Raw genomic sequence first — 57,671 nt, forward strand, 5'->3', positions numbered from 1 at the left:
GCGGTCGCTTCCCAGTTCTTCTGCATGATGCCCATGCCGCGCTTGAGCTGCTCCTCGCCGGTCTCGATCAGGGTGACGGGAACGCCGGCATTGGCGAACGACATGGCGATACCGCCCCCCATGGTGCCGGCGCCGAGAATGGCGACGCGGTTCACCGGCCGCGACTTGGTGCCCTCGGGCACGCCCGCGATCTTGCTGGCCTCGCGCTCGGCGAAGAAGGCATAGCGCTGCGCCTTGGACTGGTCGCTGGCGACGAGCTTGAGGAAGCCGTCGCGCTCCTTCTTCAGGCCCTCGTCGAACGGCAGGTCGATGGCGTAGCCGACGGCGTCGGCCGCCGCGAACGGCGCTTCCAAGCCGCGCGACTTCTTGGTCATCGCCGCAACGGCATTGGTGAAGATCGAGCGGTCGGCCTTGGCCGCCGCGATCTTGGAATCGTCGTCGCGCAGACGGCGCAGCGGACGCTTCTCGGCGAGCAGCTTTCGCACGAAGGCCTCTCCACCCGAAGCCGGGCCTTCGACGATCTCCTCGATCAGACCGTTCTTCAGCGCTTCCGCCGCGCCGATCGGATCACCGCCGACGATCATCTTGACGGCAAGCTCGGGCCCAACCGCGCGCGGCAGGCGCTGGGTGCCACCGGCGCCCGGCAGCAGGCCGAGCTTGACCTCGGGCAGGCCGAGCTTGGCCTCCTTCACCGCCACGCGGAAATGACAGGCCAGCGCAACCTCGAGGCCGCCGCCGAGCGCGGTGCCGTGGATCGCAGCCACGATCGGCTTCGGCGAGTTTTCCATTTCGGCCAGCACTTCGTTGAGGCCGGGCGGCTTCGGCGGCTTGCCGAATTCGGTGATGTCGGCGCCGGCAATGAAGGTGCGGCCGGCGCAGGTCAGCACGATGCCCTTGATCGCGGGATCGGCGATTGCGGCCTTGATGCACGTCAGAATACCACCGCGCACTGCAGCGCTGAGCGCGTTCACCGGAGGGCTGTTGACCACGACGACACCGATCTCGTCATGACGTTCCAATCTGACAAATTCCACGCTTTACCTCTTAAGTTTTGTTTTCTGGCTCATCATACCGGTCAGTTCGCTGACACTGGGCATCCCTAAAGAAGAACCCACCCGCCAAGGTGTGCGCTTGGAGCCAAGCCTCCGGCCGCCTACGGTTCGTTCCGGCAGGATGTCCAGCTGCTTGAATCAAGGCGCGCTTGCTAGGGCTCGCTGACGGCGGACTTCATCCGTGCAATCCGTTCGTCACGCAATTGCGTCCGCCGTACCTTGCCTGCCTCATCGCGAAGAGGCTCGTCGACAAACTCGATCGTGCGCGGAAGCTTATAACTTACCAACCTTGCAGCGAGATGCGCCAGAAGCGCATCATTTGTTAGGCCCGCACGCGCCTGGACAATGGCGTGGATGGACCACCCCATGTCTTCGTGCGGCAGGCCTACCACGGCGCTCGATATCACCTGCGGGTGCTCGTCGATCGCTGCTTCCACCTCGGCCGGATAAACGTTGGATCCCCCAACCAAAATCATGTCCGTGCGCCGGTCAGCGAGGTAGAGATAGCCTTCGGCGTCAAAATAACCGATATCCCCGAGGCTCTCCCAGCCGTCGGGCAGGATGCGCGCCGTCGCACCCCGGTAGCTATATGTTGGGGCCGACCCCTCTGAGGAGCGCATATAGATCTCGCCCACCTCGCCCGGCGGCAACACGTTTCCGTCGGCATCAAAGGCCCTCATTTCACCAGAGCTCACGCGTCCGACGGAACCGCGGTGAGCGAGCCATTCGCTTCCGGTGATGGTGGTACCGGCCTGATTTTCAGAGCCGGCATAGAGCTCCATGATCACCTCTGGCCCTAGCCAGTTGATAAAGGCCTCTTTGAGCCACGGCGGGCAAGGCGCACCCAAGTGCCAAAGCGTTTTCAGCGATGAGATATCATAACGGCCTCGCACCTCTTCCGGCAGTCGCCAGATCCGACTCATCATGGTGGGGACTAGATACACCCAGGTGGCCCTGCGCCGTTCGATCTCAGCCAAAAGGCCCTCAGGATCGAAGCGCGGCATTAGCACCACATGAACGGCACGAGTTAGCGCGTCTTGGGCGCACGAGAACGGACCAGTATGATACAGTGGCGCGGGGATCAACGCCGTGTCGCCCAGACCGAACCGCCAGAAATTTGAGTCCTCGCCTGGTTCAGCCGGGGTCAGGCCGGGGGAGCCCGACAGGATGAGTTTGGGCCGCCCTGTCGAGCCACCCGAGGTCATGGCCCTCAGGACCGGAGGCACACGCGGCTCCACCGACCGGATATCCTCGGACAGCGCGAGCAGATCCTCGACCATGACGCGAGATTGGTCGGTGTTCATGCCCGGCGACGCAATCACAACTGTCGGTTTGGCGAGGTCGAGGATGGCGCGCAGTTCGGCATTCGGTAGCCGGAAGGATACCGGTTGGGGCGTCGCCCCCAGCTTCCAGACACCCCAGCAGGCCTCGATGAAGTCAACCCCGTTAGGCAGGCCGATGGTGACCAGGTCGCCCAGTTTGACGCCTAACCCCTCGAGTGCGTAGGCGATGCGGTTGGCTCGCGCGTCGAATTGGGCCCAAGTGAGAGTGGTCTCACCACAACTGATCGCCTCAGCATCCGGCGTCTTCTGGGCGAGCCGGGCCAGCTTCTCGCCGAGGGCGATGATCTCTTCAGTCATGTTCAGCTACAAACGTTCCGTTGTTCAACGCAAGCTGCGTGCACGAAAACTTAAAGAAGCGGCCGCCACCAGATGCCGCAGTAAGTTTACCTCGCCCACCAGACTAAAATCCCCGAGATTGACCGCATTGACGCAAAAATTAATCGCAAAGTTTTATGTCAGTTATGAGCGTGGAAAACGTATTGGTCACAGCCAACTCGCTAGAGGGTCAAGCGCATAAGGGCGGCACGCGACCAACCATCGAAGGTCAGGAATTCCGGATGCTGCCCGGGGCTGCGGCTTATACAGAAGGAATCACGGTTCGTGGCACAAGCCGCTCGCGCGGTGAGTGCGGTCGATTGACGAGACGATTTGACGCCTCATTGTCAGCCCGCAATTCCGGGCCACTCTGCTCGATGAGTGATACCGCTTCCTGACGCCGACTGAGGTATGTTGACGGATGGAGCTTATCTCAGAGCTCGCGCATCAGCGGATAGAGGAAGCCCAGCTTTGCGTAGTGCATATTTCTGAGCCGATCCGGAGGCTACAACTGGTGCCGCCCCCGCCGACAGCGAAGTACGCCCATCCTATCTGGACTCACTTGGCCTGCAGCAACAGAAGCGTGGGCGAATTGCCGGGCTGAGGCGCGGCGCTTCGATCCCGCGCTCTCTGTCTCCGGGATTAGGCCTGTTTCCACAGTGTTCGGGGCCTTCCGTCGATGATCGGCTTGCCTCGCCTGCTACGCGACCCGAGCTAAGACGCTTGACACGGCAGACCGGTACCGTCCTTCGGCAAGGCGGTCAGCTCTCGGCCGAAGGACCAATGGGTAAGTCTACAAAATCGCGACGCTTTTTCTGCAAAATTGGGCCAGCGCACTGAAGCGATCATCTGGACCACAATCATTGAATGAATAAATCCCAAGCCGCTAAGTTGGTCCGAAAGATTGCCCAGCGCATCAAATAAACGACCTCCGAGCCGGGAAGCGCACCAAGAAATCCATAGGGAACGATGTCGTCTAGCGGCCGAGAATGTGGGAAATTTGTGCGGCAGATATTTGGTTGTCATGACGTGAGTGCACTGAGTACGAGCTTCTGCTTCAACCAACCAAAGACGCAATCGTCGGAAGTCACGAAGTTTTCGATGCAGTCGCCAGAGCTTGTGATCATCTGCGGCATGGCCAGATCCACATTTATGTGCTCCCTAATACACTCAGTCTGCAGTTTCATAGCCTCCAACACGCTAGCTACGCCCCGCCCGCCCGTAACCACGAGTACGGGACATCTCAATCGTCGCATCAATTGCGTGCGATGTTTCACAATGCTTCCCTGCTCCGGCGCGTCTGCAACTCTAGTCATCGAAACGACAGATGCCTGCATACGTGCCCAATTCCAGAGGCCGCCGTCGCAAACCGCCGCAACAAGACGGCTATCAGAGATCGCGAAGTCAGTAGCCAAAGCGGCCGACATTGCTTCTCCGTAGACGCCGATCCGAGCGGCGTCTACCTCGGGTCGAGCTGAGAGGTAATCAAAGCAGGATGACAACAAAGCTTGTGAAAGACCCCGCGCGGGATTTGCGACGTCGCGATGAGATACGACAAGAAGTGCCATGCCCCGGTCGATCACCGCCGGCAGAAGCCTGGCAAGCAACGCGACTTCCGATTCATCTTCCATGCTAATGCAAATGACCGCTGGTGTAGGCAGACGATGACTACCCGCAGGGACATAGTAGGCTGGAAATGTGATCTCATCGCAGCTTGCTATCTCTACTCGCTCGACTTTCGCCAGGGTTCCTTCAAGGCATTTAATTTCAGCGTCAATCTTCGCTGTCACTTCTCCGCATCGAGGATCATTCTCATCGAGCAGTCGCCTGGCCACTTCAAAAGCAGTCAGCGCACAAAGTCGCGCCTCAGCCGCCTCATTGCTGTCGCCGTTGCTTGCTTTCAAATCGCCCGCGAGACATTGTTCATCGCCGATTGTTGTCCACTTGGTAATCCAGCCCTGGAGAATTTTAGATCCCCGGTTTTCCTCTCCAGCTAAACTGTCTAAGAATGCCGCGGCACGTCCCCTTACTGAAGAGAGCACGCCCCCTTTATGACTGCAAGCCACGTACCCCATGCAATTCGTCCCCCTCGGAGCTGGCCCCGCGTTTCGCGCGAGGTTCGTCAGCTAGTTCATTCCCACGTGGAGAACAGGAGCCGGATCGACTGCATTGACAGACGATTCCACTTTGGTTCTGCTCATCGCACTTTTTTTAACATATTATGACACGGGCTGAAGTCGAAGTTCATCAATGTAGCCGTTTGTAAATTCGAAATTGTGCGCCGATAGCAGGGGACCTGCATCTTTTCGTAGGGGTTTTGGCGCGTGACGCCGGCTGAGTTCAAGAGGTTGCCAAATGCGCCAGAGCATCCTTTAAGAGGAGAACCGTGTGGCTGTGATTAGTTGATCGCCTAATGCGGAAAGTTGGCCAACCGGCCTGTCCAAGAGCGAACAGACGAAGCAGATTTCTCGTCGGAGCCCGCTTAGTCGGCGAGCTCTCGGTTATTAGGGGTTGCAGCCCCATCGATATCAGCTTCTAGTTCGTGCAATGACCCTCGATCGCGCGTGGGCTTAGATATCCCCGCTCCTACATAATTTTGGACGGAATTGGCCTGCGGTGCGGAGCTGCCCCACGCCACGAACTCCGCCTCTGATGTCGAGTTGCCCAATTTATTCCATGGCCAACTCTGCTGGATGCGCACTGACGATCTAGGCGCGTTTGAGACACTCCTGCTCGACCAGATCAAGGACGGGTTGGCAGCCGCATCGGCGCGGCGTAGTCGTGATAAAGGCAAGAACCCGATCCGGTCTCCTTGATTGCCCACATACCTTTCTTGCCAACTATGTCAGGCGACAGCGATACGCAACTGACATCCGTGCGAACCTCCTCCGGACAGATGCCATCAATCCCGGCGACAGCGAGGCGGTTCGGCCGGCTGAAAAAAACAACGGATAAACTTAGCAAAAAGTTGCCCTGAAGCTTTCCTAAGCCGCTACAAGCGCTTTCATCCTGCCACTTTTAAGAAGCTCTCAAAAAAAGGGGCCACCCCCAAAGGAGCGGCCCCCCAAGTCAGGGAGGAAACGTCCCCGAGGGGACCTCTGGGATCAGACCATGGCCTGTTCAATCGGTGAGAAGGGCAGATTTAGACTCTCGGCAACGGCCTTATAAGTCAGCCGCCCGCGATAGACGTTAAGGCCTGCGCGAAGATGCGGGTTTTCGAGCACCGCCGAAATGCCTTTGTTGGCGAGCGCCAAACCAAAGGGCAGCGTGGCGTTGTTCAGCGCCTGACTTGAGGTGAGCGGAACTGCTCCTGGCATGTTTGCGACGCAGTAGTGGATGACGCCATCCACCTCGTAAGTCGGATCTGCATGAGTTGTCGCGCGCGACGTCTCGAAACAGCCACCTTGATCGATGGCCACATCAACAATGACCGAGCCCTTGCGCATTGAGCTCAACATTTTTCGGCTGACCAATTTCGGCGCGCTAGCGCCAGGCACAAGCACGGCGCCGATAACGGCATCCGCCGCGAACACTTCTTCCTCGACACTGTCGGCGCTCGAGAACCTCGCGCGAACCCGCCCCTGGAATAGTTGATCCAGTTCGCGCAGTCGAGGTATCGAGCGATCCAGGATCGTCACCTCAGCACCCAACCCCGCCGCCATGCGCGCCGCGTGCGTACCGACTACGCCGCCACCGATGACCACAATGCGCGCCGGTTGGACACCCGGCACGCCACCAATGAGCAATCCTCGCCCGCCGGTATAGCGTTTTAGGGCAGCACCGGCCGCTTCGATCGCCAGCCTGCCTGCGACCTCGCTCATCGGTGCAAGCAGTAGAAGGCCTCCGTGGGCATCGGCGACGGTTTCGTATGCGACTGCGATACATCCAGAGTTAATCAAGCCTCTGGCCTGCTCCGGGTCTGGAGCTAGATGGAGATAAGTGAAAAGAATCTGGTTTTGCCGCAGTTGCGTCCATTCCGTCGGCTGGGGCTCCTTCACCTTAACAATCATCTCACTCGAAGCGAACACTTCCCGAGCGGAGTTGGCGATGGTTGCGCCAGCTTTGCGGTACTTCTCGTCGCTGGCGCCAATGCCGGCGCCCGCATTGGTCTCGACGAGCACGTTGTGACCGGCGGCAACATACTCACGGACGGCGCCAGGCGTCAGTCCCACGCGATGTTCGTGCGCCTTGATCTCCGTGGGAACACCGACCTTCATTGCGATCTCCTAATTGGAACCCATTTCTATCCGAAGGGCGATGCTCACCGCCGACGTAAACGCCGAAATTGGTGCAGAAATCGAGCGATTTTCGCCAAGGCAGCGCAGTATTCCGAACCGATGGGTGCATCGGATATGGCCCGAAGCAGCCGCCTGGGATCCGTCCCGAGTTCTGGAGTATATTTTATGTTCGGTAGCGTTCGTTCTCGGACGATAAGTCTCTGCTTTAGACCATTTGGTCCGCAACTCTGCCGTAACGAGCATCAAGAGGACTCGGCCTGATCTCACGAGCGCCCATCTTCTGCTTTGCCGTATCGGCGAACGACAGATCGATCACCGGACGAATCTAGGGGAAACCGGCATCATCCTTGGATCGTACCGCAAAAGATGGACCACTCCACTCCTGCACCACAAGAAGAATTTGGCTAGGTCGGGTCGCGCGGCAGGTCTAAGTCGCAAGTGCCGATCAGGACGTCACCGGCCGCGCCAGTCTTTATTTGAGGCGGAACTACCAACAAATCGCCCCCGCGACAGACCCAGCGATTCACCAGGACACTCCCTTCGACGCGCCCCGAGTGTAACCCAGACCGTCAATCGGAGTCCGAGCGCGAGCTGTTCCAGGAAGCTGCCACATTTGGCATTCGTTGCGCTCTTACATTTCCGATCTACGGCAAGGTGTGGTCGCGTCCACTTGCATCGTTTCCGTTTCCCATTGCGACGCTGGAATCCGTGCACGGACTGCTTGGCCTTCGCTTGCGGATTGGTAGTAGGATGACTCACCTAGTGTTGATGTGTCTCAGAAGGGCCAAACTGAATAGCGAATGAAGCACGCCGACTGCTCCACTTCTCAATAGCCCAGAACGTGCGGCGCCCCCCCCCGCGCGCGCATTGAGTCCCGCTTAGGCCGCGCTCCGCCGTGTTCTGGTACTGAATGAAAGAGAAAACGTGTGCTGATCGGCCTCGATTAAGCAGATGTGGGTCCGCTGCATCTCCTACTGGACGGGGCGTGGTTGATATCTTGCAAACCTGTGCGGCTAGGCCAACCACCATCGAGTGCACTGGCAATTCAGTCCCATTCTCTCTAAGCGAAGCGCCGAGGCCACTCACCGCGACATCTTCGCCTTCGGCGAGCTCCGACTCAACTCCATCCTCCTATCGGATAGCCCGCACCCATGAATACTAAGCCAGCTCGCTTTTTGAGATCAACGTGCCCCCAGCAAAGCCTGGTCATCTCTGTTGACCTCCTCTTTCACGGCACATCTTGAATTAGATGAATATTCCTCTTCATTTACAGCTCGGCAATACACGTAGCGGCGTCACAAATCCTCCGTTGGCAGTGGCGAACGATGCCGCCCCGGTAGCTCCAACTTGTGTACGTTTCGAAGTCTCGCAGAGTGGCTTCATTGCCGTTCCTTTCATCGCTCGTTCGTTCAATTGGCTCGCGGCTGAACCGCGGACGCATGAACTCCAGCGCTAGTCCCTCCTCGATCGAGCCTCGAGCAGCCAAGCTCGCCGCCCGCTTAGAAGCCGACTCGCGAAACGAGTGTTACCCAGCCAAAGACGCCGAATTTCGGCGATATTGGCCGTCAGCGGTAGGATTTCTGCGTTGAACCTACACAAGACGCCTAGCTTACAATTGAGAGGACATCGTTGCTACCGCGTATGCAGGCGCGTTCAGCAGAAAGCGACTTGAGAAAGGACATATACCTTCCGAGTAAGATACGGGCTGAGATGCGCCTTTGCCAACTGAGCAACGATTGTCACTTTGAATCCAATCTACCAGTTGCCGGCCAAGTGCACTACTGACCTAGGGTGCCACAGTGCAGGCATTAGCATCCCGGTGCATATCTTTCAAAAGTCGGCGAGCCTGCTCGGCAGGTTGAGTGGAATGTCGCCTTGGCAGCATCAGCTTTCTCGATCTGGTTACCGCAGGAGCTAAGACTCTCCGGCGGCAGCGTGCTTCATTGTGCCGGATGAACCGGACGCCGATATCCGGCAAAATAACTATAATAGCGCGGAAATTCTTCGCCAAAGCCCGCCCTTGCATCCATCAAAGCCCTCTTATTGATGTAGGAGAGAGTTACATTTGGTGCCGGGGATTCGAGTAGCCAATACCGCAGCTGAGCCAGCGCTCGACGCCGCAACGCCAGAGCTGCGTGGTTTACGGCGAACAACGGGCGTTTGGTATCGATAGGTACGCCAGCGGCTCGCAACCCGGCTGATTAAGAGGAGGACGGCATGGCAGAGACCCCCATGAGAGCTCGCGAGTTCGCGCCGATCGAGCGCCAGGCGCTGGATCATGTTTGGATACACTCCGCACGGTGGCTCGACCTTGCCGAGGGAGATGGGTTGCACGTCATTGTCCGCGGCGAAGGCTCGACCTTATACGATGCCCATGGCCGTAGCTTTATCGATGGGCTTGCCGGCCTGTTTCTCGTCAATGTGGGCCACGGCCGCAAGGAGATCGGCGAGGCTATGGCGAAACAAGCTGCCGAGATCGCCTATGTCTCGGCGGCCAGCTATACGAGTTTGCCCGCGGTCCAACTCGGTAACGTTTTGGCCCAACTGACGCCAGGCGACCTCAATCGATTTCTCTTCTGCTCAGGGGGCTCAGAAGCGATCGAGAGCGCGATCAAGATCGTTAAGCAAGTTCAGGTGATGCGTGGTTTTCCAAAGCGATACAAGATAATCGCGCGGCGTGGCGGCTACCACGGCGCGACTATGGGAGCAATGAGCATCACCTCGTCACGCGACGAGAAATTTTTCGGGCCCTTTATGTACGGGGTGAGCTTCGTTTCTTCGCCAAATAGCTATCGTAACGACTTCGGGCTCGAGGGAGAGGACGGCGACCTCGCCTGCGCAAATGCTATCGAGCAGGAGATATTGGCCCAGGGGCCAGAGACAGTCGCGGCGTTCATTGGCGAGCCGATCTCCACCGCCAACAATGCGCACGTGCCCTCAAAGAGCTACTGGCATCGAGTGCGGGAAATTTGCGATAAGTACGGTGTATTGCTTGTGCTCGACGAAGTCATTAACGGCTTCGGCCGCACTGGCACGATGTTCGCGGCGGAGCAATTCGGCGTCGTACCTGACCTCATGACAATGGCGAAGGGGCTCTCCTCGGGTTACGCGCCGATCGGCGCGGTCGCGGTTAGCGAGCGGATCTACGATGAATTTAAGAAGCAGGATACGGCACTTGGCCATCTGTTGACTTTTGGTGGACAGGCAGTCTCGTGCGCCGCCGCTCTTAAGAACATCGAGATACTTCAGCGAGAAGAGCTGCCACAGCGCAGCGCGTCCAATGGCCACTATATGCTTGAGAAGATGCAGGCCTTGCGCTCTCATCCGACCGTAGGCGACGTGCGCGGCCTCGGCCTGATGTGTGTTGCCGAGTTGGTTTGCAACAAGGCAACCAAGGAGCCCTTCCCTTTGGCATCGAAGCATCCATTCATCCGACGCGTCTCACAGCTCATGGCGCAAAAAGGCCTCCTCTCCCGCGTTATAACATCGGTCCACCTTTGTCCGCCACTCGTAGTAACGCGCGAGGAGATCGACCGCATGGTGGCGATCGTAGATGAAAGCCTTACAATTGCTGAGAAAGAGCACGGCTTTGGTTAACGCAGCCCGCGGGCTCTGGGCGCAGCCGCTCTAGCCTTCCTCGAAACGCCCGTCTTCTGGGCATCGCATTCCGCTATTGGTATTATTGGTATACGGGCGTTTGAAAGACGCCATCGTTGCTTTCCAGAAAGCAGTCGCAGCGGGAGTGTGCTCCCTCTGGGTTCAACCGACTTAGAGTGAGCCGCTTTGATGGATTGCAATCCCAGCGCTGGATCTGCAATAGCTCCACTTCGGCTGTCTGGCGCCGACCGGGTCGCGGGCGGGTTTATGAGGCCCCCCCTGCCGCGGTGAGCGCCTGGGCCTCGACCAGAGCCGCCACATTGGGCAAGTTAATCGATTTCGGTATGCGTGGACTAAATGAAATGAAGATGCAACCCATCGGCAACCGAGAATCGTCTGGCGATGGATCGACGCAGGCCATAGAGGTGGCCTTTCTAGAAGTTCACGCGTTGAGTCTTGAAAGCCATCCGCTGCAGGAAGGCGGCATCCTTTGCTTCGGAAGCACGGTATGCAATCGAGCTCGCTTCCCGCTCGCAGCTGGGCCAAGCAACATTCAAGCGACTTTCGGCACCTTAAGAGTTGGACGGCGCGCGGTGAAGCCAGCAGCGGCCTCATAGGCTGCACCGACCTGCAGAACCGTCGGCTCATCAAAGGGACGCCCGACGATTTGCGCACTGAGCGGTAGCCCGTCAGCCAGGAAGCCTATCGGCAGCGCCAAGGCCGGGTTCCCCGTCACGTTGAATGGACTTGTGAAGACACCGCCACCACCCACGTCGTCGGGGCCGAAACTTGAAAAAGGTGCAGCGGTGCGCAGCGTGTTCGGCGCCAGAAGGGCATCATAAGCCTTGAAGAGGTTCTGGTTGACGAAAGCCGTCAGTTCACGGCGCAAGCGGTGCGCCTGGACGAGATCCGCGGCCGAGAGCACGGCTCCAGAAGCCAAGGTTTGATAGGTTTTTCGTCCATAAGCATAGGGGCGGGTCTTCAAGTCGCTTTCATGTATGGCGTAGGCTTCCGCGAACAGGATGGTGTTCTTACAGGCATCAAATTGCTCGAACGGTGGCATGGCCACCTCCTCGACGACTGCGCCAAGTGCAGCCAGTTGCTGGGCTGCTGCATCTAGTGCCTTCGTGGCCTCGGCGGTGCAGAACGGGCTCTCGATGTAGAAGCTGCGCGTGTAGCCAATGCGCAGCCCGATCAGATCCTGCCCTATTTGACGAGTGAAATCCGGCACGGGTAGTTCGGCCGAGGCGACATCGAAGGCATCGTAACCGGCGATGACCTGCATCGTAAGCGCTGCGTCCTCGACGCACCACGACAGCGGGCCGCAATGATCGAGCGAATAGGCGAGAGGAAAAACGCCGCGCCGTGGTACCCGGCCATAGGTCGGCTTGAGACCGACGACCCCGCAATATCCGGCCGGACAACGGATTGAACCACCCGTGTCCGAACCCATGGCCATTCGCACCATACCCGCCGCGACGGCGGCCGCCGAGCCGGAAGAGGATCCGCCCGTGAAATGATCTAGATTCCAAGGGTTTCGCGCAGGCGAAAAGGGCAGGTCGAAACTGGGCCCGCCGATTGCAAATTCGAATGTACCGACCTTCCCGATCAGAACGGCGCCCCCCTTAGAGAGACGCTCAGCAACGGTGCTGTCGGTGGATGGCACAGCATCTCGAAAGAGATTGGAATGGCAGGTGGTTCGAATTCCCGCTGTTGCATAGATATCCTTTAACGCATAGGGAATGCCCTGCATTGGCCCGCGATCGACGCCGCTGGCGAAATCGGCATCCGCCCTCTCGGCGTCCTTCAACGCACGGCCTGCGGTGACCAGGACAAAAGCGTTGACCGAAGGATTGAGCGCAGCCACCTGACCTAGCGCATCCTCGGCCAACTGAAGCGCCGTGATCTGGCCCGTACGTAACGCTTTGCCCGCATCCGCAATAGACAAATGGCTGATCGGGCGGGACGGGCTCATTGGTACTGCTTTTCCATAAGCGAAAAGACATGTGCCGGCTCACTTGCTGCGGCACGGGGCTGACGTAACCAATGAAGGATGGAAATCAGCCACTGAGCAGTGGCATAGGTTCCTGCTGCGCGATCAGCTGGCGGGACAACACCAGCAACGCGCAAGCGGGTTTCGATATCTGCGTCGTGCGGGGGGAAGGGCGTTGATATCATGACGACATGCTCCAGCTTAAAACCGAATATTGAGGCCCGTATCGGACTTGTTGCCGGCGGCTAAGCGCAAGCACAACAACGTCGCCTTTCTTGCACGAGAGACTACTTAACGAGCTAAACACCTACCGCCTGAGGGCCAGATGGCTTCCGCGGATCGATAGGTGTGGTGCCCCGAATATTTAAGATATCCTCCAGAAGTTTGGCACCAGCGAGCAGCCGAGCCTCGCCACTCGGTGGACCCACCATTTGTAATCCAACGGGCAGGCCGTTCGCTGTCACGCCACATGGTAGCGACAGGGCTGGGCAGCAGGCTAGCGTGATCGCATATGCGATCCCGAGCCATTGCACGTAGTTATCGAACCGTTTGCCCGCGCATTCAGTGACATAGCGATTCTGCACGGGGAACGGCTCGACTATGGTTGCGGGAGTCAAGAGCAAATCGTATTCATCGAAGAAGTGCACCGCGCGTGCACTCATAGCTACGCGCTGCTTTTCGGCGCGCTCGACCTGCTCGACGGTGAGTTTCAGCCCCTCTTCGATGTTCCATATAACCTCGGGCTTCATCAGTTCGCGATGCTCCCGCAAAAGCGCACTCGAGCCCATAGCGTAGTCGAACGCACGCAATACGTGGAAGCACTCGTGCGCTTCGCTAAGATCGGGATGCGCTTCTTCGACGACTGCACCAGCCTTTTCAAATTGCTCTGCCGCCGCCCGGGTAATTGCAGCGATCTCCGGGTCGACTGGCGTGATCCCGAGGTCAGTCGAATAGGCGACGCGTGTCGGCCTTTTGCCTGAGCGTGCTGCCGAAAGGAATGAATTGGCAAGCTTTGGCAGGGACAACGGGTCGCCTGGGTGCTGTCCGCTCATGGCGTCCAGCATCAAGGCCACGTCCTCGATATTGCGCGCCATCGGTCCGGGCACACCCAGCGTGGCATCAATTTTACCCTTTGGGGTACGCGCCACCCGACCAATGCTGGGCCGCAGACCAACTACGCCGCAAAAACTTGCCGGATTCCGCAGCGATCCGCCCATATCTGAGCCATGTGCAAGCCATGCCATGCCAGCGGCAAGCGCTACGGCGGCCCCCCCGGACGAACCGGCAGCAGAACGGGATGTATCCCAAGGGTTTAATGTCGCCCCGAACACCTCATTGAAAGTGTTCGCCCCGGCACCGAATTCTGGCGTGTTCGATTTGGCGTAGATCAACGCACCATTTTCCTCAAGCCGCTCGACCAAGATGTCCGACCGTGCCGGAATATTACTCTTAAAAATTCGCGAACCAAAAGTGTTGCGCACACCACCGACGTCGGTGACATCCTTGATCGGCACCGGTAGGCCAGCCAAGAGACCGCGCTCAGAAACAGGCTTCTTCATTAGCTCCGCAGCTGAACGACGTGCACGGTCGATGCACAAGATCGGCAAAGCATTGAGCGTCGTGTCGACGTCCGCGATACGCTTCTCCAAAACGTCCAGGAGGTCGAGCGGAGTGACGGCTCCGGATGTTAACTTGTTCACAATTTCGCACGCACTTTCCCGGATCAGTTCATGCTGGCTCACTGTTGATCTCCGTAGTTATCGAGGACGATGGATGCATCCGTCTCTCAACACGCTTGAAGTTCGATCTTGGTCGCGACAGGACGTTGTCAAAGAGCAGTGCGTGCGTGATTGGCCGTATAAACACCGGTTCTCAACCCGGCGGCCCTGGCTTTGCTACAGGCGTGAACTGGGCAGTGGCTTCCAAGGGCTGTGGCAATGCCTCCGTCCCCGGAGCGCGCACATGGCAGGCGACGACCCGTCCGTCAGCCATCGGTACCAAGGGCGGCACCTCGATGCGGCATTGGTCGACAGCGAGTGGGCAGCGCGGGTGAAAGGCGCAGCCGCTCGGCGGGTTTATCGGACTAGGCACCTCTCCCTCCAAGGGTACTTTCAGCCGAGCCAGCGTGGGATCCGGAATGGGCGCGGCTGCTATCAACGCCTCGGTATAAGGATGAACGGGCGCTGCAAAGAGCGCTTCGCAGGGCGCAAGTTCCACGATGCGGCCCAAATACATAACCGCGACGCGGTGGGCGATATGTTCCACTACTCTCAAGTCATGCGAGATGAACAAGAAGGAGATACCCATTTCCTGCTGAAGATCTATGAGAAGGTTCAGGATCTGGGCCTGCACAGAGACATCGAGGGCTGAAACGGCCTCGTCGGCAATGATCAGCGATGGCCTAAGCGCTAGCGCCCGCGCAACGCCGAGACGCTGACGCTGACCGCCGGACAGCTCCGACGGAAGCCGATCCATCATCTCAGACGACATCCCGACCCTTCGCAGGAGATCCGCGGCAAGGGCCTTCCGTTGCTTGTGGCCGAGGCGCTCAAAATTCTCTGCAGGTTCCGTAATGATCCGTCCAGCAGTGAGACGAGGGTTCAGCGAGGAGTACGGATCTTGAAAGACCATCTGCATCCGCCGGCGCCAATCTCGCAGCGCGTGCCTTCTAAGATCGGCAGTATTCGTTCCCTCGATCAGCACACGCCCCGCTGTCGGCTCCACGAGGCGCATCAAGAGCCGGGCAACCGTAGACTTGCCACACCCAGATTCGCCCACGATGCAGAGCGTCTCGCCATTCTCTAGCGAGAAGGATACATCCTCGACCGCTCGCACCACGGGGGAGGACTTCTTCAGGGAGCCTCTACCGAGGGGATAGTGCTTCGTCAGGTTCTCGACTTTCAGCAGAGGACCTGTCATGCGCCCAACACCTGTTCGGCGTGCCAACAAGCCGCGGCATGGCCCGGCTTGACATCACGCAGAGTTGGCGTTTTTTCGCGACAAATACTGTCCGCGAACGGGCAGCGCGGCGCGAAGCTGCACCCTACAAGTGGCTCACGCAGGCTTGGCACAATGCCAGGAATTTCCGGAAGGCGCCGCCTCCGCGCCTGCCCGGGGCTAGGCACCGATTGCATGAGCGCCTGGGTGTAGGGATGAGTGGGGCGTGCGAACAGATCAACTACGGGCGCCTGCTCCACCACGCGCCCCGCATACATGACAATCACCCGTTGGCACGTCTCGGCTACGACACCCAGATCATGCGTGATGAACATCACCGCCGTTCCCATGCGCTCTTTCAGATCGACGATCAGCCGCAAGATCTGCGCCTGGATGGTAACGTCTAACGCGGTCGTCGGCTCGTCCGCGATCAGCAGCTCCGGTGAGCAGGCAAGAGCCATGGCAATCATGACGCGCTGGCGCATGCCACCTGACATCTCATGGGGATAGTTGTTAACGCGACGCTCGGGATCTGCGATCCTGACAAGCCGGAGCATGTCCAGCGCCTTTCCCATCGCATCTGACCGAGAGGCCTTGGTGTGGATCTGCACCGTCTCAGCTATTTGACGACCGACGGCGTAAACCGGGTTCAGGCTGGTCATCGGCTCCTGGAAGATCATGGCAATCCGATCACCGCGGATCTGCCGCATCTCTCTTTCCGAAAGTTTCAGCAAGTCGCATCCGTGGAAGTGGATCTCGCCGCCGACGATCTTGGCATTGAGCTTTGGCAGCAGGCGAAGAATGGAGAGGGCGGTGACGCTCTTGCCGCATCCAGATTCGCCGACAACGCCGAGGGTTTCGCCGCGCTTGACCTGGAAGCTGACGCCGGCTAGCGCCTGGGTGATCCTGTCCTGGCCCAAGAACTGTGTCTCCAGGCCTCGAACATCGAGGAGCACGTCATCCTCGGTGTTTTTTTGCATTTGCATCTTAGCGTCTCGTTCTTGAGCGGGGATCGAATAGGTCGCGCAAGCCGTCCCCGAGCAGATTGACGGCTAGGACGGTGATGGCAAGACAGATGCCTGGCGCAAAGACCGTTAATGGCGCGACAGAGAGATAAAGGCTTGAGCTCGAGATCATGTTTCCCCAACTGGGAATCTCGGTCGGTACGCCAACGCCGAGGAAGCTTAGCCCGGCCTCTGTTAGAATTGCAGACGCGCAAACATTGGCGCTCTGGACCATGAGCGGGGGAATGGTGCTGGGGAGAATATGGCGCCACAGAACCTTCGGCAGGCGCGCACCGCCGCAGACCGCAGCCTCCACGTAAGGGCGCGTGCGAACGCTCAAAACCACCGAACGAACTAGGCGGGCTACACTCGGGATCGAAGGGATCGTGATCGCGACAATGAGGATACCGACGCCCGCGCCAGTCAGGGAAATCAGCGCAATGGCCAGCAGAATCGTCGGGATCGCCATGAGCCCATCCATGAACCGCATGACGATGCTATCGAAGCTGCGGTTGTAGCCAGCTATGACACCGATAAAAAGCCCGCAGACCGCAGCGCTCGCCGCCGACATTAATCCTACCATAAGGGAGATGCGGGCGCCGAACACGGTGCGCGCAAAAACGTCGCGGCCCAAATTGTCGCTCCCTAACCACATTTCTGCTGAGGGACTCTGAAGGCGTTTGAACGGATCCATATTCACCGGATCGCCGGCGCAAAGCGGCGCAAGGAGCGCCAGTGTGATCAACAGCGTGAGGAGGCCGCCGCCGATAAACACCAGTGGATGCCGCCGTGCGAGACGAGGAAAACTAGCCAGTCGGAGCCAGCACATCGGCGCGGCTTCAATGGACCCGGAGAGAAGTGTCATGATCAATACCGGATCCGGGGATCGATCAGGGTGTAAGCGAGATCGACCGCGAGATTGATTAAGACGTACAGCCCCGAAGCGAGAAGGAGCACGCCTTGAATGATCGGATAGTCACGATTGTTGATGGCATCGACTACCAATCGTCCCACGCCAGGAATATTGAAGACGGTTTCCGTGACGACGACCCCGGAAATTAGATAAGCAAAACTTATCCCGATCACAGTAAGGATCGGGACACCCGCATTCTTCAGGGCGTGGTGGAAAAGCATCGAATATGAAGATGCGCCCTTAGCAGCGGCTGTTCGCATATAGTCTTCCGACAGAACTTCGAGCATGCTCGCGCGTGTGATCCGAGCGAAGTAAGCAATGTATGGGAAGCTCAAGGCGACGGTCGGCAATATCAGGTGTACAAGCCAAAGTCTCGGGCCGCGCTCGATAGGCACGTACCCCTGGACCGGCAGCCAGTGCGCGCTGATAGCGAACCAGTAAATCAAGAAATAACCGACGACAAACACCGGAACAGAAAAGCCAATCGCCGCAAAAGCCGCGAGAATACGGTCGAAGACGCCGCCAACACGCCATGCGGCTAGCATTCCGAAAGAAACCCCCGCCACGACCGAAATGATCATCGTCAGGAGTGAAAGGGAGATCGTCGGTTCCAACCTCTGCGAAATGAGGAGAAGGACCGGCCGCGCAGTGAAGATCGAGTCGCCGAAATCGCCGCCGACAATGCCCACACCCCAATGCAAGAACTGGACTGGCAGCGGCTCATTAAGTCCCAGCTTATCCCGGATGCTCGCGACCATCTGTGGGCTCGCCGCGTCTCCAGCGATGATGGCTGCCGGGTCACCAGACGACAATCTAAGGAGCAAAAAGATGAAAGTCCCGACCATCGCCATGACGGCAATGGTCGAGAGCATCCTGCGAACAATGTAAACCGCCATTGCGCCTTCAGACCTTCCGCATGTTCCACATCGGGAGCGCAACCGGCATCCCGATGAGGCCGATCAGTGCTTTGCGGTGCGCGATCGGGGCGACCGATTGGCCCAGCACAACTTGGGGGACGAAGTCCCACCAGACTCGTTGCATCTTGCGGGCCAGCGTTTGGCGTTCGGCGAGCGTTGAGGTATCGGCCCACCGGGCGCGAAGGGCTTCGTATTCGTCGTTCTTGGCCCAGCCAGTGAACCCCTTTTCCCCTTCCGCGGTGAGCCAAGGTGTGCCGATCGGATCCGCAAGGGTTGAACCAGTGACGCTCGTGATAATGATGCTCCACCCGCCTTGCTCAACAGGGCCCCTGTTCGACCGGCGCGTGACGAGCCCCCCCCAATCGCTCGGCGCAAGATCGGCATTAACCCCAATCTTCCGCAGCACGCCGGCAAGAAACTGCGCGGCATTGCTGAGCGAAGCGATGTTCGTAGGTTGGAGAATGACGACCTTCTCGCCAGCATACCCTGCTTCCTTCAGCAACTGCTTGGCCACCTCGGGGTCAGCGCCCTTGCTGTACCATGCCGTATTCTCATCGTTCGAATAAGGCGTGTTAAATCCAAACATCGAGGTAACAGTGTTGGCATTCTTTGGATCAACGGACATGGCACGCAAGAACGCCTGCTGGTCGAGCAGATGAAGCATCGCTTGGCGGGCCTTCACATTGTCAAACGGCTTCTGCAGACAATTCATGAGCAGCAGATTGACCCATCCCGATCTGTCTAGAACTTCGAGCGTAAGGTTTGGATCGCTTTGAGCGACCGAACGAAGGTCGGCAGGCATGTCTTCGAGGTAATCAATCTCGCCCGCTCGTAGGGCCGCGAATGCAGTCTGCTGATTTGCGATGTTCTCCCAGATGACACGATCAACGTTGACATTTTTACCGCCGGCAAATCCGTCTGGCGACTCGCTGCGAGGCACGTATTTCTCATTGCGATCGTAGGTAAAGCTCGCGCCCGGCTTGGCTAGAGCTTCGTTGAATTTAAATGGCCCCGACCCTATATTCGCGGTGACCTGCTCGGCTGGCGGACGGCTTGCGTCCTTCTCCCGCATAATGAACAGGAACGGTGTTGCGATGCCGGTCAGTAGATCGACAATGCTCCCGAGCGGCTCCCTGAGCTTGATCGTGAAGGTTCTATCGTCTTTCTTCGAGATGTCTTGCGCGCGCGCCATGATCAGTCTGCCGGCCGGAGCAACCTGGGCCCAACGACGGATTGAAGCTACGCAGTCAGCCGCAGTAACGGCCGTGCCATCATGCCAAGCCAGACCATCCCGGAGCTCAAACGTATAGGTCGTCTTGTCGTCGGAAACGCTCCACTTGCCTATCATTTGAGGCTGCGGCGTGAGTTTCGAGTTCAGCGAGAATAGGGTATCGTAGATGGCGAGACTATGCGCCGCGGTGACGGAGGTTGTCGAAAAGACCGGGTCGAAGACCCGCAGGTCACCGGCCATCACCAAACGTACCGTTCGGCCATCGCTAGCGGCGCTCTGCGCCCGTATGATCGAGGGCATCGATACAGCTGCGCTAGCGGCCAAACTCGTCTTGATGAGATCGCGTCGACTGATTATCATTCGTTTCCTCCTCCAAATATTCCATCACACAGCCCAGCCGTTGATGGGAGCGCGTGAAATTGCTAGCGGGCGATTGGAGTCGCGTAGCCACGGCGGTCTCCGACTACGACCTCGCTACTCCGGCTCCCCTGTCTTCGTAGGCACCAATTTGCACGTACCCTTGGCGTGCACCGCAGATACAGCTGTCGTGCTCGATCCCCGCTTCCAACCGATACGCTATCAAGAAAGCGAATATGAATTTATGCATCACCGACAGGGTTGCGGCCCAAATTCTGCACTCAAATCGCTTTTTTGTAGTAACTTCGTTGCGACCGCACCATCCTGCGGGTCGTTAAGCGCTTCAAGCCGCTGGCTCGCGCATTCGATCAGATCGCCAGCGGGCAGAATGCGGCTGAGAGCGACGCCAGACAATCTGGCTAGGATTGTTTTCGGGCTTGGCGCTGCCAGAGCAAGGCTCGACAGAGTTGCACGCCGCAGGAGGGAATGATCGCACCCTCTCTGTCGTCAGAGAACTGGCAGTTGTTCCTTATTTGCGTCAGCGCTCGCCGTTGTCTTACCCACATAAAGCACCGACTCAGCTCGCGTCGCCAGGCGAGAATGTTGCCGCAAGATTAAATGGATAGAACTGCTGGGGTGTGTGAACGAACTTTAAGGTCGTGAAGTCATACGCGGCGGGTCCGGGTTCATCGACTGCAATGATCTCGGCGAACACATCGGAGAATGCCGCCCTAAAGTGATTCTTTGCTTTGACAGCAAGAATTTTGATCTTTGAGAAGTCGATCCCGTTAACCCGATAGAAGCCGGGATCGGTGACCGCATGCCGGATTGTTACGGCCACGATCTCAACATTTCCGCTCCTCACAACCGCTGTGGCTCCGTAAGAAACCTTTGCTCCGGTAGCTTGCGGGCCCTCATTATAGAACGAGCAATCTTTGATGAGCCTAACGACTTCAACTTCGCGCTCGACGGGAGAACCATATTGTTGAGTTAATCGAGCTCCTAGCTTCGCTTGGAACCGCGCTCCGATTCCTGCTTCATGGCAGCGCTGTACGAGATCCGGATCAAAGATAAAGCAAAACGCGGTCGGGATTGCGAGATCGGCATCAAGGATTGCGCGCAGTTGCGACGGAGTGTCCGCGCTGCCGCCTGAATCGGGATTGTCGCCGTTGTCGGCAATGGCGATCGGGTATTGAGCCGCGACGACAATGCTTTGCAAGGCTTGGCTAGTCGATGGAAGGGGCACGAAAAACTGCTCCTTTATCAACCACAACTTTCCGCCAACTTCGCATCCGAGCCGATGGGCAAGAGCAGGATCATTGTCTGTGAATACCATGCAGCAGGCCCCCGACATGGTACAGTCGCTATAAGGAAACCCGCCAAAGACCGTGATGTCCAGAGCGCCCTCTTGTTGCTCGACGAGTGCAGCATAGGATACTGCCTCCCGCATGGGGCCGTCAGTCGTTCGCATGTTCGCGCTGGGAAGTAGGAGCGGCAGCTTCACAATTGCACCCGTTGGACGAATGTCCCCGTGCACACTGCTGACCAAAAGTCTCAAAACTTTCGCGGTGACATTTCTCATGTCGATGTGCGGATGGGTTTTGTAGCCCACCGCAATCGTCACGAGCTGGGCAATCTCAGGGGCGAGATTTGCATGCATGTCAAACGAGACACCGATCGGAACGTCTGGGAGCACCGCTCTGATTGCACGGAGCACCTCCAATTCGGCTGAGCGTCCTCCCTCGACCGTCGCTGCGCCGTGCAGGCAAAGGTATAGAGCATCCCAATCGCCGGCGGTGATGTCTGCAATGAGTTCGTCTCGGATTCGCGAGAAGCACTCATCGGTAATGTCCCCCCCAGGAGTCGATGAAGCCTGACGGAAGAACGTCGCTTCCCATTCCGGGCGGCTTTCAAGAAAGCTTAAAACGGCACCCAGCCCCGTGTTGGATCCCTGATAGGTCTTTGCTGCGTCAGACCCCCTGGCCCAGCGGCCCTCGATGAATAAGTTCTGATCACACTTCTCCTGCGCAAACGAATTCGCCTCGTGGACCAGTGTGAAGACGCCCAGCCTCTTTCTTTTCCCAATCGACGGCTGCGGGTTCTGCATGTCTTTCAAGCTCATTGATTAACCCATTTCCTCGAGCATCTACTGACAGATTCTGAAGTTCCACCAAGAGGCCGATCGTCAATCGCGATGAGCCTGCAAGGGGTACATCGACCATTTTTCGCAAAAAATCCGCACGCTGCGGCTAACGGTCTTTCATAAAGCTGGACGCAGGCTCTGGCATCGAGATGGCGGCCATCACCGCTTTTCCACGAATACTGCGGATGCCGACGAGCGCAATCGTGCCGGCTGCCGGGGTATCGGAATGCGATAGCCCTAGACTAAAGCGCGCATGATTCAGTTTGGCGAACTCAGAACGCGAGCAGCTTCTCAACGCTCGGTAGCTCCTACTCAATTGTGTCCATCCATAATCGTCCGCTTCGCAAACGGTGCCCGGTTCTCCGCTTCCTTGCCTTCGATGGTTCGGTCCAAGGCATCCGCGACCGACGCATGATTCATTGTTGCGCAAGATTATAACTCTCGGACAGCTGCGTAATCCGCCGATGTAGGCCGCGAAAGGGCCGAAATACTGCGTTGAAACAGTCAAAGTTGCGGGGTTTTGTCGGAGACTCTCGACTCTAGGCTGGACGAATGGGGCGTTCGCGAAGCTGAGTGACTCCAAAGGGATTCCCAAATAGGCCGCGAACCCATTCAAATTGTCTGCCGCAAGAGGAGAGCATCAGGCATGTCACGACATTTTCGCTGATCTTCGCGCTCGAGTTCGGGCGTCGTGACCGGGGGACGCGTCGCACTGAAAGCAATCGAGTGGTTCGGGGGTACGCTCGGCAAGTGTAAGCGAACTCGAGAACGTCAGAGGGGCGACGTCCCTCGGCGAAGACCTTCGGCTCGGCGGCATCGAGGCGAACAAAGAGACGATCCTGACACTGCTGAAGGAAATGCCGGATGTCACGATCAAGGGACTAAGAGGGAGCCTGGCCCAGGAAAACTGGTCTGGCGAAGCACGATCAGCCGTCTTTTGGTCCGACACAGCAAACATAGGGGTTGGTTGACGCGCCAAAGCTGGCAACCCCGAGCTCTCACCAGAATAGCAGCCGAGGCCAGGTCCCGTATCGGCGCGCGCTAACGTGCGACGGTGTGCTTTTCCGCAGGCGTACTTGACGACGGCGGAGTGGTAGCCGGTATGTCCGTTGCTTCATTGGGGCAATTTTTGCTAATCCAGCCCTCGGTTTTGACCGGCCTCTGACGATCGTTGTGGTCAAGCCTTGCGGTCGAGGAAATCTTGCATGAACCAAGCTACCAACGCCAATCTGTTTTCCCGCCTGTTCGACGGCCTCGACGATCCGAAGCGCCTCGCGATCGAGACGTATGTCGGGGTCCGCATCAGCTATGGTGATCTGATCGCCCGGGCCGGACAGATGGCCAATGTGCTGGTCGCGCGCGGCGTGAAGCCCGGCGACCGGGTTGCGGTGCAGGTCGAGAAATCCGTGGCCAATATCGTGCTGTATTTGGCCACGGTGCGGGCCGGCGCGGTCTACCTGCCGCTCAACACCGCCTATACGCTGAACGAGCTCGACTATTTCATCGGCGATGCCGAGCCCTCGCTGGTGGTCTGCGATCCCTCCAAGGCGGAGGGCCTCGCCCCCATCGCCGCCAAGGTGAAGGCCAAAGTCGAGACGCTCGGGCCTGACGGCAAGGGCTCGCTGACGGACGCCGCCGACAAGGCGAGCAGCGAATTCACCACGGTGGCGCGCGCAAACGACGATCTCGCCGCGATCCTCTACACGTCCGGCACCACCGGCCGCTCCAAGGGCGCGATGTTGACCCACGACAATCTGGCGTCGAACTCGCTCTCGCTCGTCGGCTTCTGGCGCTTCACCGACAAGGACGTGCTGATCCACGCACTGCCGATCTACCACACCCACGGCCTGTTCGTGGCGACCAACGTGACGCTGTTTGCGCGGGCATCGATGATCTTCCTGCCGAAGCTCGACCCGGATCTGATCATCAAGCTGATGGCGCGTGCCACGGTGCTGATGGGCGTGCCGACGTTCTATACCCGTCTGCTCCAGAACGCTGCGCTGTCGCGCGAAACCACGAAGCACATGCGGCTGTTCGTCTCGGGCTCGGCGCCGCTGCTGGCCGAAACCCATCGCGAATGGTCGGCGCGCACGGGGCACGCGGTGCTCGAGCGCTACGGCATGACCGAGACCAACATGAACACGTCGAACCCTTATGACGGCGAGCGCGTGCCCGGCGCAGTCGGCTTTCCGCTCCCCGGCGTCTCCGTACGCGTCACAGATCCTGAGACGGCCAAGGAACTGCCGCGTGACGAAATCGGCATGATCGAGGTCAAGGGCCCCAACGTGTTCAAGGGCTATTGGCGCATGCCGGAGAAGACCAAGGCGGAATTCCGCGACGACGGCTTCTTCATCACCGGCGACCTCGGCAAGATCGACGCCAAGGGCTACGTCCACATTCTCGGCCGCGGCAAGGATCTCGTCATCTCCGGCGGCTTCAACGTTTACCCCAAGGAAATCGAGAGCGAGATCGACGCCATGCCCGGCGTGATCGAATCTGCCGTGATCGGCGTGCCCCACGCCGATTTCGGCGAGGGCGTCACGGCGGTGCTGGTCTGCAACAAGGGCGCCGATGTGACCGAGGCCGCGGTGCTGAAGGCGCTCGACGGCCGCCTGGCACAATTCAAGATGCCCAAGCGCGTCTTCGTCGTCGACGAACTGCCGCGCAACACCATGGGCAAGGTGCAGAAGAACGTGTTACGTGATACGTACAAGGATGTTTACGCGGAGAAATAGAGGCGGCCTAGTTAACATGCAGAGATGAATGAAGAATAGACTGTCGGCATTTGTATTGTCTTTGCTCCAAGCGGCAGAGGAGCTTGATATAAATGCCCAGGTGATTTCCAGTTGTCTGGACAACGAGAGGGCCTTAGGCGGCAAGCTTAATAGGCGGCTGGAACCAATGATTCTTTCGTCTTTTTCTGAGACGTGTCTCCAATGAAGGACTTCCGTGTGCCAGCAGGATCAATGTAGGAGGCCATTCCTGGTACCCTAACGCGCGATGCACAGAGGAGTTTGTCTTCGGAAGCGCCGCGATCAGTTGTGCACGAGCAGCCCATTAACTGGACGATTCCCATTCGAGGCGGTGCAGCCCGCGCCAGCTATGTGCGCACCCTTCATTTTTGCCAACAATTGCTCTGTGGTGATCGGGCCGCTGGCCGCTCACGTCAGGCACCGAGCAGTGATAAGCTCAAATCACACATCGCAGTTTTGGCCCCGACATCTCTGAGCCTGAACAACCGAAACTGGGGCGGGTGATCTTCCCCTCTTGGTATGCAAGAACGCGAATTGGGCGCGTTCCGACTCCGCTCGACGTTGCGGCGCATAAACCCACAAAGCTGATCAGGTCGCGCCATGCCCTCTCCACACGGTGCCGATGCCGGCTCCTGCCGGAGCTGATCTACCCAGCGCCGCAATACCGAGTCGCCCAGTCCGAGCTCCTTGGCAACTGACTTAAGCGAGCGACCGCTGGACACCACCAGTTCGGCGGCCTGGCGCCCCTCAGTAAATGACCGACGTTGACGTTCCATTCGATACCTCCGGGCTCAACGAACCGACTACAGGTGTCTACTCATTCGGCAACAATCTCAGAATCTTTTTAACGAGAGCGAAGAGGAATTCAGCGCCGCGATCGTGAAAGACGCCAGAAACCAAGAGTGACGATACGCTCGGAATGGCAGGCGACTCCGATGTGGAGGAGTTATGTGCGCAACATACGCCCCAATGCCAGCATTTGCGGCATGGTGATTGGGTCGCCTGCTGCGGATGCCGGCACGGCATGCGACGAAAAGCGTGCAACCACCATTTCCGCCTTCGGTGCGACGTAAAGGCGTTGTCCGTAGAGACCACGGGCTTCGAAAGCGCCCAACTCATTGTGGGTCACCCACCATTGGTCGCGATACGAGTAATTTGTGCCCATGTGGGACACCCTAATGCGGCCCTCTTCGCTTTGTAGGTCGGCTGCGATGACTGCGGGGATAAGCTGTCCTCCGTTCCAATCACCTTCGCGCCGCATCAATTCGCCAAATCGGGCGAGATCGCGCAAACAAGAGTATAGCCCGCCAGCGGCCGTCGCCATGCCGGTCGGATCAACCCTGAGATAGGCATCCTCCTCACAGCCCAGTGGCGCCCAAAGGCGCTCATGCAGCATTTGCGTGAATGAGCGCCCCGTCACGCGCGCCACTACCCAAGCCATCACCTCCGTATTGACGCTCTTGTAGGCAAACATTTGGCCGTGCACCCCCTCCTTACGCACGGTGCGAAGATAGTCGCACAAGGTCTTAGGGCCATTGTACCCGACCGGCCGCCAACCGCCGGCGGCGCGCGCGTATGCGTTGACGCCGGAGTTCTCGTCGAAATAATCTTCGGTGTAGGCAAGACCGGTCTGCATGTCCATGACCTGGCGTAGCGTCGCGTCTTGCCAGGCAGTACCACGCACCTCCGGTAGGTAGTGCGAGATCAGCTTTTTATCATTAAGCGATCCTTCGTGCACGTATGCCGCGGTCAGCGTACCGGCGTACGACTTGCTTACAGAGAAGCACGCATGCGGCAGATGGGGCTCCAGAGCGCCAAAGTAGCGCTCATAAACAATGCGTCCGCGATGCAGGACGACGATGCCGTCGACATATGTGTCGTAGAGCGCCTCCTCGAATCGGCGAGTGCGCCCATCCATATCAACGAAAGTCAGCGCGTCAATTTCGTCTGTTCTGTCATTTCGCTCGATTCGGGATGGGCCATTCTCTCCGCGCCGCACGTTCGCGGTCGCTACAAGCTCGCGCATGTGCGACAGTGTCCAGCGGACCGCCGGGAATTCCATGAATTTGCCGCTGTTGAATGAGATCTGCTTGTCGAGGGGCGGCGGCGCACCACGCATCCAACCCAACTCACGCGGATCAGAATCGCGACCATCGGGGTAACTCTTCCCGCCGAATTCGAGTACGCCCATCTAACGCCAACACTCGTTGAGATTGCGAAGAGGCCTACGCAGTTCATGTTCTCTTTCAGGCATAAAGGCGTTCTCCAGTTCTCTTGAATGCAGCTGTGGGAGATCCCGCGGGGCTAGATGTATAGCTAACTCCACTCGATCCGTATCATCGCTACAAGCGGATATAGCGCGGGTGATGATCGCTTTCCTACAGGTCATGCGACCTTCAGCTCTTCACAGGAAGGCCGAACTCACGCGCAGCTGCCTCGATTGAATCGCCAAGTACAGAGGTAATTTCTGAGATGTCCTCTCGGGTCACGATCAGAGGCGGCGCGACCATGATGCAATCTCCCTGTACGCCGCCATTTACTCGCCGGAAATATACGATCAGACCGCGCTCGTACGCTATATCGAGCACGCGCTGGCCAATATCGATTTCGGGCGCCAGCAATTTCATCGTGGCTGGATCGGCAACAAATTCGATCGCCGTCATCAGCCCTTTGCCGCGGACATTACCTATGAAGGGGAACCGCGCCTGTAGGCCGCGCAGTCCCTCGAGAAGGTCCTCGCCGCGAGCGGCCGCGTTCTCGGTAAGGCGCAACCGATCAATCTCGCCAATAACGGCGAGCCCTGCGGCGCAGGCCAGCGGATTTGCGGCATAGGTGTGCCCGTGCGCGAAGCCCCCTTGCTCGAGCACCGGCCCGACAATGCGCTGGGGCGCCGCTATCGCACCTAGAGGCGTGTAGCCCGAAGCAATGCCCTTTGACAGCGCGACGATGTCCGGCCGGCAATTCCAGTGATCACCGCCGAGGAATCGACCGGTGCGCGCGGCGCCACTCATCACCTCATCATGGATCAGGAGTATGCCGTATTGATCGCAGATCTCGCGTACCCGCGCATAGTAACTGTCCGGCGCAACGAGCGCATTGGTCGCCGCGCCGCCGATGGGCTCCATAATGAATGCAAGGACCGTCTGCGGCCCCTCGGCCAGGATCCTTTCCTCCAACATGTCGGCGTATTTAATTCCCCGCTCTTCCATGGTGAGATTGTCGCGATCTCGATAGGCGGTCGGCGAAGGAATCGCTGGCACGGCCCGCATTTGCTCGGCGAAATAACCCGTTAGGGCTGCATCGCCGGTCACGGCGAGCGCACCGAGAGTGCCACCATGATAGGACGGCATTCGACCAATCACCTTCCAGCGCTTGGGCTGACCGGTCGCAACGGCCCACTGCCGTGCCAGCTTAATGCCACTCTCGACCGCTTCCGACCCGCCCGAGACGAAGAAAATGCGGTCGAGATCGCCCGGCATGCGACCGGCGAGATCGACCGCCAATTCCTCTGCCGGTTCGTTCGCGAAATGTAGGCGGTAAGCGAAGGTTGTTTTCTCCATCTGCCGCTTCATGGCATTGAGTACGTTCTGGTTGCCGTAGCCTATATTGACGGCCACGGGACCGCTCGACGCGTCGATGAAACGACGACCGTCTTTCGTCCAAACGTAGATGCCCTTAGCGCGGTCAACCACCGGACGATGCAATCGCGTGCGGTAGAAGAGATGTGAGCGTGACTGTTTCTGTATGTCGTTCATATCTGTGGTCCAAGATAGTGCTCGAGTACGTTGGGCATCCTCGCCGATCGGGCCGCCTCCCCGTGGGTCCGCCCCGCTGACAGCTGCGTGCCCGAAACATCTAGCTGACGCCGTTGCAAAGCTGCACTATTGCTGCAGCCGAGCTTGGCTTTGGCCGCCGACGGGGCATCATCGCCGCAATGAATGATTTCACTCTATTGATTTTTCACCATTCGAATTCTGCAGTATCTACTGTATCGACGATCAAATCCTGCAACTGCGCCCGTCTCTTCGATAAATCCCGACTCGCGTCCGTATGCAGAACGGTCCCTCTGCTCAAAATTTCGCTCCGAGTGAGCTGCCGAATGTAGAGCGCAGCAACTATTGGCTGGGGGTCGAATTACGACTCACGATCAATCGTCGCACAACATGCAATGGGCCGATCAATGTCGCACAAAAGCGGCAGAGCGCCGGTAGAAAGCGCCCGCGAATCGGCGCAACTGGCTTGCACCCAAACGCTCTCCAACGCATAACTAGCGCCGCAGATTAGGGGAGATGATGTCCCAGCAGCGAGCCGAATCCCTGCAGTGCCGTTTGACTTTTCGACTCATGGATAGCTCGAGCTTTCGAAACACTAGAATGAGGTTGTGCTCAGCCCGTCCAATCTAGCGTTCGCATCCATGACAGCGGATGCGTGGTAGCCCTGCCTACCCGTGGGGCAGAAACTCAGCTATCCGCGCTTTTGTGAAGCGTCAGGGTATGACATTTCTTCCATGATGGGATTGGATCGAGTGGAGTTCGATATATTTCAGTGTTGTCAGCGCTCGTAACGCGAACTGAGCAACCACGACAGCTGAGGTCAGGGCGCACAGCAGACAGTTCGATCGCAAGCTGATCCGCTCGATCGGCCGCAACTGTGAGATTCTCAAGAATGAGACCACCTTGGTTCCTGTACTCCTGGCCTACCACAAGATCAAAAGAGTAGTACGGCATCCGAACGTCTCCTGTTCAGCGGATTCTCAATCGCAGGATCCTAGTTTCTGTTCGAGACACTTGGTCGTTCGCGCGAGAAAGAGTCTCCTAACGGGCACATCGAGTTGACCGACGCCACTTTGGATTGGCCTAAGCTCTATGCGCAGATTACGCGCGGTCGGACGCTGAAATAACTCGAGCTACGGCGCCGCATTGGCGAAATACTGCAATATCCTAGCAGCACGGACAGTTTGTGCGCGGGCGGGGGACGTTCGCGCGTTGTCTGGCAAAGAGTGGTTCGCCTTGGCTGCCGCGATCGGAATGATGCAGCAGCGCGTCAGGTTTGCCCGTCGCCAGATTGCCCTCACCAGCGCGTCGGTGACGAGCTGTGCCGTCGTGGCGGTCTGCATCGACCAGCCGACCACACGCCGCGAGAACAGATCGACGACGGCAGACACGTAGAGCCACCCCTCGGCCGTCCAGACATAGGTAAAGTCGGCAATCCATTTGCGGTTGGGAGCGGCTGCTTCGAAGGAGCGGTCGAGCACATTGGGAGCGACGGCGGCGGCCTGCCGCTCACCCGGATCCAGCGGCAGACGCCGCCGTCGCGGGCGTGCTTTGAGGGCCTGCAGCCGCATCAATCGTTCGATCCGATGCAGCCCGCACGATACCCCGTCGGCGAGCAGGTCGTGCCACACGCGCCTGGCGCCATAGGTCCGGTCGCTCCCAAGGAAGCTGGCACGGACCTTCGCGCCGAAATCCTCGTTACCCTGGACGCGACGGCTGCGTGGCCTTGTCAGCCACGCATAAAATCACCTCGCGAGACACCGAGCGCCTCGCACAACTATTCGCCGGCCAGCCCCTCCGGTGCTTCGCAATGAAACCGAACTTCACGTCGATTCCTTCGCGAAGTAGGCCGCGGCGTCTCGTTCGGCCTTCAGCTTGGCGACCTCGCGCTTGAGACGCGCGATCTCCGACTGCTCGGGCTTCATTTGACCTTGGCCAGGGAACGAATGCTCCGGATCATCAGCCAAAGCCTTCACCCAGTTACGCAGCCGCGTCGGATGAACGCCCAAATCTTCTGCGGCCCGGGCGTACGACACCCCACGGTCCTTGACCAGCTTGACCGCCTCAAGCTTGAACCCTCGCGTGAACTTCCGTCTCTCCATGACACACCTCCTGCTCCATAAAACACCTAACTTGGTGTCTTCGGAACCGGGTGCAGCTCAAAGCGGTTGTTTCTAATGGGGGACCAGATTACTTCGCGGCCGTATGAAGTCTTGCATTCTCTTGTCGCCGAGATGGCCCGTAGCGTTGATTGTCCGGATCCAATTCTCGCGTCACCGAAGAAGACGCGTGGTTTATTGCGCCTTATGCAGGCCGAAGAGCTGTCCCGCCGACATGACGATCGTTAAGTTAATCGACCGATCCCAAATTGTGGACCGAGCGCTAGCACTGACCAAGTTCACTCGATTGCTTGCATCATTCCTCAGCGCCGTCTCAATTGATCGTGTAGTTTCTTAAATCATTCGTACTGGCCCCGGTAATTGCACGTCCAACTGAGTTGCGGCGTGACGACCAGATCGGAAGAGCCGTACAAACCTCAAACTTGAAACGCAAAGGACGCAGCAATCCGGCGATCTTCGGCGCCCTCTTGCAGGATTTCAAACAGACGGGTCCACGATAGGGATGATGTCACAGCGTGAGCGCATGGAACTCGGCTGACCCGATACGCCCCACCCCGCCGATGCAGGTCTCGCGATCAAGATCGATTGAAGCCGAAATGGATCGACTTCTTCGTTGTTTTGCCCCATTCGCAGTGATGCTCGATCCGATGATGCAACGAGCGCCCATAGGCCCGCGGGTTCATGCACGATGGATCGGGTTTTTCAAAGATTTGCTGAGCAATTGACCGAAAGCACGCATCGAGACGCAGCTCAGCAGAGTATGGCCGAGGTCGCCGCTGCGCTCAAACTGTCGTGCTTCGCATATCTCGCTTTTCCCCGCAGGCCGGGCAGTGCTCCCAACCTGATCTCGACATATCCACCCTCCTGGACCACCATCTATCTGCAGCGCGGCTACGAATCCGTCGATCCGGTGGTACGTCGGGCAATGCGCCAGCCTAAGGCCTTCCGATGGGGGCTTGGATTCGAACCGCGAGATCGGTCGGAGGCAGAACGCGCTCTGTTCGAAGAAGCCGCCAAATTTGGGATTCGCTGCGGATTTACATTGCCTATCCACGATGACAACGGCGCGATCGCCGCGCTGAGCTTTGCAAGCGACGATCGTCGAACTGGTTTCGAGCGCTCGCTGGTCGAGCACGCCCAGAGCCTGCGGTTAATCGCAACGTTTTTCCATGCACATGCGAAACGCTTCTTCAGGATAGATCGCATGGTCGGCGGGGTGGTGCTGTCTCCTCGCGAGTACCAGTGTCTAGAATGGTCCGCGCGCGGCAAATCAGCTGGGGAGATCGGGATCATTCTTGGCATCAAAGAGCGAACCGCGGGATATCACCTGGATAACGCGCGCGCGAAGCTCGGCGTCAGCTCGCTTCGTCAAGCGATCGTGCTGTTGACCGAATCAAAATCTCGAACATAGATCAACCACAGGCTGCAAGCACCTGTGCAACTCCACAGGATGTGCTCTCCTGCCTTCTCTGCTTGCTTGCCTGAAGCAAGGCAAGGAGGCAAGAATGATGCAGCTCATCACGCCGGAGTACTACGGCGAATTCGTCGACGATCTCACCGAGATGCACCGGCTGCGTTATCGCGTTTTCAAACGGCGCCTGGACTGGAACGTCGAGGTCAGTGGCGACATGGAAGTCGACGAGTTTGATGTCCTTCGACCCGTGCACCTCCTGAACCGCTCGAACGCTGGACGTCTTCAGGGTTGCGTACGACTTCTGCCGTCGACCGGTCCAACCATGCTGAGAGACACCTTCCCGATCCTTCTGAAAGGGCAGCCGACGCCACGAAGCGACGGGATTTGGGAGAGCAGTCGCTTCGCCCTCGATGTTCCTCCTGATGCGCCGAAGGCAAGTGGTGGACTTGCTGCCGCGACTTACGAGCTGTTTGCGGGCATGATTGAATTCGGCCTTTCGCTTCATCTGACCGAAATCGTTACCGTCACTGACGCCCGGATGGAACGCATTCTTCGGCGCGCGGGCTGGCCGCTCCGCAAAATCGGAGAAGCTCGTCCTCTCGGAAACACCACGGCCATTGCTGGATACCTGGAGGTCTCGCCCGAAGCGTTGCATCGCATCCGCAAAGCGGGACACATCTCAGGTCCGGTGCTCTGGGCTCCAGTCATCCAAGCGGCCGCCTAGGATCTGGAAGCAAGTACAATCCGGGGCATCGCTGCGCATTGGACCGGAAAGCCATCTGCTTAAGACTTACGATGCACAAACCACGTCGATCAACACCTTCCCTTCAAGCCAGCAAGGCAATCGAACTGAAACACCTGCAATCGGCCGTTGCTGCGGCTGATTGTGGCAGCCTCCGTCAAGCGGCGGAATTGCTGAGAACCCAACAATCGAGTCTCAGCCGAAGAATCAGCGAGATCGAATATCACCTGGGAATTGCGATTTTTGAGCGCTTCAGCGGTGGTGTGCGCCCGACGCAAGCAGGCCGCAGTGTTCTTCGCCTGGCAAGGACAATTCTGGAGGAGTTCGATGCTCTCATCGCGACCGCGAGGGCTGTACGCAACAGCGAGGCTGGCCGGCTGAGTGTCGGGCTCTGCACCTCACTTTCCATTGGCAACCTGCAGACGTCCTTGCTGGATTTCAAGCAGCAATTCCCGCAAATCGAGCTTGTGACGATCGAGAAATCACGAACACGACTAGCGACGGCACTTCGCAACGGCGTTCTCGATATCCTGATCGTCACAGGGAACCTGCCGTTAGTCGATAACCGAGTGATGCCGCTGTGGAGCGAACGTGTTCTGGTCGCCTTACCCCATGATCATCCCCTCGCCGCGCGCGACACGGTCTATTGGACTGACCTGCGCGGCGAGACGGTCCTGATGAGCCACTACGATCCGGGAAAAGAGTTTGAAGATCTTCTGTTTTCCAAGCTCGTGTCGCCTGAGGACCGTCCTAAACTCGAGCGCCACGACGTCAGCCGCGGTATCATCAAGAGCCTGATCAGGATGAACACAGGAATCAGCCTGGTGCTGGAATCCGACATGGGCATCAACTATGCGGGCCTCGTCTACCGCGAATTGCGCGATGGAGCCGGTCCGAGCCGATTCGACTTTTCGGCATACTGGAGAGACGACAACGAAAATCCCGCGTTGGCTGCTTTCTTGAACTTGCTTTATGAGCGCTATCCTTCGTCTCCGCTCGGATGTTGACGGGCCCGCCGAGCCTTCCGAAAACTTCTGTCCGCTGCCATGAACCGTGCCAACATGGGAGCGATAAGCTTGGCCGGCTCCCCGATCGGCTGTCCACTCTCTTGTGCAAGGATTTCTGCATATGCCACGAGATCCCTGTGGACGCTCGCCGGGAGTTCATGCGCAATTTTGATCGGCTTATCGTCTTCGATCGCTCCAAGTTTAAGCTTTGTCATGTCCTCACCCTCTGTACGGTTCGAGCACCAGGTCACGGTTGACGATCACCCGCACCGGAAATCCCGGACGAATCGTCAAGGTCGGCTGGATGTTGAGATTGCGGCGGACCACCTGCTGGCCCGTCTGGTTCATCGAGTCCCCCGCCCCGCGGCGGAGCGCAGCGATGAGGTCGCTGTTGGTGCTATTCGTATCCGATCCGGAATTCACCTCGGTGCCGACGGCGAGCAGTGTCGAAAGCGCAGCGGCCCCCAACAGCTCCTTCCAATGGTTGTCGACCTCATCCTCAAGCCCAGAGTAGCCCGCGGCATCTGCGCCCGGCTGCCGCTCCAGGACGATCGAGCGCCCATTTGGCATGATGACGCGCGTCCACACCAGAAGCACGCGCGATTGGCCAAATGCGACCTGGCTATCATACGTCCCGATCAACCGGGCTCCTTGCGGGATAAGGCGAGCTCGCCCGGTAGGGGAATCATATACCGCTTCTGTGACTTGGGCCGTGATCTGCCCAGGCAGGTCGGACTGCATCCCCGTGATAAGAGCGGCCGGAATGACCGTTCCCGCCTGGACCACAAAGGGAGAGACCGGTCTTGCCAGGCGATCGGGACTGGTGGTTCGACGGTCAACGGAAGCACTGACGAACGCAAGTTTTCGATCCTGACCATTCTGGGAAAATGCTTCGTCAGATGATGGCGCTGCATTTGATGGGGCATCACTTGGCGATGTGACAGGGGCCTGTGCGCGGACGTTCGTGCTGGCAAACACCTTGCTGGTGCGTGCCGCCTCGCTCTCCTGGTTGACGCGCTGCTGTTCGGCGTCAATACCGAGCGGGCTGGCCGTTGAAGAGCCCTGTGCTGCAACGATCGGCCGGCCAAGATCGCCGGGTAAAGGTGGTCCAAGACGCGGCACCTCCTTCGGGATCTCAGCATAATCCTTCGGCAAGGTTGCAAGCTGATCGGCAACATTGTGGTGGTCGGTCGCGTAAAGCTCCTCGGTGGCCGGTGTGCGTGATCGCTTCTCCTGGAGAGCCCAGAAGACCGCACCAGAGATGAGCACCAACAAAAGGGCGCTGCCACCCGCAAGCACCTTGCGCGATAGACGCGTAACTTGCGGCCGATCCGGCCGGAGCCGAAGGGTTTCGGCGATATCTTCCGGCGGCTTAACCCGAGGAGCGTCCTTGGGTCTGTCATTCGGCTGGCCAGTCTCTGTCACAGCGACCTCCCGTCGGTTCGGACGATCCTGACCTTCTGCTGGTGCTCCTCGCCCAGCCTCAGTTCCGCCGCCGCGAACAGCCGGTCGACGATCAGCACATTGCCGTAAGCGCGATAGTTGACGAGCTCGGTCTTGCCATCAGGCCCGATCAAGAAGAGCGGCGGCATCTCGCCCTGGCCGATGCCGGGCGAAAACTCGACGTAGACTTTGCGGCCGTCGTCATAGGCATTGACAGGACGCCAGGGCGGGCTGTCTCCCTCGATGGCGTAGCGGTAACGGCGCTGCGCCTGATCCGGGATGACCGGTGTGGGCGGCAGAGCTGGACCACGCGCGGTCCGGTCCTCCGGATAGAACCACGCGACCTGTGGCATGTAGGGCCTTTCGCGGGAGCGGAGCTCGACCAGGTAAGTACGCCGATCCGTGTTGACGACGAGATTGGTCTCGATCGCCGGTCGTGTCGGCTTCACCATGATGTGCACGCGTCGCGTGTCGCCACTGCCGCTTTCGGTGTCACCGACCACCCAGCGCACGGTATCACCCGCGGCAACTGGTCCCGACCCGATTAGCTGCTCGCCGGGCTCCAAGGCGATGTCGGTGATCTGCCCCGGCGCGGCATAGATCTGATAGAGAGCGCCCGGACTGTACGAAAACACCTGCACCGCATTGAAGTAGCCGGCCTTTCGCGGCTGCACACGTGCGGCGTCATTCGCCGTTTCAATCCGCTCGACGGGCTCTTTGGCTTCCGCGTTCTTGCCGCCGCGCGCCGCCTTCCAGGCCGGTGGAACATGCAGCGGCCGCGGCCGATCGTCGGCAAGCGCCGGCAGATCTGGAGCCGGCGGGACATCGCTATCGTAACTGATTTGCGGCGGCTTGAACGTGGTGCAACCGCCAAGGGTGGACACACCAATAACAAGAGCCAGAGCCAGGCTCGGGCGGACCCTCTGTGACGCAATAACGAAACCTGACGGCATGACTAGCCCAGCTCCTTCGACCAGTTGATGGCGTTCACGTAAATACCAAGCGGATTCTTGCGGAGGCGATCGAGATCGCGCGGCATCTCCACGATGATCGTGAGGATCGCGCTCCACCGCTCGGTTGCGGCAAGCTGACCGTTGTCGTAGCGGCGCTCGACCCAGGCGAGGCGAAAGCTCTCAGGCGAAGCCCGAATGACGCTTGAGACCTCGATCGCAATTTGCGTCTTGCCAATCTTGGCGAATGGATCGTTGTTGCGGGCGTAGTCATTCAGTGCGGCCGCACCGCGATCGGTTGTAAAGTCGTAGGCGCGGAGCCAGTTTTCGCGCAGCACAATGGCGTCCATCGGCAGGCCACGCACATGCTCGATGAAGCGCGCCAGGTGAAAGGCTACTTGCGGATCGGTCGGTTGATAGCTGGCATTTGCCGGAGCAACGGCTTTCGCTTCCCCCAACTGATCGACCTCGACCACCCAGGGCGTGATCGTCCCGTGAGCGGACTGCCAGACCAGGGCGCCGGCAAAGCCGGCTGATAAGAAGAGGCAGCCAAAGGCCATCAGGCGCCAGTTCTTGGCCTGCACGCGCGCAGACCCAATGCGGTCATCCCAGACCTGAGCTGCGCGTTGATAGGGGGTGACGGCTTCCGGCGTGCGGCCATAGTGAACGGCCGATCGTTTAAACATTGTTTGACCTCAAGAGATGGCGGGGAACCGAATTAGAAAGAAAGGAGGCGTCAGTGATCCTCTTGCGAGAGGTCGACAGATCCGCCGCCGCCTCCGTGATCACCTGAACGGATCGCGTGGGTTGCCGCCGATGCGCCATGACTGATCGTCTGCGCTCTCTTCATGCGCCGAACCCAAGCGGGCGCGCTGTCGGAAGCTCTCGAGGAACCCCCTTCCCCCTTACCGGCATCGCTCGCCGGTCCACCAAGACCAGCTGCGACCGAACGCAAGGGGCTTGCAGCACCGGACGCGCTCGCCTCGGAGCCGGACTGACTCCCCGCCCGAAACACGCTCATGGTGCCGCTTGCAATCGCGCTTCCACCGCGTAGCGAGCCTGCAATCGCGCCGCCGGCGAGACCGGCAGCGCCGGCCGCAAGGCCAGCGCCAGCCGCAACGACTCCACCGGCGGCAAGTCCCGTCCCGACTGCGCTACCTGCGCCGAGCTGCGGACCTCCGGAGACGATGCCGTTGGCAATCCCAGGTCCGAAAATGCCGAGCCCCAACAAGGAAAGTGCGCCGAGCACCAGCGCCATCGCGTTCTCGATGGTCGGCTGATTGCCGCCGAAACCTGCCGTGAACTGCGAGAATAAGGTCGATCCAATGCCGACGATGACGGCGAGGACCAAAACCTTGATGCCGGAGGACATGACGTTGCCCAGCACCCGTTCGGCCGCAAAGGCGGTCTTGCCGAACAGACCGAAGGGGATCAGGACGAAACCTGCAAGCGTCGTCAGCTTGAACTCGATCAGGGTGACGAAGAGCTGGATGGCGAGAATAAAGAAGGCCAGCAGCACCACGATCCAGGCGAACAGCAGGACCGTGATCTGGACGGAATTTTCGAAAAAGCTGACATACCCCATCAGGCCCGAGATGGAGTCCAGGATCGGACGGCCGGCATCGAGCCCCACCTGCGCGATCCGACCTGGCCGCAAGAAATCCGCCGATGACAGGCTCGTGCCCGAGGCTTTGAGTCCAAGACCTGCAAAGCTCTCGAAGACGATGCGGGCGAGGCTGTTCCAATTGCCGATCAGGTAGGCAAAGACACCGACAAACAAGGTTTTCTTGACGAGCCGGGCAAGAATCTCCTCATCACTTCCGAGGGACCAGAACAGGCCCGCAAGCGTGAGGTCGATTGCGGCCAACGTCGTGGCGAGATATCCGACTTCGCCCCCGACCAGGCCGAATCCGGAATCGATGTAGCGGGTGAAGGTTTCCAGGAACTGGTCGATGACGGAGGTGCCACCCATTGCTCACTCGCTCTGGCTTGGAATGGAGGGAGAGCCGGACGGGAGGCGGCTTTCGTCCTTGCGCGGCACAGGCGAGGAAAATGGCGCGGCGCCTACCCCGCTATCACCGTCTACCGATCCGCTTTTCCCCAAGAACTGGCTGCGCCGTTCGGCCCAGATCCTCTGGCATTCGAAGAGAGCCTCTCTCTGCTCGTAGGTGACGGTGCGGCATTGCTCGAGCTTTGCCGCCGCCGGATCGGGCTTCGCAGCGAGCGAGGCGGAAGATTGGTTCGCGCTGTCGTCGCCGCGCAGGCGAATGGCGCAGGCGGCGACGACCAGGACTGTGAGGCCAACTGCCACCGCGATTGGCAGCCGTTCAAATTTGTTCTTCATCATCAGTGGAACATCTGCACGGTTGTCGGTTGATAGCCCTGCCCCTGGGTCAGAAAGCGCCGCATTTGCTCCCTCCCCTGATCCTGGGCGCTTGCTCTTTGCGCGGCTTCGAGCGTTTGTGCGCGCCCCTGCGCGGCCATCGTCGCGGTGAGATCAGCAAGCTGCTGGGCTTGAAGCGCAAGGAGCTGGTTGCCGGCCTGACTTGCCTGCAGAGCACCTGACGCGCCCTGGCTCGCCGTGACCAGGGCCGACATCTGGGTGCGGTTGGTATCGAGATTGCCGACGACGGTCGCCTGCACCCGCATGGCGTCCTGCAGTCCGGCAACCGCATTCTGCCAGCGTGTCTGGGCGTTGGCGACGAGGAGCCCGTTGGACATGCTAGCGGATGCCGGCGCATAAATCGTCGAGAACGCACGATCGATCTGCTGGACATCGTAGGCAATGCGCTGCGCTTGACTGAGCAGCTGCTGGGTGCGCTGAATCGATTGCTCGAGCTGCTGCAAGGACGAGTACGGCAGGCTCGCTAGGTTCTTCGCCTGATTGATCAACATCTGCGCTTCGTTTTGCAGCGAGGTCATCTGGTTGTTAATCTGCTGCAGCTCGCGCGCAGCCGTCAGCACACTTTGCACGTAGTTGTTGGGATCGAACACGATCCACTGTGCCTTTCCTTCCCGGGGCCCTTGGGTCAGGCTAATTGCGATGATACTTGCTGCCAGAAGCGGACGGAGACGTTTCATGACAAGCCTCCTTCCTTGGCAAGCTGCGGAATGAGATTGCAGGCCCAGCCGAGGTCGCGCGCCTTGAGCCAGCCGGTGACGAAATCGTCTCGTCCGTGCTCCTCAAGAACGCGCTCGATGAGGGCCTGATCGGTCTTGGACGACGCGGCCGCAAAAGCCAGCGCGATCTCACCAAGGCCGAGCTCGAACAGCCGGTTGCCCCGGCGCGACTGGCAGTAGTAGTCGCGCTTTGGCGTCGCGCGGGCGAGGATCTCGATCTGCCGATCATTTAGTCCAAAGCGCCGGTAGACGCCTAAGATCTGCGGCTCGATCGCGCGGTCATTGGGAAGCAGGATCCGGGTCGGACAGCTCTCGATAATTGCGGGCGCAATTGCGGAGCCATCGATATCGGCCAGCGACTGGGTCGCAAACACGACGGAGGCGTTCTTCTTGCGCAGCGTCTTCAACCATTCGCGGAGCTTGCCGGCAAAATCGGCATCGTCCAGCGCAAGCCAGCCCTCATCGATGATGAGAAGGGCCGGACGGCCGTCGAAGCGATCCTCAATCCGGTGGAACAAATAGGAGAGAACCGCCGGCGCGACACCGGTCCCGATCAACCCGTCAGTCTCAAACACCTGGACGGAGGTCTCTCCCAGCCGTTCACCTTCGGCATCCAGCAGCCGCTCAAATGGACCGCCGAGGCAATAGGGTTGCAGCGCGCGCTTCAAGGCATTGGATTGCAGAAGAACGGACAAGCCCGTCAGCGTCCGCTCCCGAACTGGCGCCGAGGCGAGCGAGGTCAAGGCCGACCAGACATGATCCTTGGTCTCGGGCGTGACCTCGATGCGCTCGCGCGCAAGAATCGATGCGATCCAATCGGCTGCCCAACCGCGCTCCGCGACATCGTCGATGCGCGCAAGCGGCTGGAGCGCCACGAATTCTGCCGAGTCTCCACCAACCGCGCCGCCAAGATCATGCCAGTCGCCTCCCATGGCGATCGCCGCCGCGCGGATCGACCCGCCGAAGTCAAAGGCAAAGATCTGAGCGGCCGGATATCGCCGGAACTGCAATGCCATCAGTGCGAGCAGCACCGATTTGCCGGCGCCGGTCGGTCCAACGATTAGAGTGTGTCCGACATCGCCGACATGGAGCGAGAAGCGGAAAGGGGTCGATCCTTCCGTCTTGCCGAAGAACAGTGGAGGCGCCTTGAAATGATGGTCCCTCACCTCTCCCGCCCAGACCGCAGAGAGCGGGATCATGTGGGCGAGATTTAGCGTCGACACCGGTGGCTGGCGCACGTTTGCATAGACCTGTCCCGGCAGGCTGCCGAGCCAGGCCTCAACGGCATTTACTGTCTCGGTCATGGAGGTAAAGTCCCGGCCCTGGATCACCTTTTCAACGAGGCGTAGCTTTTCGTCCGCCGCGTGCGGATCCCTGTCCCAGACCGTGACGGTTGCCGTCACAAAGGCCTCTCCAATCTGATCCGAGCCGAGCTCCTGGAGCGCGCTGTCTGCATCCATCGCCTTGTTGTGGGCATCGGTATCCAGAAGCGTGGACGCCTCGTTCGTCATCACCTCCTTCAGGATCCCGGCAATCGACTTGCGCTTGGCAAACCATTGCCGCCTGATCCTGGTCAGGAGCTTTAGAGCATCCGTCTTGTCGAGCATGATCGCCCGCGTGGACCAGCGGTACGGGAATGCGAGGCGGTTGAGCTCATCGAGGATCCCGGGCGTCGTCGTCGTGGGAAACCCCACAACCGTCAGGACACGCACATGCGCCTCACCCAGCATCGGCTCAAGCCCGCCTGTCAGCGGCTGATCGGCAAGCAGCGCATCGAGATACATCGGGATTTCCGGCACGCGAACGCGATGCCGCTTGGTCGAGACCGTCGAGTGCAGGTAGGTGAGCGTTGCCTCGTCATCGAGCCAGCCGCATTCCGGCATAAAGCCCTCAACGAGCTGCAGCACGCGGTTGGTCCGGTCGACGAAGCCACTCAGCACCTCGAGCGCATCCGCTCCCGCGCTGCGATGGCCGCCCTCGTACAGGAGACGCTCTGCCACAGCGGCACTCTCTGCAGGCGGCAGATAAAGGAAGGTCAGGTAGTAGCTCGATTCATAATGGCTGCCGGCCTCCTCGAATTGCGCTTTGCGCTCCGCATCCACCAGGGCGGATGCGACATCCGGGAATGTGTCGGGCGGATAGCGCCCTGCCGAATGCCGTTGCGCCTCGACGAAAACCGCCCAGCCCGATCCGAGACGCCGGAGCGCATTGTTCAGCCGGCTTGCGACCGCAACAACCTCAGCCGGCACGGAACTGTCGAGATCCGGTCCCCTGAACTGCGCCGTCCGCTGAAGTGAGCCGTCCTTGTTCAATACGATTCCCTCGTCGACCAGAGCAGCCCAGGGCAGGAAATCAGCAAGGCGCGTATTCGAGCGGCGGTATTCGGCAAGATTCATCATGGGACTATTCTCAAGCGCTGAAGTGACCGGGAACACGAACGTGCCGGCGCACGACCTCGACGAATTCCGGATCGCGTTTTGCGGCCCAGACCGCGGCCATGTGGCCGATGAACGCCAGCAGAAGGCCGGCCAGCCACAAGCGGAGACCAAGGCCGAGTGCTGCAGCCAATGTGCCGTTGAGAATGGCAACCGATCGCGGTGCACCGCCCATCAGGATCGGCTCGGTCAGCGCACGGTGGACAGGGGCGACAAAGCCCGGGACTGGCTCATCCATCAGATCACCACCCCGCCGCCGAACGAGAAGAACGACAGGAAGAAACTCGAGGCGGCAAATGCGATCGACAGACCGAATACAATCTGGATCAGCCGCCGGAAGCCGCCCGAGGTGTCGCCGAATGCGAGCGAGAGACCTGTCACGATGATGATGATGACCGCGATGATCTTGGCCACGGGTCCTTCGACCGACTGCAGGATCTGGTTGAGCGGCTGCTCCCAGGGCATGTTCGAGCCGGCGGCCCAGGCCGGGCTACTCACCAGATACGGACAAGCGAATGCCGCAACTGACGTGAAACCTCGCCCGAAAGATGATCGTACGTTCATGACTGATCTCCGATTTTCGAAAGGGTGTAGTCGCCTGATGACCCAAGCCCGGTGACAGAAGCGAGTTCGCTCAAACGCCGTTCGGCACCACGGCCAGAGAGCACGGCGATGACGTTGATGGTCTCGGCGATCAGCGCGCGCGGGACCGTGACGACGGCCTCCTGGATGAGCTGCTCGAGCCGGCGGAGCGCGCCAAGCGCGGTGCCGGCGTGGATCGTGCCGATTCCGCCGGGATGTCCAGTCCCCCAGGCCTTGAGCAGATCGAGCGCCTCGGCTCCGCGCACCTCGCCAATCGGGATACGATCAGGGCGCAGGCGAAGCGACGAGCGCACAAGTTCGGACAGCGAGACGACGCCATCCTTGGTCCGCAGCGCCACGAGGTTCGGCGCCGTGCACTGAAGCTCCCGCGTATCTTCGATGAGAACGACGCGATCCGAACCTTTGGCCACCTCCGCCAGAAGCGCGTTCGTCAGCGTCGTCTTGCCCGTCGATGTGCCGCCCGCGACCAGGATGTTCTTGCGTGTAGCGACCGCATCGCGGAGCGCGTTCGCCTGCTCCAAGTTCAGGATGCCGGCAGCGACATAGTCGTGCAGGCTGAAGACAGCGACCGCGGGTTTGCGGATCGCGAAAGCCGGCGCGGCGACGACCGGCGGCAACAAACCTTCGAACCGTTCTCCCGTTTCCGGCAGCTCAGCCGAGATTCGGGGCGAGCCGGCATGAACCTCAGCGCCCACATAGTGCGCGACCAGCCGGACAATTCGCTCGCCGTCGGCAGCTGACAGACTCTCGCCGGTATCGGTAAGGCCGCTCGACAGCCGATCGATCCACAGCCGGCCATCGGGGTTCAGCATCACCTCAACGATCGACGGATCTTCCAGAAAGCCCGCGATGGCCGAGCCGAGCGCCGTGCGGAGCATGCGCGCTCCGCGCAACTCGGCTTCCGAATGAAATGAATGGATCGCCACGACTGCCCCCTAGTTGAGTGAGGCAGCTAGCGTCTAGCCGCCTCACATGAGGACAACTAGAAAAAGCAGAACCTGCGCGACAGCAACAATGGGACCAAATGGATCGTAGTCTGGCGTAGAAGAAGAAAGATTAGGGACGATCGCTTCCGACGCGCCGAACATCATGACCCCGGACATCAGCCCGGCGACATGCGGGCTTCACCACTCCGCATGATCATCCGCCTCCAGGATGGCGAGCTCGGCTGGTGGAATAACGACCTCAACCGAGTTCCAGCCTCCCGCCGGCTGACGTGTGACCGAAGCGCCAGCCTTCCGTTTCCGGCGCTCGAGCCAGGGGACGGCGGCGAACCAGACCAACGCTGCCACCTGCAGCAAAACGTTCAGACCGAACGCGGTCTGATAGGCCGTTAAAGGATAATGCCCCGCCTCCAGAGGCCATTGCTCCAGAATCAGTCCCGTCCCGTACTGCACGACGAAAGCCCAGCCAAACTGCAGGACATTCAGACCGCCATTGGCGCGCGCAACCAGCTCGGCCGGGAAATAATCCGCTATGATGGCGTAGGTCAGAGCAGTGGCTGATCCGGCCATCGACAGCACGCACCACGGCAGGAGTGAAGGCCAGGGCGGATGCAGGATCAGCACAAGCTCCGCCACAATCAACATCGCCGCGACCAAGCCAAACAGAGCCTCGCTCTTCTTAGCCCGGCGGCGCACCCAGTTGGCAAGGACGCCCAAGACCAGAGCGCCGAGACTCAGAGCGACCGCCATCACGAACAATTCGTTGACGAGCCTCGTTCGATCCAGCCGCTCCACATCGGAAAGCCAGGGCGCCGCCCATAAGGATTGCAGTGCCCAAGCGGACCCGATGCAGGTCGCCGATAAGGGCGCCATCCTCCAGAACCGCGCATCCGAGTAGACGGTTTTCAGAGTGGCGGGCGTCCTGCTGCCCTGTGGCCCAGTGGTCCGTTCGGGAACCACGAGATAGATCAAAATGGCAGCAAGCGCGCTTGCGGCGGCCAGCACACCGAATAGACCCCGCCATCCGATCCAGTCCAGCAGCGATTCGGCAGGAGCCGTTGCGGTGACCGCGCCCAATGAGCCCAGCATAATCATGTAGCCATTGATCAGCGCCAAACGTTCTCTTGGAAACCAGAGGACGATGATTTTCAGCCCGGACATCAGGGCTGCTGCACTCCCAAGTCCGACAATCGCGCGAGCAAAAAGAAGCGACAGGAATCCCGTCGATAGCCCAAAGAGCGCGGCACCCCCTGCAGCAACAGCCAAGAGCACGCTCTGGACCCGGCGCGGCCCAAAGCGATCAAGTAACATGCCGATCGGAATCTGGGCTGCCATAACGACCAGAAAATAGATTGACGTGAGCAGCCCGACATCGGCAGCGCCAAGCCCGAGATCAGAGGCGAGGCGGCCAGCAATGAGTGTATTGATGGTCCGGAACAGGTATGAAAGGTAGTACCCGGCCGCGAAGGGAAGAAACACGCACGCGATCAGCCGCCACACAGGAACGGGCTCAACTCGTGCCACCGGCAATATTTGCGACCCAAGCTCCTTCCGCACGCTTCTGGCGGCCGGCCTAACAAAAGGAGTTGGGCAGGTTTCGAAAGTTTGGAGCGCTGCCGCCCTCCGCGGCGGCAGCGCTCGGCTCGGAGTTTCCATCCACCGCGACTGCTGACAGACCTTCCTGACTCAAGTGTTGCTCTGCCGCGCGCTGTGACGCGCCGCCAAGAGCTTCACCACCCGGTCGACTGCCTTTGCCCAGCCGATCGATCGTCTCCCGGATCAATGGCTGACCGAGCCGTACCCGCCGTTCGACCTGCTCCGCCAATACCTTGAAACGCTGCTGCCCAAGCAGGCACGCCTCCCGCTGCCCGGATGGCAGCATGGGCGGCGTCACGGTGAGGTGATAGCGCGCATGCAGGGCTACGGTCTCCGCGATGATCGCGATCTCGTGCTCGAGCCTGGCCATCTGGCCACTTATCCGGTCCAGAGCCTCATGAACGCGCCCTTCGATGGGCGGTGCAGGATTCAGGAATTGTTCAAGCGCCGTCTCGACGACCATGCTCTTGCCGACCCCCGGGCGTTCGGTCGCAACTTCGAGCCGCTGAAACATGCTCTCGGAGAGCTGAACGGTAACCTTCTTGGTTCGCGCTCTTTCGTTCGGGCTCGGCTGCGCATCGCTGTCGGCTTGATTCACAATCGAGCTGGGCTGGCCTCCAAGCTCTCCATCGATTTGCACTGCTTGTTCACTCCCAATTTGCGGCCGCGACCTGCCCGCGCAGCGCGGTACGCGCGGCGTCGATTTCGGAATCGAAACGGCTGAATCGCCCCCAGCGATGATGGACTTGACACAAGGGCCAATCCGAACGTCGCTTCAACTGCACCGACATCTGCGTCGTAGTCTGGCGCAGCCAAAGAAAGACAAGGCGGTCTCAAGAAGAGCTGGACTGTCAGTCTGTGTCATTCGCGGGCAGCTAACGGCCTATTGCGGCGGGGCCCCGGAACCTTGAGTGACGCGCCCGTCGCTTGCGGGCTTCATGGCGTGCTGCCGATTTGCGGGTCGGCTTATCTGATCCAGCGCCGCATATTGCCACAAGCTGCCAGGGCGCATTTGAGGCGCGCGTACTGATTACTCGGGCTTCTCCGAGGCGTGCATGTCGATGCTCACCTCTTTCAGGACGGTGGATCCGCTTGCAAGTCGCCGTCCCAGCGCCTCAACAAAGCGATCGTAACGTTCCGCGCCCTTGGCGCGCGCGGCGGGAGTCGAATGCTCGGGGAGCGCCGGCGTTGAGGTCAGCCAGAAACGGATGAAGAGCGCGATGGTCTCAAGCGTGATGCTATCATTGCGCTCCAAGCGTTCGACCACGCGCGAGATCCGGTCCAGACGCTTGGCGATCGCCGCCTCGCGCCGATCGGAATCATCAGGGGAAACGAAGGAGCCGATCGCGGCCTCGGCGACCAGGGACTTGGGCTGACCCCGGCGTTGTGCGAAGGCCTCGAGGGTTTTGAAGGTTTCCGGATCGAGATAGATGCTGAGCTGGATCTTTTTCACGCTGCCCGCTCACAGATCCATCCCATCGTCCGCGTCGAGGCTGACGGTCCGCGCAACACCCTGCATCGAGCGGCTCAGAGCTTGTGCCTGGACGGCATCGGCATCGCCCTCATCGAGGTCGGTGTCGAACTCGTGTTCGCCGAGCGGCGCCTTGACCTCGATCTCCTCATGTTCCGGCAATTCTGGCTCGCGACGCAAACCACCGTTCGCCTCATCACTCCTGCGCTTGCGTCTGGTCAGTAGCTCGAGTGATGGCGGAATTGGGCCGCCGGCCGACCAGTCATCCGGTCCTGCGGACAAGGTACGCGGATCGAAGCGGGCTGGCTTCAGCACACGTCGCTGGAACTGCGGGTCCTCATAGTAGCGGGCCTTGGTGGCGCGCACCGGGTGGACCCCGGAAATCATCACGATTGCCTCTTTAGGCGAGAGTTGCATGACCTCGCCTGGCGTCAGCAGCGGCCGCGAGGTCTCCTGACGGCTCACCATGAGGTGTCCAAGCCAGGGGCTCAATCGGTGTCCGGCATAGTTCTTCATGGCGCGCAACTCGGTCGCAGTTCCGAGTGCGTCGGATACGCGCTTGGCGGTACGCTCATCATTGGTCGAGAAGGCGATCCGGACGTGACAATTGTCGAGGATGGCATGGTTCGGCCCATAGGCGCGTTCGAGCTGATTGAGGCTCTGGGTGATCAGAAAGCTGCGGATGCCGTAGCCTGCCATGAAGGCGAGCTGACTCTCGAAAAAGTCGAGCCGGCCGAGCGCTGCAAACTCATCGAGCATGAGAAGGAGTTTTTGCCGGCGCCGGTCTGGATCCAGGCTTTCGGTCAACCGCCGCCCGATCTGGTTGAGGATGAGTCGCATCAGGGGTTTGGTACGGACGATGTCGGATGGAGGCACCACGAGATAGAGTGAGACGGGCTCCGAGCCGTCCACGAGATCGCGGATGCGCCAATCGCTTCGCGCGGTGATCCTGGCAACCACCGGATCGCGATAGAGCCCCAGGAAGCTCATCGCGGTTGAGAGCACGCCGGAGCGCTCGTTTTCGCTCTTGTTGAGAAGCTCGCGCGCGGCCGAAGCGACGACGGGATGAACGCTACCTCCAAGATGCGGGGTTGCGAGCATTGCGCTGAGCGTAGCGTCGATCGGGCGGGAGGGATCGGACAGGAAATTGGCGACGCCTGCGAGCGTCTTCTCGGCTTCGGCGTAGAGGACATGCAGGATTGCACCGACAAGGAGAGAGTGGCTGGTCTTTTCCCAGTGGTTGCGGCGTTCGAGTGCCCCTTCCGGGTCGACAAGGATATCGGCGATGTTTTGGGCATCTCGCACCTCGCAATCACCACGACGGATCTCGAGAAGCGGGTTGTAGGCGGCGCTGGCCGGATTGGTCGGATCGAACAAGAGCACTGGCCCAAATCGCGCGCGCCAGCCGGAAGTCAACTGGAAGTTCTCGCCCTTAATGTCATGAACAATCGTGGAAGCCGGCCAGGTCAAAAGAGTCGGTATGACAAGGCCAACGCCCTTGCCAGAGCGCGTGGGAGCAAAGCAGAGCACGTGCTCAGGCCCGTCATGCCGCAGATAATGGCCCTCAAGCCGGCCGAGCACGATGCCGTCAGATCCCAAGAGACCCGCCCGCCTGACCTCGCGCGCATCCGCCCAGCGTGCCGAGCCATAGGTGGTGACGTCCCTCGCCTCTTGCGCCCGCAAGACGGAGAGCATCATCGCTAGCGCAATTGCTGCGATGCCACCGCTCGCGGCAATAGCGCCGCCCTCCAGGAAGATCAACGGTGCGTAAGCGTCGAATTTGAACCACCAAGCGAAGAAGGCTGCCGGCTGGTAAATCGCCCAATGCCCAATCCTGAACCAGGCTGGTCCAAGCTGCGGTTGAAAGGCGAGCCGCCATGCCGTCCATTCGGTAGCCCCCCAAAGAAAGGCGAGCACGACGAGACAAACCAGGATGACCTGATGCCATATGATCTTCGTTGCGGACATGGATCGGAGATCTGGAGGCATTCATGGGGTGCACACAAGCGGTGCCGCCCGTACATCGTACTCGCGCGCGTCAGGGCGCAGAAATCGGCGGGTCAGGCGAACGGTCGCATTCGTGAATGAAGATACCCAACGGCCCTGTACGTACCGGTGATGCTAGCCACAACATGCAATGAACCATGTCGCGCTCAGAAAGCGACTGGAAGAGCCGGCGATTATCCTATCCTTGCGTGACCGTCGCGGCTTGGCGGATTCGCCCTTTCTCTGATCAACCGGTGCTCGTAGCGTTCTCTTTCGGAAGTTGTTGTGCTCGACACGAGCGACTTGGCGACCTCTCGACAAAGCCTAAGGTAGGGCCAGGATGCTTCCCAGCAGAGAAGGCACCAGAAATAAGTTCAACCATTAAGAACGCCGCGTTCATCGCATCAGCCGGGGCCTAACGACGCTTTTTGGTCCGATATGCCATTGATGCGCAGAAATCCCGCTAGCGACATCGAATATCGTACGGCGCGCACGGCGTTTGCGCAGCAAGCAAAGTCGCGCCGGGGACGACGGCAAACAGGCGTCTGAACAGATTGGCATCATGGCTTGCCGGCGCTGCGAGCGTGGTGTTTCCCTGCAACGGCATCGCTGGCGCGGCCGACTGCCAGCGGCAGGACGCATTGGGAACGTCGCGCGTACTCGCTGTCGATCCGAGGGCCTATCCGCGCGTGGGATCGAATGAGTTTCCGACGACCCTTCCTCTGGCAGATCACGAGGTCGTACTCACCTTCGATGACGGTCCGAGGCCGCCGAACACACAAAAGGTGCTGGAAGCGCTCGCGCAGGAATGCGTGCGGGCCACCTTCTTCCTTGTCGGCAGATCCTCGGCAGAATTTCCCGGGCTCGTCCGCCGCATCGCCTCACAGGGCCACAGCATAGCGCACCATAGCTGGTCGCACCACATGATGTCCAAGATGCCATTCGAACAGGCAATGGACGATATCGATCGCGGCATTGCGGCTGATGAGCTCGCACTCGAGGGCGTGTCGACCAACGTCCCTTCGACGCCATTCTTCCGCTTTCCCCATTTCGACTCGTCGCCTGCAATGCTGGACGCGTTGCAGTCGCGCGGAATCGTGGTGTTCGGAACCGACCTTTGGGCGAGCGATTGGGAAGACATTAGCCCAGACCAAGAGCTCATGAACGTGATCGTGCAGTTAGAGAGCGCGAGAAAGGGCATCATCCTCCTGCATGATGCCCAAGCCCGCACCGCTGCAATGATACCGGCCTTGCTGCGATATCTGCACAAGAACGGATATCGGGTCGTGCATTTGGTACCGGCTGTCCAGGCCGACAAGAAGGCTGAGACGCGCCATTAGGCTAGCATGCGCCTTTTCGACATCACGTGTGGCAGCTTCCTGATGATAATCCTTTTGAGTTTGCTGCAGGCTGGTGATGGCCGAGAGTGGCAGCTGCTCTTTCCGATCCTAATGAGGATTCAAATCTCAATTGGTGCAATGCATGCTGAGTTGACGGCTAAATCCTGCGTCCGAATGGCAATACCGATGCATTCTAACTGGTGGGCTGATGTCGGCGTGTACAAGGGTTGGCCTAAGGTCGTCGGCCTACATTCCACTGTTACGACTTGATGAAGCCAACCGCCTCAACATTGATCGGGTAGGATCGTCTCAAAACCTCATAAACTCTGCCGGCTCTCGTTGAGAAATGGAGATCCAGTCGTCATGCCGGACCAAGATTGCTCCCTTGACGCGAACAGGGTTCAGGTTGAATAGGAACGATGTGCGACTCAATGATAGCCCGCCGTGCCCAGCAACTGCCGGCGCCCCAAAGCAGAATTCGACGGGTCAGAGCGCGAGCCCCCGTTTGCGTCCAAAGCTCCACTCGACATTGGCCGGTCCCGCGATGCCGCTTACTTGTTTTCCTAGTTGGTGCTCAAGTGAAGGCGTCCACGGCACGAGCTGGAAACCAAGCCCATTGTCGATCATGGCGAAACGTCCAGAGGTCAACGATAGGCGCCGGCGATAGACCCCCGAAATCTGCTCACCTGCATCGGCGGCCAAATGCGCAAGCCCTGATTCCTCGGCCAGACCTCGTCCGACGGCTTCCAACTCACGGCGGCGAAGGGTCTCGACCAAATTGCGACCCAGTGTGACCTTTTCGCCGTTACGGCGAGCAAGTCCCTGCTCTGCCAGGACGTCGATCCGCCGCTCGAGCGCGGTCCGCACCTCGGCGCCAAAGCCAGCGCGCGAGAGATCGGTAGGCTCGCGTGCCACAAGCTGTCGGTCGAGCCAGGTCGCTCCCTCCGCCGAGACCTGCTGCTCGAGCGCCACGTCCGAGCGCACAGCGAGGGCGATCCGGGCTCGACCGCGCGCATCGTCAAAGCGCCGGAGCTCCACAATGGCGTCGATCGGCCCGTTGCTAGCCGACTCGATATCGGGGAGTTTCAGGTGATGCACGCGCCCGTCGATCCCGTCGACAATGGCGAACGCCGTGCCCCTGAGTTCGTCGTCGAGCCCGCGCGCCATAAGACGGCCGATGACCGGTTCGCCATGGCGTTCGCCCTCGAGTGCCCAGGACGAGGGCGCGCGCGCCGGGCCATCCTTCGCGATTGTATTGTGCAGCCGCTTGATGATGTCGCCGCGCTCGCCGAGCGCACGCAGCCGCGGCTGGGCGTCTGGGGCCAGTACCCACTGCGCAGAACCGGCGGGCGCGGCCACGCCGAGCCGCTCGAGTGTCCGCATCCGCCCGATGCGAATCTCCCGTAACGGGTCGCCCCCGGCAATCCCGTCCGGCCTCAGATCGATCACCCCGTCGGCCGCACCCGCTTCCCGGGCAAGCGCCCGGTCGAGCCTGGTCCAGCGTTCGGCCGTCACCTCCGCTTCAAGGACTTGGCGGATCTCGAGCTCCGATCGCGGGCCAAGCTCGCGCGTGACGAGATCGCCGGCGCGGGCGCGCAAGCCCGTCGAGATATAGTCTCGGCTGATGACGAGGTCATTTCCGTCATCCGCGCGGCCGCGCACCAGGATGTGGACATGCGGGTGCTCGGTGTTCCAATGATCGACCGCAACCCAATCGAGCCGGGTGCCGAGGTCGCGCGAGGCCTGATCCATCAGCTCCCGGGTAAATATCCGCAAGTTCGCGAGTTCGCCAGCATCGTCGGGCGAGACGATGAACCGGAAGTGATGCCGGTCGCCCTCGCAGCGCTCGGCGAACGCGCGGCCGTCGGCGTTATCGCCCGTCGCGTCAAAGAGCTTGCCCGGTGTCCCATCGCGGGTGACCCCGTCGCGCTGGAGATAACCGATATGCGCGCGCAGCGCGCCCGGCGAACGCATCCGGCGCACGACCCGCGCCTTAACCATGGCGGATCGCGCGCGGTTGTTGAGGAGCCGCGTCGCGGCAAGGCTCGCCGCGCGACCGCGCCCAAACTTGCTGCCACGGCTGCGGCTACCCCGCGAGAGACCTCCGGCCTTCTGAGCAGCCCTTAGCGTCTGCGCCAAGAACGGCTTCGTCCGGGGCGCGCGCGTCGAACGGATGCGGCCTGGGCGAATGCGGAAATCGTCGTGACCGGTCATCGTGCCCGCTGCAACCTGTCGAAAACCGGGCAACAACGGGGAGTTAGCGCAAATCGCAAGTTGTGTCGCCCATTCGCAATGTTTTCCGGGTCATTGAAATCGTTGCAGTTTCGCCCACAACCGACCGGCCGCACCTTGCGGCTTTTATCCTGCCCTCCCCGGTGGCTCACTCCCGGCTCTCTGCCGACCGCTCTCAAAGTTGCGACCAGCTTCGACATCATGCGACGAAATGCGATTGCGATCATCGGGACTGCACCTCGTCTGATCGCCGCACAAACAGGCCCGTCGCGCGAGGGACGAGTGCAGTCGTACCCGCCTTAGGCGCTGCTTTCGACGACTTCATTGTGCGGACGCCAGATGCCGAGTTGCCCTCAGGGGATAAGCTCTCGAACCGCTCAACAAGGACTGGCGCTTGCTGCCACGCCGCCAAGCGTCTGGCAGCCGAACCACCGCTGTTGCGCTGCTCAATGCCGATCAATGGTACGAGTCTAGCGATGTAGATTTGTGTTTCATCCGGAAGCGGTCGGCCGGTGGCCAGGTGCTCCTCGTACCGCTTTGGTCCCGCATTGTAGGCTGCGAGAAACCCTTCCGATCCGAAGCGATCGAGCATCTCGCGAACGTACGCTGCCCCAGCCATAATGTTGTCGCGAGGATCAAACGGATCGATACCGAGATCGTGACGGACGCTCAGCTCGACCCAGGTCGCCGGCATGATTTGCATCAACCCGAGCGCTCCCCGAGCCGATATGGCGTGCGCATTCCCGCCGCTTTCAGCCTGCATGACGGCACGAATCCAGCGCTCCGGGATCGCGAACCGATGCGAGGCTTCGGTCACGAACGCGGTGTATGCAAGGCCAGGAAGCAGGTTTGAGGAGCGCGCAGCTTGTGCGCGCGATCCAACCTCCGCTCTGCCGGCCGATGGCGCTGCGAGCGTCATGAGAATTCCCAGAGCGCAAGCAGTGGCTCCCGATAGCAATGTGCGGGCAGCCGCCAAGGACAAAGCTCTTCCCGGCCGCCACTGAGCCGGCGCGAGACGGCCGCGCCGCGTGCCGATTGCCGGCAATTTGGCCGGGATGGAGCAATGATGTTGCGATCGGCCGAACACAGAAACCGCAAGCCAGTGGAGCAAATCCGGCATTCGTCAGTCCTCCTTGGTCCACACCGGTACCGCTTGCCCGATGACGGCTGAGCTCGGGAGTGGTCCAAAATATCTGCCGTCAAAGGACTCCGGCGACTGCCAGTTCATGAGAAAGACCTCGTCCTCGGCAAGGACCCGGCAGCCCTGCCAGGCGGGCAACGGCCTGCCACGGCGGTCGCGCTCGCGTGCGTGGCCCATTTCGATGCTGTCGACGAGGATTGTGAGTCCCGTTCTGCAGACGGTTTGTCCGGGCAACGCCAGCACGCGCTTGAGCATCGGAAGACCGCTCGGCAAATAGCCGTTGAAGTCGAGGAAGCTCGCAAGCGGCTCCGGTGCCCGAACGGCCACGAGCTCAGTGATGTGCAATCGGGCGGTCCCTTGCAAACGGTAGAGACCGATCGGCACACTTCCGGATGCGTTCCAGATGTACGACAGTGAGGTGTCGGTGACCGGCCAAAGCGCGAGCGTTGTGGCCCCACATATCGCAAGGATGATCCTTAGCCGTCCCATCAGAGCACCATCCTGCGCCGGCGGAGCCACGCCTGGTGGCGCGCACGCGTGTAAGGTCGTGGCGTTTCGTTGACGGAAAGGCGGTTGTGGACGTGATGCCAGTATTCGGGGGCCGCATCGGCAGGATCGATGCCGAGTGACTCCACGGCATCGATCAACTGGAGAACGCGCTCGACCTTTCGCCAGCCCGCCAGTCGCAGCAGGCTTTCGCCGCCAGGGCTGACCCAAGGCACGGTCGAATACCGCTGCCCCGGTGTAATCGCGCGCAGAATGTCGATTCGAGACAGGATGGTCCCGAAGTCATTGGAGGTCCAGCGCACGAACGCAAAGATGCTGCCGGGAACGAACGAGAGAATGCGCCGGTGCTGGTCAATGATCTTCTCCGATACAGGCTTGCCGAACCTGATTCGGTTCTCGATCCGCTTTTCGAGCCACAAGAGCTCAACAGTCATGAGGTCGCTCACCCGGCTACTCCATAGTTCTGAGTGAAATTTTGGACATGCCAACGGGTGCGCTGTCGCCAGCGCATCGACGTCAGAGCCTTGGTTTCGGCAGAACGGTTGCGATGATGCGCCGATGATCGGCGTTGTCGAAGCGCTGCAGCGTTCCTGCTGCTGCCGAGAATCACAGCCGAGTGGCTCCAATTCGTTAGAAGGTATCCGAAGGAGAGTACGTTAGCCGGGGTACTGACCGGTGCCCCTTCGCCGGCCGTGGTGCTGCGAAAATGCTGCACAGCGATTCGCGAACGGAACGCGCGGTGCGTGCCGGCGATCGGCGGTGGAGGCGCATGATGGACGTCTATGCAGGGCTTGATGTGTCGCTGGAGGCGACGAACATTTGCGCGGTGGACGGCGACGGCAAGGTGGTCCGGGAGGCGAAACTCGCGACCGATCCGGACGCGATCGAGCTGTTCCTGGCGGAGTGGGGAATCCAGCTGAAGCGCGTCGGGCTGGAAGCGTTCTCGTACAGTGCCTGGCTGTTCACGGCGCTGTCCGACAAAGGCCTGCCCGTGATCTGCATCGAGACCCGGCATGCCAAGGCGGCGCTGAACGCGATGCTGAACAAGACCGACCGCAACGACGCCAGGGGCATTGCCCAGATGATGCGGACCGGCTGGTTCCGCGCGGTTCACGTCAAGTCGGAGAGCGCACAGACGTTGCGGGCGCTGCTGGTCGGGCGCAAGCCCTTGCTCGGCAAGGTGCTGGACATGGAGAACATGATCCGCGGCCTGTTGCGCCCGTTCGGCCTCAAGGTCGGCGAGATCTCGGTCGGCCGTTTTGAGGCGCGGGCGCGCTATCTCCTGGCCGGGAAGAAGGAATTGGAAGCGATCGTCGCGCCGCTGCTGGACGCCCGCGATGCGATGCGGCTGCAGTTGGCAAATCTGCACTGCCTGGCGCTGGCGGCCGCACGCGGTGACGAGGTGGTGCGGCGGATGATGACCGTGCCCGGCGTCGGCGCGCTGGTGGCGCTGACGTTCCGCGCCACCGTCGATGATCCGGCGCGATTCCGGAAGTCGACCAATGTCGGCGCCCATTTCGGCTTGACGCCGCGGCGCTATCAGTCCGGCCAGACCGACCGGATCGGCAGCATCTCCAAATGCGGCGATGAGCTGACACGGGCGATGCTGTACGAGGCGGCGATCGCGATCATGACGCGCATTCCAAAGAATTTTAAGCTGCGGCTGTGGGGCCTGCGGCTGGCCAGGAAGAAGGGTCTGAAGCGTGCGACGACCGCGGTGGCGCGCGCGCTCGCCGTGCTGCTGCACAAGATCTGGATCGATGGCACCACGTTCCGGTTTGGCGCCGGCGGCAAGCGCGGCCGGGTCGCTGCGGCGGTGTAAGGGCCTCCGCGACCCGGCCGCTTCCACGCGCGCCTTTTCCTTCCGCCACGGCGGAGCGGCGTCTCCCGAGGAGACGGGGATCTGGGTGAGATCGCAACTTTTCTTGCCGGCGGCTTCATGACGAGGTTTGAAGCCATCAAGCACGGCGCTGGTTAGCCTGACCGCCCTTTCCTCAGATTCCGGCTTGTGGTGGCCATCGTGCCAACCACGGATGTTAGCGAGTTCTCCTCGACGAGCGAGTGGCTGCAAAAGGACGTGACGCGCACCTGGCGATGATGTCGACGCCAGCGATCGCGAAGATTTGCGCGCGATCGCGTTCGCGCGCGCAGATTGGAGATAACAATCGTATTGCAGCGAAGCTTTGCGCGTGAGAGACTGGATGCATGAGGCATCCTCGTTGCACGCGCTGCCGACTTGTTCACAATGTACTGATTCACAACAGGAAGTTAGTATCAGTATGTTAGGAAAGTTACGGGAGCAGGAAGTCTTGGAGCCGCAGAACCTTAGCTTTGTTTCCGGTCCCCGATAGCACGAGCATCGCGTCCCCGATGGCACGAGGGTTCTGGTCCCTGATAGCACGAGTGAATTCACAGCTTGTCCCCAGCAGGAAGGACGACGCCGCGCTTGCGCAGTCGCTTGCTCGACGGGCCGATGGGGACTGGTGCGAAATTCAGTCGCTCGGCGCCGTTTGGGTCCTGCGTGATGATAAGTTTGTAACCCGGCAGCGTCTGCCGACGGACGATCTGGCGCAGGTCGTAAGCAAAGTGCTTGATTGGCGATAAGCTGCCGGATTTGGCGTGGAGATGTACGACGCCGAAGCTCCAACCACCATTCTGACGGCCGCCGTGCTTGCGGACGAGGCGATAGAGCCAGCGCTCCAATCCACCGGTCAGATCGAAATAGGCGCGGTCAATCGTCAGCACGAGCGCTTCATCGAGAACGCCCGTGTAGAACCAATCGGGCAGGATCAGCTCGATTCCACGGGCATGCCCGTGCGGATCGGCAGTTTCTTTCCATTCGTTGATCCAGGAGAAGCGATGCCGCCGCCGTTCGCTCGGCTGCCGGATCGATGTCATCACAGTGGTCGATTGCAGCCGGTCGAGCGCAGCCTTCAGGCGGTCGTAGTCGCGCACGCTGGTGCCGCGGCCGACGAAGGTCAGGATCTCGTAAGGGGTCGCTGCCATCAGGCGGGACGTTTTCAGGCCGGCATCACGGGCTTCGACAATCTGCGAGGCAGCCCAGATCAGAACGTCCGCGTCCCAGATCGTCGCCATGCCATGTTCCGGCACGGCTTCGACACGAATGGTGATGGTGCCTGCGCGGAAATCGATGGGAACAATACGCCTCGACTTTGCCAGCGAAAAGAACGGATACGCCATCAAGTCTTGTGCGTCCCGTGGCGCCAGATCGCCCGGGAGGGCGCGAAACAGATCGAGTTGGTCGCGCTCTGATCGCCGCCTGCTGCTTGCAGTGGAGTTGCTGTCCGGCATGGGTCAGCGCCGCTCCTTTCCGGCATACGGAATGGGTGTGTGCCGTTTCGCGGGCAGGACCGTGCCTGTGCCGGGATCGCTGGTGGACGTTTTGGCGCCACGGTCAACCCACGCCTTCAGGTCCTCGATCGCATACACAACGCGACCGCCGAGCTTGCGGTAGGTCGGGCCTGTCCCATAGGTGCGGTGCTTTTCCAGGGTTCGGCCGGAGAGTCCGAGAAAGCGCGCCGCCTCGGGCGTGCGCAGGTATCGCGGCGGCAGGCCGGCGTTCGGATCGGGCATTTGCGAGGCTCCGTGGTCGTCTGGAGCGCGGCCGGCTCGGCCCGCGCGTCGACGGTCACGATGGCGCAGTCAGCGTGCCAAGGGGGATGCCGAAGATCGAACGATGATTTTCGGCACCCCTGCTCTACTCCTTGCGAGATGAAGGACGTAGCAATGCGCGATAGCCGCCGCGCATCAGAGCCAAACCAGCCTGCACCAGGCGGATGGTCCGGCTGCGCAATTCGTGGGTTTTCCAGGCGCGCTCGGGGATGCGTTTTCGGCCGAACAGCACCTCGGCGATGACGCGATAGGAAGCACCCTCCATGTGTCCATCGAGCGCACGCAGCACCAAGACGAGTCGTTCGCGCCGCTGCGCCGAAATCTGATGAAAGGGAGGTCCCGGCGGGCGGCCGTTGATTGTGCGCCACAGCCGATGTGAGGCGTGGGCGCGGATCTCAAAGTCCGCATCGAGCGGCAGTTC

At 60.1% G+C, this 57,671-nt stretch carries 45 protein-coding genes and 1 pseudogene (1 of these 46 running past the window's edge); 7 read left to right on the plus strand and 39 right to left on the minus strand.

From position 1 onward, the window contains the following. From AC0L20_RS30405 to ald, 4 genes are all read right to left on the minus strand, one after another. A partial coding sequence (locus AC0L20_RS30405; RefSeq protein ID WP_473294283.1) for an enoyl-CoA hydratase-related protein occupies nucleotides 1-1,034 on the minus strand: 1,034 nt, incomplete at its 3' end. Between the two features lie 170 nt (nucleotides 1,035-1,204). Continuing rightward, complete coding sequence (locus AC0L20_RS30410; protein WP_473294284.1) at nucleotides 1,205-2,692, minus strand: AMP-binding protein; 1,488 nt, start codon at nucleotides 2,690-2,692, stop codon at nucleotides 1,205-1,207. A gap of 1,040 nt (nucleotides 2,693-3,732) precedes the next feature. Next, nucleotides 3,733-4,785 carry an alpha/beta hydrolase family protein gene (locus AC0L20_RS30415; protein ID WP_473294285.1) on the minus strand — a complete coding sequence of 351 codons (1,053 nt, stop codon included), beginning with the start codon at nucleotides 4,783-4,785 and terminating at the stop codon, nucleotides 3,733-3,735. 1,029 nt (nucleotides 4,786-5,814) lie between these two features. Beyond that, nucleotides 5,815-6,927, minus strand: coding sequence for an alanine dehydrogenase (gene ald / locus AC0L20_RS30420; protein ID WP_473294286.1), 1,113 nt, complete (start codon nucleotides 6,925-6,927; stop codon nucleotides 5,815-5,817). Between the two features lie 2,238 nt (nucleotides 6,928-9,165). On the opposite strand from ald, the gene AC0L20_RS30425 reads away from it, so the two are divergent. Next, on the plus strand, nucleotides 9,166-10,545 hold the full coding sequence (locus AC0L20_RS30425; protein ID WP_473294287.1) for an aminotransferase family protein: 1,380 nt from the start codon (nucleotides 9,166-9,168) through the stop codon (nucleotides 10,543-10,545). A gap of 553 nt (nucleotides 10,546-11,098) precedes the next feature. Here the strand turns inward: AC0L20_RS30425 and AC0L20_RS30430 are convergent. From AC0L20_RS30430 to AC0L20_RS30465, 8 genes are all read right to left on the minus strand, one after another. Continuing rightward, nucleotides 11,099-12,520 carry an amidase gene (locus tag AC0L20_RS30430; protein WP_473294288.1) on the minus strand — a complete coding sequence of 474 codons (1,422 nt, stop codon included), beginning with the start codon at nucleotides 12,518-12,520 and terminating at the stop codon, nucleotides 11,099-11,101. A 317-nt stretch (nucleotides 12,521-12,837) separates the two neighbouring features. After that, nucleotides 12,838-14,280, minus strand: a complete 1,443-nt coding sequence (locus tag AC0L20_RS30435; protein ID WP_473294289.1) for an amidase — start codon at nucleotides 14,278-14,280, stop codon at nucleotides 12,838-12,840. 130 nt (nucleotides 14,281-14,410) lie between these two features. Continuing rightward, nucleotides 14,411-15,457, minus strand: a complete 1,047-nt coding sequence (locus AC0L20_RS30440; RefSeq protein ID WP_473294290.1) for an ABC transporter ATP-binding protein — start codon at nucleotides 15,455-15,457, stop codon at nucleotides 14,411-14,413. Further along, the gene (locus AC0L20_RS30445; RefSeq protein WP_473294291.1) at nucleotides 15,454-16,461 is read right to left on the minus strand and encodes an ABC transporter ATP-binding protein; all 1,008 of its coding nucleotides are present in this window, start codon (nucleotides 16,459-16,461) and stop codon (nucleotides 15,454-15,456) included. The genes AC0L20_RS30440 and AC0L20_RS30445 overlap by 4 nt, the downstream gene beginning before the upstream one ends. A 1-nt stretch (nucleotide 16,462) precedes the next feature. Next, a complete protein-coding gene (locus AC0L20_RS30450) occupies nucleotides 16,463-17,344 on the minus strand; it encodes an ABC transporter permease (protein ID WP_473294347.1) in 882 nt (293 codons plus the stop codon). A gap of 2 nt (nucleotides 17,345-17,346) precedes the next feature. Continuing rightward, a complete protein-coding gene (locus tag AC0L20_RS30455; protein WP_473294292.1) occupies nucleotides 17,347-18,288 on the minus strand; it encodes an ABC transporter permease in 942 nt (313 codons plus the stop codon). Between the two features lie 7 nt (nucleotides 18,289-18,295). Further along, nucleotides 18,296-19,900, minus strand: a complete 1,605-nt coding sequence (locus tag AC0L20_RS30460) for an ABC transporter substrate-binding protein (RefSeq protein ID WP_473294293.1) — start codon at nucleotides 19,898-19,900, stop codon at nucleotides 18,296-18,298. A gap of 574 nt (nucleotides 19,901-20,474) precedes the next feature. Continuing rightward, nucleotides 20,475-22,019 carry a M81 family metallopeptidase gene (locus tag AC0L20_RS30465; RefSeq protein ID WP_473294294.1) on the minus strand — a complete coding sequence of 515 codons (1,545 nt, stop codon included), beginning with the start codon at nucleotides 22,017-22,019 and terminating at the stop codon, nucleotides 20,475-20,477. Between the two features lie 1,226 nt (nucleotides 22,020-23,245). On the opposite strand from AC0L20_RS30465, the gene AC0L20_RS30470 reads away from it, so the two are divergent. After that, on the plus strand, nucleotides 23,246-24,775 hold the full coding sequence (locus tag AC0L20_RS30470) for a malonate--CoA ligase (RefSeq protein ID WP_473294296.1): 1,530 nt from the start codon (nucleotides 23,246-23,248) through the stop codon (nucleotides 24,773-24,775). Between the two features lie 431 nt (nucleotides 24,776-25,206). Here AC0L20_RS30470 and AC0L20_RS30475 read toward each other — a convergent pair whose 3' ends face one another. The 5 genes and pseudogenes from AC0L20_RS30475 to AC0L20_RS30495 form a co-directional block, all read right to left on the minus strand. Further along, entirely contained in the window at nucleotides 25,207-25,569 is a 363-nt protein-coding gene (locus AC0L20_RS30475) for a transposase (RefSeq protein WP_473294297.1), read from the minus strand. A 170-nt stretch (nucleotides 25,570-25,739) separates the two neighbouring features. Beyond that, a complete protein-coding gene (locus AC0L20_RS30480; RefSeq protein WP_473294298.1) occupies nucleotides 25,740-26,984 on the minus strand; it encodes a serine hydrolase domain-containing protein in 1,245 nt (414 codons plus the stop codon). Between the two features lie 205 nt (nucleotides 26,985-27,189). Continuing rightward, entirely contained in the window at nucleotides 27,190-28,548 is a 1,359-nt protein-coding gene (locus AC0L20_RS30485; protein WP_473294299.1) for an aminotransferase family protein, read from the minus strand. A 705-nt stretch (nucleotides 28,549-29,253) separates the two neighbouring features. Further along, nucleotides 29,254-29,520, minus strand: a complete 267-nt coding sequence (locus tag AC0L20_RS30490) for a DUF6894 family protein (protein WP_473294301.1) — start codon at nucleotides 29,518-29,520, stop codon at nucleotides 29,254-29,256. A gap of 282 nt (nucleotides 29,521-29,802) precedes the next feature. After that, nucleotides 29,803-30,668: pseudogene (locus tag AC0L20_RS30495) on the minus strand (IS3 family transposase); the annotation flags it as partial. 706 nt (nucleotides 30,669-31,374) lie between these two features. On the opposite strand from AC0L20_RS30495, the gene AC0L20_RS30500 reads away from it, so the two are divergent. The 3 genes from AC0L20_RS30500 to AC0L20_RS30510 all read left to right on the plus strand — a co-directional run bounded on the left by AC0L20_RS30500 (nucleotide 31,375) and on the right by AC0L20_RS30510 (nucleotide 33,849). Beyond that, nucleotides 31,375-32,097, plus strand: coding sequence for a helix-turn-helix transcriptional regulator (locus AC0L20_RS30500; RefSeq protein WP_473294302.1), 723 nt, complete (start codon nucleotides 31,375-31,377; stop codon nucleotides 32,095-32,097). 94 nt (nucleotides 32,098-32,191) lie between these two features. Then, on the plus strand, nucleotides 32,192-32,824 hold the full coding sequence (locus tag AC0L20_RS30505) for an acyl-homoserine-lactone synthase (RefSeq protein ID WP_473294303.1): 633 nt from the start codon (nucleotides 32,192-32,194) through the stop codon (nucleotides 32,822-32,824). Nucleotides 32,825-32,895: 71 nt separating this feature from the next. After that, complete coding sequence (locus AC0L20_RS30510; protein ID WP_473294304.1) at nucleotides 32,896-33,849, plus strand: LysR family transcriptional regulator; 954 nt, start codon at nucleotides 32,896-32,898, stop codon at nucleotides 33,847-33,849. On the opposite strand, the gene AC0L20_RS30515 is transcribed toward AC0L20_RS30510, so the two are convergent. From AC0L20_RS30515 to AC0L20_RS30585, 15 genes are all read right to left on the minus strand, one after another. Continuing rightward, a complete protein-coding gene (locus AC0L20_RS30515; RefSeq protein WP_473294305.1) occupies nucleotides 33,822-34,064 on the minus strand; it encodes a DUF2274 domain-containing protein in 243 nt (80 codons plus the stop codon). The genes AC0L20_RS30510 and AC0L20_RS30515 overlap by 28 nt on opposite strands. Before the next feature lie 4 nt (nucleotides 34,065-34,068). Then, nucleotides 34,069-35,274 (minus strand): TraB/TrbI/VirB10 family type IV secretion system protein, encoded by a 1,206-nt coding sequence (locus tag AC0L20_RS30520; RefSeq protein ID WP_473294306.1) that lies wholly within the window; start codon nucleotides 35,272-35,274, stop codon nucleotides 34,069-34,071. After that, nucleotides 35,271-36,245: a P-type conjugative transfer protein TrbG gene (gene trbG, locus AC0L20_RS30525; RefSeq protein WP_473294307.1), complete on the minus strand. Its 975-nt coding sequence runs from the start codon at nucleotides 36,243-36,245 to the stop codon at nucleotides 35,271-35,273. The genes AC0L20_RS30520 and trbG overlap by 4 nt, the downstream gene beginning before the upstream one ends. A 2-nt stretch (nucleotides 36,246-36,247) precedes the next feature. Further along, on the minus strand, nucleotides 36,248-36,928 hold the full coding sequence (gene trbF / locus AC0L20_RS30530; RefSeq protein ID WP_438746043.1) for a conjugal transfer protein TrbF: 681 nt from the start codon (nucleotides 36,926-36,928) through the stop codon (nucleotides 36,248-36,250). Nucleotides 36,929-36,978: 50 nt separating this feature from the next. Then, a complete protein-coding gene (trbL, locus tag AC0L20_RS30535) occupies nucleotides 36,979-38,214 on the minus strand; it encodes a P-type conjugative transfer protein TrbL (RefSeq protein ID WP_473294308.1) in 1,236 nt (411 codons plus the stop codon). A 3-nt stretch (nucleotides 38,215-38,217) separates the two neighbouring features. Next, complete coding sequence (trbK-alt, locus tag AC0L20_RS30540; protein WP_473265018.1) at nucleotides 38,218-38,589, minus strand: putative entry exclusion protein TrbK-alt; 372 nt, start codon at nucleotides 38,587-38,589, stop codon at nucleotides 38,218-38,220. Then, nucleotides 38,589-39,323 (minus strand): P-type conjugative transfer protein TrbJ, encoded by a 735-nt coding sequence (gene trbJ / locus AC0L20_RS30545; RefSeq protein ID WP_473294309.1) that lies wholly within the window; start codon nucleotides 39,321-39,323, stop codon nucleotides 38,589-38,591. Before trbJ ends, trbK-alt begins: the two co-directional genes overlap by 1 nt. Next, complete coding sequence (gene trbE, locus AC0L20_RS30550) at nucleotides 39,320-41,761, minus strand: conjugal transfer protein TrbE (protein WP_473294310.1); 2,442 nt, start codon at nucleotides 41,759-41,761, stop codon at nucleotides 39,320-39,322. The genes trbJ and trbE overlap by 4 nt, the downstream gene beginning before the upstream one ends. Before the next feature lie 10 nt (nucleotides 41,762-41,771). After that, entirely contained in the window at nucleotides 41,772-42,035 is a 264-nt protein-coding gene (locus tag AC0L20_RS30555; protein WP_473294311.1) for a VirB3 family type IV secretion system protein, read from the minus strand. Further along, nucleotides 42,035-42,361 carry a TrbC/VirB2 family type IV secretion system protein gene (locus AC0L20_RS30560; RefSeq protein ID WP_354098376.1) on the minus strand — a complete coding sequence of 109 codons (327 nt, stop codon included), beginning with the start codon at nucleotides 42,359-42,361 and terminating at the stop codon, nucleotides 42,035-42,037. Before AC0L20_RS30560 ends, AC0L20_RS30555 begins: the two co-directional genes overlap by 1 nt. Beyond that, on the minus strand, nucleotides 42,358-43,278 hold the full coding sequence (gene trbB, locus AC0L20_RS30565) for a P-type conjugative transfer ATPase TrbB (protein ID WP_473294348.1): 921 nt from the start codon (nucleotides 43,276-43,278) through the stop codon (nucleotides 42,358-42,360). Before trbB ends, AC0L20_RS30560 begins: the two co-directional genes overlap by 4 nt. 246 nt (nucleotides 43,279-43,524) lie before the next feature. After that, complete coding sequence (locus tag AC0L20_RS30570) at nucleotides 43,525-44,844, minus strand: MFS transporter (protein WP_473294313.1); 1,320 nt, start codon at nucleotides 44,842-44,844, stop codon at nucleotides 43,525-43,527. A 73-nt stretch (nucleotides 44,845-44,917) separates the two neighbouring features. Further along, on the minus strand, nucleotides 44,918-45,580 hold the full coding sequence (locus AC0L20_RS30575) for a ribbon-helix-helix domain-containing protein (protein ID WP_473294314.1): 663 nt from the start codon (nucleotides 45,578-45,580) through the stop codon (nucleotides 44,918-44,920). A 390-nt stretch (nucleotides 45,581-45,970) separates the two neighbouring features. Next, complete coding sequence (locus tag AC0L20_RS30580; protein WP_473294315.1) at nucleotides 45,971-46,393, minus strand: CopG family transcriptional regulator; 423 nt, start codon at nucleotides 46,391-46,393, stop codon at nucleotides 45,971-45,973. A 9-nt stretch (nucleotides 46,394-46,402) separates the two neighbouring features. Further along, nucleotides 46,403-48,379: a conjugal transfer protein TraG gene (locus tag AC0L20_RS30585; RefSeq protein ID WP_473294316.1), complete on the minus strand. Its 1,977-nt coding sequence runs from the start codon at nucleotides 48,377-48,379 to the stop codon at nucleotides 46,403-46,405. Nucleotides 48,380-48,981: 602 nt separating this feature from the next. Here AC0L20_RS30585 and AC0L20_RS30590 point away from each other — a divergent pair. Then, nucleotides 48,982-49,737, plus strand: a complete 756-nt coding sequence (locus tag AC0L20_RS30590; protein ID WP_473294317.1) for a polysaccharide deacetylase family protein — start codon at nucleotides 48,982-48,984, stop codon at nucleotides 49,735-49,737. Nucleotides 49,738-50,223: 486 nt separating this feature from the next. On the opposite strand, the gene AC0L20_RS30595 is transcribed toward AC0L20_RS30590, so the two are convergent. The 4 genes from AC0L20_RS30595 to AC0L20_RS30610 all read right to left on the minus strand — a co-directional run bounded on the left by AC0L20_RS30595 (nucleotide 50,224) and on the right by AC0L20_RS30610 (nucleotide 54,063). Beyond that, entirely contained in the window at nucleotides 50,224-51,951 is a 1,728-nt protein-coding gene (locus AC0L20_RS30595) for a relaxase/mobilization nuclease domain-containing protein (protein WP_473294318.1), read from the minus strand. Between the two features lie 241 nt (nucleotides 51,952-52,192). Next, on the minus strand, nucleotides 52,193-52,888 hold the full coding sequence (locus AC0L20_RS30600) for a lytic transglycosylase domain-containing protein (RefSeq protein ID WP_473294319.1): 696 nt from the start codon (nucleotides 52,886-52,888) through the stop codon (nucleotides 52,193-52,195). A gap of 204 nt (nucleotides 52,889-53,092) precedes the next feature. Further along, entirely contained in the window at nucleotides 53,093-53,599 is a 507-nt protein-coding gene (locus AC0L20_RS30605; protein WP_473294320.1) for a S26 family signal peptidase, read from the minus strand. Continuing rightward, the gene (locus AC0L20_RS30610) at nucleotides 53,599-54,063 is read right to left on the minus strand and encodes a DUF2840 domain-containing protein (RefSeq protein ID WP_473294321.1); all 465 of its coding nucleotides are present in this window, start codon (nucleotides 54,061-54,063) and stop codon (nucleotides 53,599-53,601) included. The genes AC0L20_RS30605 and AC0L20_RS30610 overlap by 1 nt, the downstream gene beginning before the upstream one ends. A 326-nt stretch (nucleotides 54,064-54,389) precedes the next feature. Between AC0L20_RS30610 and AC0L20_RS30615 the strand changes: the two genes are divergently transcribed. Next, nucleotides 54,390-55,439 (plus strand): IS110 family RNA-guided transposase, encoded by a 1,050-nt coding sequence (locus AC0L20_RS30615; RefSeq protein ID WP_473294322.1) that lies wholly within the window; start codon nucleotides 54,390-54,392, stop codon nucleotides 55,437-55,439. A 587-nt stretch (nucleotides 55,440-56,026) separates the two neighbouring features. Here the strand turns inward: AC0L20_RS30615 and AC0L20_RS30620 are convergent. The 3 genes from AC0L20_RS30620 to AC0L20_RS30630 all read right to left on the minus strand — a co-directional run. Beyond that, complete coding sequence (locus tag AC0L20_RS30620; protein ID WP_473294323.1) at nucleotides 56,027-56,929, minus strand: replication initiator protein A; 903 nt, start codon at nucleotides 56,927-56,929, stop codon at nucleotides 56,027-56,029. Between the two features lie 3 nt (nucleotides 56,930-56,932). After that, on the minus strand, nucleotides 56,933-57,211 hold the full coding sequence (locus tag AC0L20_RS30625) for a helix-turn-helix transcriptional regulator (protein WP_007605953.1): 279 nt from the start codon (nucleotides 57,209-57,211) through the stop codon (nucleotides 56,933-56,935). Nucleotides 57,212-57,335: 124 nt separating this feature from the next. Beyond that, nucleotides 57,336-57,671 carry the 3' portion of a DUF2285 domain-containing protein gene (locus AC0L20_RS30630; RefSeq protein ID WP_473294349.1) on the minus strand. The gene runs 186 nt beyond the window's last position, so 336 of the gene's 522 nt are visible here — the last part of the coding sequence; the start codon falls outside the window, past its right edge; the stop codon is at nucleotides 57,336-57,338.

The sequence above is a fragment of the Bradyrhizobium sp. Kon58 genome, from assembly GCF_055807455.1.

Bases quoted from the DNA above. Each gene is read 5' to 3' on its own strand.
- AC0L20_RS30410 (WP_473294284.1), bottom strand. From the start codon at position 2,692: ATGACTGAAGAGATCATCGCCCTCGGCGAGAAGCTGGCCCGGCTCGCC.
- AC0L20_RS30415 (WP_473294285.1), bottom strand. From the start codon at position 4,785: ATGGGGTACGTGGCTTGCAGTCATAAAGGGGGCGTGCTCTCTTCAGTA.
- ald (WP_473294286.1), bottom strand. From the start codon at position 6,927: ATGAAGGTCGGTGTTCCCACGGAGATCAAGGCGCACGAACATCGCGTG.
- AC0L20_RS30425 (WP_473294287.1), top strand. From the start codon at position 9,166: ATGGCAGAGACCCCCATGAGAGCTCGCGAGTTCGCGCCGATCGAGCGC.
- AC0L20_RS30430 (WP_473294288.1), bottom strand. From the start codon at position 12,520: ATGAGCCCGTCCCGCCCGATCAGCCATTTGTCTATTGCGGATGCGGGC.
- AC0L20_RS30440 (WP_473294290.1), bottom strand. From the start codon at position 15,457: ATGACAGGTCCTCTGCTGAAAGTCGAGAACCTGACGAAGCACTATCCC.
- AC0L20_RS30445 (WP_473294291.1), bottom strand. From the start codon at position 16,461: ATGCAAATGCAAAAAAACACCGAGGATGACGTGCTCCTCGATGTTCGA.
- AC0L20_RS30450 (WP_473294347.1), bottom strand. From the start codon at position 17,344: ATGACACTTCTCTCCGGGTCCATTGAAGCCGCGCCGATGTGCTGGCTC.
- AC0L20_RS30455 (WP_473294292.1), bottom strand. From the start codon at position 18,288: ATGGCGGTTTACATTGTTCGCAGGATGCTCTCGACCATTGCCGTCATG.
- AC0L20_RS30460 (WP_473294293.1), bottom strand. From the start codon at position 19,900: ATGATAATCAGTCGACGCGATCTCATCAAGACGAGTTTGGCCGCTAGC.
- AC0L20_RS30465 (WP_473294294.1), bottom strand. From the start codon at position 22,019: ATGAGCTTGAAAGACATGCAGAACCCGCAGCCGTCGATTGGGAAAAGA.
- AC0L20_RS30470 (WP_473294296.1), top strand. From the start codon at position 23,246: ATGAACCAAGCTACCAACGCCAATCTGTTTTCCCGCCTGTTCGACGGC.
- AC0L20_RS30475 (WP_473294297.1), bottom strand. From the start codon at position 25,569: ATGGAACGTCAACGTCGGTCATTTACTGAGGGGCGCCAGGCCGCCGAA.
- AC0L20_RS30480 (WP_473294298.1), bottom strand. From the start codon at position 26,984: ATGGGCGTACTCGAATTCGGCGGGAAGAGTTACCCCGATGGTCGCGAT.
- AC0L20_RS30485 (WP_473294299.1), bottom strand. From the start codon at position 28,548: ATGAACGACATACAGAAACAGTCACGCTCACATCTCTTCTACCGCACG.
- AC0L20_RS30490 (WP_473294301.1), bottom strand. From the start codon at position 29,520: ATGCCGTACTACTCTTTTGATCTTGTGGTAGGCCAGGAGTACAGGAAC.
- AC0L20_RS30500 (WP_473294302.1), top strand. From the start codon at position 31,375: ATGGATCGGGTTTTTCAAAGATTTGCTGAGCAATTGACCGAAAGCACG.
- AC0L20_RS30505 (WP_473294303.1), top strand. From the start codon at position 32,192: ATGATGCAGCTCATCACGCCGGAGTACTACGGCGAATTCGTCGACGAT.
- AC0L20_RS30510 (WP_473294304.1), top strand. From the start codon at position 32,896: ATGCACAAACCACGTCGATCAACACCTTCCCTTCAAGCCAGCAAGGCA.
- AC0L20_RS30515 (WP_473294305.1), bottom strand. From the start codon at position 34,064: ATGACAAAGCTTAAACTTGGAGCGATCGAAGACGATAAGCCGATCAAA.
- trbG (WP_473294307.1), bottom strand. From the start codon at position 36,245: ATGCCGTCAGGTTTCGTTATTGCGTCACAGAGGGTCCGCCCGAGCCTG.
- trbF (WP_438746043.1), bottom strand. From the start codon at position 36,928: ATGTTTAAACGATCGGCCGTTCACTATGGCCGCACGCCGGAAGCCGTC.
- trbL (WP_473294308.1), bottom strand. From the start codon at position 38,214: ATGGGTGGCACCTCCGTCATCGACCAGTTCCTGGAAACCTTCACCCGC.
- trbK-alt (WP_473265018.1), bottom strand. From the start codon at position 38,589: ATGATGAAGAACAAATTTGAACGGCTGCCAATCGCGGTGGCAGTTGGC.
- trbJ (WP_473294309.1), bottom strand. From the start codon at position 39,323: ATGAAACGTCTCCGTCCGCTTCTGGCAGCAAGTATCATCGCAATTAGC.
- trbE (WP_473294310.1), bottom strand. From the start codon at position 41,761: ATGATGAATCTTGCCGAATACCGCCGCTCGAATACGCGCCTTGCTGAT.
- AC0L20_RS30555 (WP_473294311.1), bottom strand. From the start codon at position 42,035: ATGGATGAGCCAGTCCCGGGCTTTGTCGCCCCTGTCCACCGTGCGCTG.
- AC0L20_RS30560 (WP_354098376.1), bottom strand. From the start codon at position 42,361: ATGAACGTACGATCATCTTTCGGGCGAGGTTTCACGTCAGTTGCGGCA.
- trbB (WP_473294348.1), bottom strand. From the start codon at position 43,278: ATGCTCCGCACGGCGCTCGGCTCGGCCATCGCGGGCTTTCTGGAAGAT.
- AC0L20_RS30585 (WP_473294316.1), bottom strand. From the start codon at position 48,379: ATGTCCGCAACGAAGATCATATGGCATCAGGTCATCCTGGTTTGTCTC.
- AC0L20_RS30595 (WP_473294318.1), bottom strand. From the start codon at position 51,951: ATGACCGGTCACGACGATTTCCGCATTCGCCCAGGCCGCATCCGTTCG.
- AC0L20_RS30600 (WP_473294319.1), bottom strand. From the start codon at position 52,888: ATGACGCTCGCAGCGCCATCGGCCGGCAGAGCGGAGGTTGGATCGCGC.
- AC0L20_RS30605 (WP_473294320.1), bottom strand. From the start codon at position 53,599: ATGGGACGGCTAAGGATCATCCTTGCGATATGTGGGGCCACAACGCTC.
- AC0L20_RS30615 (WP_473294322.1), top strand. From the start codon at position 54,390: ATGGACGTCTATGCAGGGCTTGATGTGTCGCTGGAGGCGACGAACATT.
- AC0L20_RS30620 (WP_473294323.1), bottom strand. From the start codon at position 56,929: ATGCCGGACAGCAACTCCACTGCAAGCAGCAGGCGGCGATCAGAGCGC.
- AC0L20_RS30625 (WP_007605953.1), bottom strand. From the start codon at position 57,211: ATGCCCGATCCGAACGCCGGCCTGCCGCCGCGATACCTGCGCACGCCC.